53 protein-coding genes (2 of these 53 only partly in view) are annotated in these 56391 nt (G+C 70.7%); 33 read left to right on the top strand and 20 right to left on the bottom strand.

Features of this window, described 5'->3' with window-relative positions:
• Window positions 1-131 precede the first annotated feature (131 nt).
• The 5 genes from DSM26151_RS02455 to DSM26151_RS02475 all read right to left on the bottom strand — a co-directional run bounded on the left by DSM26151_RS02455 (window position 132) and on the right by DSM26151_RS02475 (window position 4865).
• Complete coding sequence (locus DSM26151_RS02455) at window positions 132-1070, bottom strand: ABC transporter permease (RefSeq protein ID WP_234660842.1); 939 nt, start codon at window positions 1068-1070, stop codon at window positions 132-134.
• The gene (locus tag DSM26151_RS02460; protein ID WP_234660843.1) at window positions 1067-1960 is read right to left on the bottom strand and encodes an ABC transporter permease; all 894 of its coding nucleotides are present in this window, start codon (window positions 1958-1960) and stop codon (window positions 1067-1069) included. Before DSM26151_RS02460 ends, DSM26151_RS02455 begins: the two co-directional genes overlap by 4 nt.
• Window positions 1953-3137, bottom strand: coding sequence for a polyamine ABC transporter substrate-binding protein (locus tag DSM26151_RS02465; protein WP_234660844.1), 1185 nt, complete (start codon window positions 3135-3137; stop codon window positions 1953-1955). The genes DSM26151_RS02460 and DSM26151_RS02465 overlap by 8 nt, the downstream gene beginning before the upstream one ends.
• Before the next feature lie 59 nt (window positions 3138-3196).
• The gene (locus DSM26151_RS02470) at window positions 3197-4378 is read right to left on the bottom strand and encodes an ABC transporter ATP-binding protein (protein WP_234660845.1); all 1182 of its coding nucleotides are present in this window, start codon (window positions 4376-4378) and stop codon (window positions 3197-3199) included.
• A 220-nt stretch (window positions 4379-4598) separates the two neighbouring features.
• Entirely contained in the window at window positions 4599-4865 is a 267-nt protein-coding gene (locus DSM26151_RS02475; RefSeq protein ID WP_234660846.1) for a hypothetical protein, read from the bottom strand.
• Between the two features lie 242 nt (window positions 4866-5107).
• Between DSM26151_RS02475 and aceA the strand changes: the two genes are divergently transcribed.
• Together aceA and aceB are read left to right on the top strand one after the other, a co-directional pair.
• Window positions 5108-6445: an isocitrate lyase gene (aceA, locus tag DSM26151_RS02480; RefSeq protein ID WP_234660847.1), complete on the top strand. Its 1338-nt coding sequence runs from the start codon at window positions 5108-5110 to the stop codon at window positions 6443-6445.
• A 34-nt stretch (window positions 6446-6479) separates the two neighbouring features.
• Window positions 6480-8168, top strand: coding sequence for a malate synthase A (gene aceB / locus DSM26151_RS02485; RefSeq protein WP_234660848.1), 1689 nt, complete (start codon window positions 6480-6482; stop codon window positions 8166-8168).
• A 75-nt stretch (window positions 8169-8243) separates the two neighbouring features.
• On the opposite strand, the gene DSM26151_RS02490 is transcribed toward aceB, so the two are convergent.
• On the bottom strand, window positions 8244-9617 hold the full coding sequence (locus DSM26151_RS02490; RefSeq protein WP_234660849.1) for an ATP-binding protein: 1374 nt from the start codon (window positions 9615-9617) through the stop codon (window positions 8244-8246).
• 68 nt (window positions 9618-9685) lie between these two features.
• On the opposite strand from DSM26151_RS02490, the gene DSM26151_RS02495 reads away from it, so the two are divergent.
• Complete coding sequence (locus tag DSM26151_RS02495; RefSeq protein ID WP_234660850.1) at window positions 9686-10315, top strand: GNAT family N-acetyltransferase; 630 nt, start codon at window positions 9686-9688, stop codon at window positions 10313-10315.
• On the opposite strand, the gene DSM26151_RS02500 is transcribed toward DSM26151_RS02495, so the two are convergent.
• The gene (locus DSM26151_RS02500; protein WP_234660851.1) at window positions 10299-11675 is read right to left on the bottom strand and encodes a cryptochrome/photolyase family protein; all 1377 of its coding nucleotides are present in this window, start codon (window positions 11673-11675) and stop codon (window positions 10299-10301) included. The genes DSM26151_RS02495 and DSM26151_RS02500 overlap by 17 nt on opposite strands.
• Window positions 11672-13027: an MFS transporter gene (locus DSM26151_RS02505; RefSeq protein WP_234660852.1), complete on the bottom strand. Its 1356-nt coding sequence runs from the start codon at window positions 13025-13027 to the stop codon at window positions 11672-11674. Before DSM26151_RS02505 ends, DSM26151_RS02500 begins: the two co-directional genes overlap by 4 nt.
• 55 nt (window positions 13028-13082) lie before the next feature.
• On the opposite strand from DSM26151_RS02505, the gene DSM26151_RS02510 reads away from it, so the two are divergent.
• Window positions 13083-14048, top strand: a complete 966-nt coding sequence (locus tag DSM26151_RS02510; RefSeq protein WP_234660853.1) for an ArsR/SmtB family transcription factor — start codon at window positions 13083-13085, stop codon at window positions 14046-14048.
• Between the two features lie 2 nt (window positions 14049-14050).
• On the opposite strand, the gene DSM26151_RS02515 is transcribed toward DSM26151_RS02510, so the two are convergent.
• From DSM26151_RS02515 to DSM26151_RS02530, 4 genes are all read right to left on the bottom strand, one after another.
• Window positions 14051-15025 carry an NADP-dependent oxidoreductase gene (locus DSM26151_RS02515; protein WP_234660854.1) on the bottom strand — a complete coding sequence of 325 codons (975 nt, stop codon included), beginning with the start codon at window positions 15023-15025 and terminating at the stop codon, window positions 14051-14053.
• 49 nt (window positions 15026-15074) lie between these two features.
• A complete protein-coding gene (locus DSM26151_RS02520; RefSeq protein WP_234660855.1) occupies window positions 15075-15839 on the bottom strand; it encodes an alpha/beta fold hydrolase in 765 nt (254 codons plus the stop codon).
• Window positions 15836-16555, bottom strand: a complete 720-nt coding sequence (locus DSM26151_RS02525) for a YqaJ viral recombinase family protein (RefSeq protein WP_407651006.1) — start codon at window positions 16553-16555, stop codon at window positions 15836-15838. The genes DSM26151_RS02520 and DSM26151_RS02525 overlap by 4 nt, the downstream gene beginning before the upstream one ends.
• 67 nt (window positions 16556-16622) lie before the next feature.
• The gene (locus tag DSM26151_RS02530; protein WP_407651007.1) at window positions 16623-17858 is read right to left on the bottom strand and encodes an ROK family transcriptional regulator; all 1236 of its coding nucleotides are present in this window, start codon (window positions 17856-17858) and stop codon (window positions 16623-16625) included.
• Window positions 17859-17969: 111 nt separating this feature from the next.
• Between DSM26151_RS02530 and DSM26151_RS02535 the strand changes: the two genes are divergently transcribed.
• The 9 genes from DSM26151_RS02535 (at window position 17970) to DSM26151_RS02575 (ending at window position 28580) form a co-directional block, all read left to right on the top strand.
• The gene (locus tag DSM26151_RS02535; RefSeq protein ID WP_234660856.1) at window positions 17970-19076 is read left to right on the top strand and encodes a Gfo/Idh/MocA family protein; all 1107 of its coding nucleotides are present in this window, start codon (window positions 17970-17972) and stop codon (window positions 19074-19076) included.
• Window positions 19073-20623: a sugar ABC transporter ATP-binding protein gene (locus DSM26151_RS02540; protein ID WP_234660857.1), complete on the top strand. Its 1551-nt coding sequence runs from the start codon at window positions 19073-19075 to the stop codon at window positions 20621-20623. The genes DSM26151_RS02535 and DSM26151_RS02540 overlap by 4 nt, the downstream gene beginning before the upstream one ends.
• Entirely contained in the window at window positions 20620-21657 is a 1038-nt protein-coding gene (locus tag DSM26151_RS02545) for an ABC transporter permease (RefSeq protein WP_234660858.1), read from the top strand. The genes DSM26151_RS02540 and DSM26151_RS02545 overlap by 4 nt, the downstream gene beginning before the upstream one ends.
• Window positions 21654-22790: an ABC transporter permease gene (locus DSM26151_RS02550; RefSeq protein ID WP_234660859.1), complete on the top strand. Its 1137-nt coding sequence runs from the start codon at window positions 21654-21656 to the stop codon at window positions 22788-22790. The genes DSM26151_RS02545 and DSM26151_RS02550 overlap by 4 nt, the downstream gene beginning before the upstream one ends.
• On the top strand, window positions 22790-23995 hold the full coding sequence (locus DSM26151_RS02555) for a substrate-binding domain-containing protein (RefSeq protein WP_234660860.1): 1206 nt from the start codon (window positions 22790-22792) through the stop codon (window positions 23993-23995). Before DSM26151_RS02550 ends, DSM26151_RS02555 begins: the two co-directional genes overlap by 1 nt.
• 109 nt (window positions 23996-24104) lie before the next feature.
• The gene (locus DSM26151_RS02560; protein ID WP_234660861.1) at window positions 24105-24974 is read left to right on the top strand and encodes a sugar phosphate isomerase/epimerase family protein; all 870 of its coding nucleotides are present in this window, start codon (window positions 24105-24107) and stop codon (window positions 24972-24974) included.
• Window positions 24971-25993: a sugar phosphate isomerase/epimerase family protein gene (locus DSM26151_RS02565; RefSeq protein ID WP_234660862.1), complete on the top strand. Its 1023-nt coding sequence runs from the start codon at window positions 24971-24973 to the stop codon at window positions 25991-25993. The genes DSM26151_RS02560 and DSM26151_RS02565 overlap by 4 nt, the downstream gene beginning before the upstream one ends.
• Before the next feature lie 278 nt (window positions 25994-26271).
• Window positions 26272-27021: a response regulator transcription factor gene (locus DSM26151_RS02570; protein WP_234660863.1), complete on the top strand. Its 750-nt coding sequence runs from the start codon at window positions 26272-26274 to the stop codon at window positions 27019-27021.
• Window positions 27018-28580 (top strand): sensor histidine kinase, encoded by a 1563-nt coding sequence (locus tag DSM26151_RS02575; RefSeq protein ID WP_234660864.1) that lies wholly within the window; start codon window positions 27018-27020, stop codon window positions 28578-28580. The genes DSM26151_RS02570 and DSM26151_RS02575 overlap by 4 nt, the downstream gene beginning before the upstream one ends.
• On the opposite strand, the gene DSM26151_RS02580 is transcribed toward DSM26151_RS02575, so the two are convergent.
• The 4 genes from DSM26151_RS02580 to DSM26151_RS02595 all read right to left on the bottom strand — a co-directional run bounded on the left by DSM26151_RS02580 (window position 28574) and on the right by DSM26151_RS02595 (window position 32487).
• Window positions 28574-28867, bottom strand: a complete 294-nt coding sequence (locus DSM26151_RS02580; protein ID WP_234660865.1) for a hypothetical protein — start codon at window positions 28865-28867, stop codon at window positions 28574-28576. The two genes, DSM26151_RS02575 and DSM26151_RS02580, sit on opposite strands and share 7 nt — an antisense overlap.
• Window positions 28864-30237 (bottom strand): S8 family serine peptidase, encoded by a 1374-nt coding sequence (locus DSM26151_RS02585; protein ID WP_234660866.1) that lies wholly within the window; start codon window positions 30235-30237, stop codon window positions 28864-28866. Before DSM26151_RS02585 ends, DSM26151_RS02580 begins: the two co-directional genes overlap by 4 nt.
• Before the next feature lie 125 nt (window positions 30238-30362).
• Window positions 30363-30803, bottom strand: a complete 441-nt coding sequence (locus DSM26151_RS02590) for a MarR family winged helix-turn-helix transcriptional regulator (RefSeq protein ID WP_234660867.1) — start codon at window positions 30801-30803, stop codon at window positions 30363-30365.
• Window positions 30804-30813: 10 nt separating this feature from the next.
• The gene (locus DSM26151_RS02595; protein ID WP_234660868.1) at window positions 30814-32487 is read right to left on the bottom strand and encodes an MDR family MFS transporter; all 1674 of its coding nucleotides are present in this window, start codon (window positions 32485-32487) and stop codon (window positions 30814-30816) included.
• Between the two features lie 350 nt (window positions 32488-32837).
• Here DSM26151_RS02595 and rplJ point away from each other — a divergent pair, with 350 nt between their 5' ends.
• From rplJ to DSM26151_RS02625, 6 genes are all read left to right on the top strand, one after another.
• Window positions 32838-33353 (top strand): 50S ribosomal protein L10, encoded by a 516-nt coding sequence (gene rplJ, locus DSM26151_RS02600; protein ID WP_234660869.1) that lies wholly within the window; start codon window positions 32838-32840, stop codon window positions 33351-33353.
• 50 nt (window positions 33354-33403) lie between these two features.
• Window positions 33404-33793: a 50S ribosomal protein L7/L12 gene (gene rplL, locus DSM26151_RS02605; RefSeq protein ID WP_127792363.1), complete on the top strand. Its 390-nt coding sequence runs from the start codon at window positions 33404-33406 to the stop codon at window positions 33791-33793.
• Window positions 33794-34018: 225 nt separating this feature from the next.
• Window positions 34019-35335 (top strand): ABC transporter substrate-binding protein, encoded by a 1317-nt coding sequence (locus DSM26151_RS02610; protein WP_234660870.1) that lies wholly within the window; start codon window positions 34019-34021, stop codon window positions 35333-35335.
• A gap of 104 nt (window positions 35336-35439) precedes the next feature.
• Window positions 35440-36732, top strand: coding sequence for an ABC transporter permease subunit (locus DSM26151_RS02615; protein ID WP_234660871.1), 1293 nt, complete (start codon window positions 35440-35442; stop codon window positions 36730-36732).
• Window positions 36729-37613 carry a carbohydrate ABC transporter permease gene (locus DSM26151_RS02620; protein WP_234660872.1) on the top strand — a complete coding sequence of 295 codons (885 nt, stop codon included), beginning with the start codon at window positions 36729-36731 and terminating at the stop codon, window positions 37611-37613. Before DSM26151_RS02615 ends, DSM26151_RS02620 begins: the two co-directional genes overlap by 4 nt.
• Before the next feature lie 36 nt (window positions 37614-37649).
• Window positions 37650-39584: an ABC transporter ATP-binding protein gene (locus DSM26151_RS02625; RefSeq protein ID WP_407651008.1), complete on the top strand. Its 1935-nt coding sequence runs from the start codon at window positions 37650-37652 to the stop codon at window positions 39582-39584.
• A 57-nt stretch (window positions 39585-39641) separates the two neighbouring features.
• On the opposite strand, the gene DSM26151_RS02630 is transcribed toward DSM26151_RS02625, so the two are convergent.
• Window positions 39642-40349 carry a DUF305 domain-containing protein gene (locus DSM26151_RS02630; protein ID WP_234660873.1) on the bottom strand — a complete coding sequence of 236 codons (708 nt, stop codon included), beginning with the start codon at window positions 40347-40349 and terminating at the stop codon, window positions 39642-39644.
• Complete coding sequence (locus DSM26151_RS02635) at window positions 40346-41011, bottom strand: DUF3105 domain-containing protein (RefSeq protein ID WP_234660874.1); 666 nt, start codon at window positions 41009-41011, stop codon at window positions 40346-40348. Before DSM26151_RS02635 ends, DSM26151_RS02630 begins: the two co-directional genes overlap by 4 nt.
• Window positions 41012-41266: 255 nt before the next feature.
• Between DSM26151_RS02635 and DSM26151_RS02640 the strand changes: the two genes are divergently transcribed.
• The 6 genes from DSM26151_RS02640 to DSM26151_RS02665 all read left to right on the top strand — a co-directional run bounded on the left by DSM26151_RS02640 (window position 41267) and on the right by DSM26151_RS02665 (window position 48216).
• Window positions 41267-42634, top strand: coding sequence for a cystathionine beta-synthase (locus tag DSM26151_RS02640; RefSeq protein WP_234660875.1), 1368 nt, complete (start codon window positions 41267-41269; stop codon window positions 42632-42634).
• Between the two features lie 58 nt (window positions 42635-42692).
• Window positions 42693-43853, top strand: coding sequence for a cystathionine gamma-synthase (locus tag DSM26151_RS02645; RefSeq protein WP_234660876.1), 1161 nt, complete (start codon window positions 42693-42695; stop codon window positions 43851-43853).
• A 100-nt stretch (window positions 43854-43953) separates the two neighbouring features.
• The gene (locus DSM26151_RS02650; RefSeq protein ID WP_234660877.1) at window positions 43954-45318 is read left to right on the top strand and encodes an APC family permease; all 1365 of its coding nucleotides are present in this window, start codon (window positions 43954-43956) and stop codon (window positions 45316-45318) included.
• Between the two features lie 48 nt (window positions 45319-45366).
• On the top strand, window positions 45367-46197 hold the full coding sequence (locus tag DSM26151_RS02655; protein ID WP_234660878.1) for an aldo/keto reductase: 831 nt from the start codon (window positions 45367-45369) through the stop codon (window positions 46195-46197).
• A gap of 40 nt (window positions 46198-46237) precedes the next feature.
• Window positions 46238-47641 carry an MFS transporter gene (locus DSM26151_RS02660; RefSeq protein WP_234660879.1) on the top strand — a complete coding sequence of 468 codons (1404 nt, stop codon included), beginning with the start codon at window positions 46238-46240 and terminating at the stop codon, window positions 47639-47641.
• On the top strand, window positions 47638-48216 hold the full coding sequence (locus DSM26151_RS02665) for an HhH-GPD-type base excision DNA repair protein (RefSeq protein WP_234660880.1): 579 nt from the start codon (window positions 47638-47640) through the stop codon (window positions 48214-48216). The genes DSM26151_RS02660 and DSM26151_RS02665 overlap by 4 nt, the downstream gene beginning before the upstream one ends.
• A 31-nt stretch (window positions 48217-48247) precedes the next feature.
• Here the strand turns inward: DSM26151_RS02665 and DSM26151_RS02670 are convergent, their stop codons facing one another.
• Window positions 48248-49201 (bottom strand): NAD-dependent epimerase/dehydratase family protein, encoded by a 954-nt coding sequence (locus DSM26151_RS02670; protein ID WP_234660881.1) that lies wholly within the window; start codon window positions 49199-49201, stop codon window positions 48248-48250.
• A gap of 109 nt (window positions 49202-49310) precedes the next feature.
• Here DSM26151_RS02670 and DSM26151_RS02675 point away from each other — a divergent pair, with 109 nt between their 5' ends.
• Complete coding sequence (locus tag DSM26151_RS02675; RefSeq protein ID WP_234660882.1) at window positions 49311-49865, top strand: hypothetical protein; 555 nt, start codon at window positions 49311-49313, stop codon at window positions 49863-49865.
• 21 nt (window positions 49866-49886) lie between these two features.
• Here DSM26151_RS02675 and DSM26151_RS02680 read toward each other — a convergent pair whose 3' ends face one another.
• Window positions 49887-50705 carry an alpha/beta fold hydrolase gene (locus DSM26151_RS02680; RefSeq protein ID WP_234660883.1) on the bottom strand — a complete coding sequence of 273 codons (819 nt, stop codon included), beginning with the start codon at window positions 50703-50705 and terminating at the stop codon, window positions 49887-49889.
• A gap of 710 nt (window positions 50706-51415) precedes the next feature.
• On the opposite strand from DSM26151_RS02680, the gene nrdH reads away from it, so the two are divergent.
• Window positions 51416-51649 carry a glutaredoxin-like protein NrdH gene (gene nrdH, locus DSM26151_RS02685; protein WP_234660884.1) on the top strand — a complete coding sequence of 78 codons (234 nt, stop codon included), beginning with the start codon at window positions 51416-51418 and terminating at the stop codon, window positions 51647-51649.
• A gap of 60 nt (window positions 51650-51709) precedes the next feature.
• Window positions 51710-52138, top strand: coding sequence for a class Ib ribonucleoside-diphosphate reductase assembly flavoprotein NrdI (gene nrdI / locus DSM26151_RS02690; RefSeq protein WP_234660885.1), 429 nt, complete (start codon window positions 51710-51712; stop codon window positions 52136-52138).
• A gap of 35 nt (window positions 52139-52173) precedes the next feature.
• The gene (gene nrdE / locus DSM26151_RS02695; RefSeq protein WP_234660886.1) at window positions 52174-54279 is read left to right on the top strand and encodes a class 1b ribonucleoside-diphosphate reductase subunit alpha; all 2106 of its coding nucleotides are present in this window, start codon (window positions 52174-52176) and stop codon (window positions 54277-54279) included.
• Between the two features lie 43 nt (window positions 54280-54322).
• Complete coding sequence (gene nrdF, locus DSM26151_RS02700) at window positions 54323-55342, top strand: class 1b ribonucleoside-diphosphate reductase subunit beta (RefSeq protein ID WP_234660887.1); 1020 nt, start codon at window positions 54323-54325, stop codon at window positions 55340-55342.
• Between the two features lie 125 nt (window positions 55343-55467).
• Window positions 55468-55986 carry a hypothetical protein gene (locus DSM26151_RS02705; protein ID WP_234660888.1) on the top strand — a complete coding sequence of 173 codons (519 nt, stop codon included), beginning with the start codon at window positions 55468-55470 and terminating at the stop codon, window positions 55984-55986.
• Window positions 55987-56013: 27 nt separating this feature from the next.
• Window positions 56014-56391: the 5' portion of a helix-turn-helix domain-containing protein gene (locus tag DSM26151_RS02710; protein WP_234660889.1), read on the top strand. The gene runs 6 nt beyond the window's last position; only the first 378 of its 384 coding nucleotides appear in the window; the start codon lies at window positions 56014-56016; its stop codon lies off the right edge, out of view.
• Window positions 56390-56391 carry a 2-nt sliver of a hypothetical protein gene (locus DSM26151_RS02715; RefSeq protein ID WP_234660890.1) on the top strand. Its footprint extends 451 nt past the window's final position, so only 2 of the gene's 453 nt are visible here; the start codon is cut by the window's right edge — 2 of its three bases fall inside, at window positions 56390-56391; its stop codon lies beyond the right edge, outside the window. The genes DSM26151_RS02710 and DSM26151_RS02715 overlap by 8 nt, the downstream gene beginning before the upstream one ends.

Below are 56391 nucleotides of genomic sequence, written 5' to 3' on the forward strand. Positions count from 1 at the left end.
TGGGAAGCGGTGGGTCGGGGAGCGCCCGCCGTGGGAATCCGGTTCCGCCCGCCGAACCCGGCCATTCGCGGGTTCCGGAGCAGGAACCGGATTCCTTCGGTGCCGGCGCGCGCCTCGAGCGAGGGGCGGCGTCAGCCGCCGGACATGGTGCGGGCGATCTGCGTCGCGGAGTCGCCCGCGCGCTTGAGCACGACCGCGACGAGCGCGAGCGCTCCGAGCGTGAGCAGGAGCATCACGGTCGAGACCGACGCGATCTCAGGGCGGAGCCCGCCGCGCAGTGCGCTGAGCACGTACACCGGCCACGGTGTCGAGCCCGACACCTGCACGAACGCGGCGACGACCGTGTTGTCGAGGCTCAGGGTGAACGCGAGCAGCATCCCGGCGAGCACCGCGGGCATCGCCAGCGGCAGCGTGACCCGACGGAAGGTCGTGAACGGCGTCGCGTAGAGGTCGGCGGAGGCCTCCTCGAGCTGGGCGTCGAGCCCGACGAGCCGGGCCCGCACGATGTACGTCACGATCGCCGTCGAGAACAGCGAGTGGCCGACCACCAGGCGCATCGTGCCGTCGTTGAAGAGCGAGAGCCCGAGGTCCTGCCCGAGGAACACGAGCCACGGCAGCAGCGAGACCGCATCGACGATCTCGGGCGTGACCGAGACCAGCACCAGCAGCACGATGAACCAGGCCGCCCACTTGCCCGGCTTGCGGGCGAGCGCGACTCCGGCGAGCGTGCCGAGCGCGGTCGCGAGGAGGGCGGCGATCGCGCCGGTCCGCAGCGACACCGCCACGGCGTCGCGGACCGCGGGCTTCTCCCACAGCGCACGGTACGGCTCGAAGCCGAACTCGTTCCAGGCGATCAGCAGTCGCCCGTTGTTGAACGAGTACACGATGATCACGAGGATCGGCGCGAACAGGAACAGGAAGACGAGCACGCTCCAGACCGTCAGGCCCAGGTCGACCGGGGATCGGCGCGGCCGGCGGGCGACCGGCCCGGTCGCGGTGCGAGGTCCGGATGCCCCGTCGCGGGCCGCCGCGGCATCCGTCGAGGTCTGCTCGGGAGCGGTGGTGGTCATGCCGTGGCCTCCAACTCGACACGGGTGCGGGCACGGAACGGCAGGGACGCCAGCCAGACGAGCAGGCCGATCGCGGCCGCCGAGACGACGATGACGATGATCAGCAGCACGGCCATGGCCGAGCCGAGCGCCCAGTTCTGCGCGGTCTGGAACTGGCTGGCCACGAGCTGGCCGACCATGTTGCCCTGCGCACCGCCCAGGACGGTCGCCGTGATGTAGTCGCCCATGAGCGGGATGTAGACCAGCAGCAGGCCGACGATGATTCCCGGGCGGGCGAGCGGGATCGTCACGCGCAGGAACGTGCGGACCCGGTTCGCGCCGAGGTCCTTCGACGCCTCGCGCAGTGCCGGGCCGACCCGGTCGAACGCGACGAACAGGGGCAGGATCATGAGCGGCAGGTAGTTGTAGACGACGCCGAGCAGCACCGCGCCGCGCGTGTACAGGATCTCGAGCGGGCCGTCGGTGATGCCGACCGCCTGGAGCGCCTGCGACATCCACCCCTCGGGGGCGAGGATGATCTGCCAGCCGATGGTGCGAACGAGGAAGTTCGTCCAGTACGGGACCATGACCAGGGCCAGGAGCAGGCCGCGGCGGTTCGCGGGCGCCTTCACGGCCATCCAGTAGGCGACCGGCAGGCCGATCGCGAGGCACAGCAGCGTGCCCGCGATGCCGACCCACAGCGTGTTCATGAACACGTCGAAGAACGTGGGCGTGAGCGCTTCGGCGTACCGGTCGAACGAGAGCCGGTCGGTCGCGTGGGTGCCGAAGATGCCCGGCTTGTAGCCGAAGCTGAAGTACAGCACGGCGCCGACCGGCACCACGAAGAAGGTGACGAGCCACGCCCACGCGGGGATCGCGAGGGCGAAGCTCGGCAGGCGGAGACTACGCACCGGCCGCGGCCTTCGCCTTGTTCCAGATGTCGACCGTGCGCTGCTGCGCATCGTTCACTTCGCCGTCCTGCATCGTCGCGATCTGCTCCGGCGTGAAGAACACGAGGTCGAGCATCTCGAGGCCGGCCTCGGTTGCGGCCTCCTCGATGCCCGCTGCGCCCGTGTGGTAGCCGATGTAGTCGACCTGGAGGATCTGGTTCTCGGGGACCATGGTCCAGTTGATGAAGGCGTGCGCGGCCTCGGGGTGCGGCGCACCGACCGGGATCGCCCAGTTGTCCATCCACAGTTCGGTCGCGGGCGAGCCGAGCACCCACTGCCAGCGGTCGGGGTCCGGGCTCTCGAGGATCCCGATGCGCGCGTCACCGTTCCACGCCTGCATGAGCACCTGCGTCGCCTGGGGGATCGCCTGTCCGCCGGGGTAGGAGTCGAACGCGGCGATGTGCGGCGCGAGCGTGTTCACGATGTAGTCCTCGCACGCATCGATCTCGGCCTCGTCGGTGGTGTTCCAGTTGATGCCGTTCGCCCAGTAGTAGATGCCCGTGACCTCGGCCGGGTCGTCGAGCACGCTCGTCTTGCCGCTCGCCTCGTTCTGCGCGGCGTCGAGGAAGTCGTTCCAGTCCTTCAGCTCGCGGGTGATGACCGTCTTGTCGTAGACGAAGCCGGTCGTGCCCCACGCCTTGCAGATCGAGTACTCGTTCTCCGGGTCCCAGCTGCGGCCGAGGAAGGCCGGGTCCATGTGCTCGATGTTCGGCAGCAGGTCCTTGTTCAGCGCCTGGATGATGCCGTTCTCGATCATCTGCGGGATGAACGCGCCGGTCGGGACGATGATGTCGTAGCCCGACGTGCCCTTCGCGGCGACGAGCTTCGAGATGAGCTCCTCGTTCGAGCCGTACGAGTCGAACGTGACCTTCGGCCCGAGCTCCGAGGTGAACGCCGAGACGACGTCGGGGGAGTCGTAGTCGCCCCAGGTGTAGATGCTGAGCGAGTTCTCGAGCTCGCCGCCGGTCGCGACCGGCGCGCTCGAGGCCTGCCCGCCCGTGGAGCAGGCGGCGAGGAACGCCGTGCCGCCCATGGCGGCTGCGAAGCTCAGGAATCGGCGGCGGTCGATGGCGCGCTGGAGGATCGGCACCTGCTCGGCGCTCGCGAGGATCCGGATCGGGGTGGACTTCTCGGACATGTCGCTCCTAGGGGTCGGGGGGTCGCTGGGTCGGGGTCGGGTGCGGTGCGGTATCGGTGTCAGTGGGTCGGCGGGGCCACGTAGCCGCCGGCTGCGGCGGCGTCGTCGGAGGGGAAGACCTGCACGCTCGCGTCGGTCCACGAGCACGTGACGGGCGAGCCCACGGCGATCTCGGGCGCCTCGGGGGTGGGTCGGCGGGCGATGAGGCTCTGGTCGTCGCCGAGGCGCACGAGGTACTGCATGGTCTCGCCGAGGTGCGAGACGCCGAGCAGGGTGCCCTGCACGCGGTTCGCTCCGGTCGCGGGCGCGCTCGTCGAGGCATCCGCTTCGATGCGCACGAACTCGGGTCGCACGGCCGCCTGCACCGAGGCGCCGTCGGCGATCGGTGCGCGCCGGTCCGAGCGGATGCCGCGCACGAGCCCGTGCGCGGACTCGACCGCCGAACCGCCCTCGGTCGCGGTGCCGCGGAAGAAGTTCTGCTGGCCGACGAAGGCGGCGACGTACGCCGAGGTGGGTCGGGCGTAGATCGTGTCGGCGTCGGCGAGCTGCTCGATGCGCCCGTCGCGCATGATCGCGATGCGGTCGCTCATCGAGAGCGCTTCGCCCTGGTCGTGCGTGACGAAGACGAACGTGATGCCGAGCCGGGCCTGGAGGAGCTTCAGCTCGAGCTGCATCTCTTCTCGCAGCTGCCGGTCGAGCGCGCCGAGCGGCTCGTCGAGCAGCAGCACCGAGGGGCGGTTGACGAGGGCGCGCGCGAGCGCGACACGCTGCTGCTGGCCGCCCGAGAGCTGGGTGGGCTTGCGGTCGGCGAAGCGGCGCATCTGGACGAGTTCGAGGGCCTCCGAGACGCGCTCGCGCACCTCGGCCTTCGGCGTCCGGCGCTGCTGGAGGCCGTAGGCGACGTTCTCGGCGACGCTCATGTGCGGGAAGAGCGCGTATGCCTGGAAGACCGTGTTCACGTCGCGCCGGTACGGCGGCAGGCCCAGGACGGATCGTCCGGAGATGCTGATGTCGCCCGCATCGGGTTGTTCGAAGCCGGCGATCATGCGCAGCGTGGTGGTCTTGCCGCAGCCGGACGGCCCGAGCAACGAGATGAACTCGCCCGGCTCGATCGTCAGCGACAGGGCGTCGACCGCGGTCGCCTCGCCGTACTTCTTCGTGACCCGGTCGATCCGGATGGAGCCGGTGGCCGCATCGGGGTTCACGGGGGAGGCGGTCCTCGCCTCGGTCGCTGTCGTCACCTGGGGGTACCTCCGGTTCGCTGACGCCACATCGCGTTCGGCAATTCAAACGCCTGTTGCACGGCTGTGCAATGGGCGGGTGCAGAACCGGACGGACCATCGGTCGACGGCGAACTGCCTGACAGATCGTCCGGGCGATCGTCACACGGGCGAAACAGTGCGGCCCGATTCGTCACACGGGCGACACGCGAGGGGGTTGCCAGCGCCGCCGCGCCGGCCGTCACGTGCGGTCGGAACCACCGGCCCGCTCGACCGCGAAGAGCACCCGCAGGCCCGCGTAGGTCGCGACGAACACGACGCCGACCCCGAGGACCGCGAGCAGGAGCAACCGCGGCTCCTCGGCCAGGCCGAGCACGATCCCGACCACGACGAGCGCCGTGCCGACGACCGGCCCGCCCACGAACAGGGCGACGCCCAGCATGCCCCGCCGCGCTCGCCGGCGTGCCGGGAGCCGGGGGTTTCCGGCCTCGCCGTCGCCCTGCGTCACGCTCCCATTCTCCGCCCGAGCGGGTCCGGTCCGGGGCCTGCCGCTCCGCGTTCCCGGTTCTCCGGCCCCGCACCCGCGGGGGAGTTCCGCAGCGCAGAAGAACCGGGAAAGTTCACCCCCCGGATCGGCGGTCCGGGCCTTCCGGGCGAGCGCAGCATGGTTCCACAGGCACCACGGACCCGTCCCGGACGGCCCGCCGGCCGCCACGAGACATCCGCACCGCTGCACCGAAGGAGCACCCCATGAGCACCATCAACCGCCCCGGCGACCAGACGCAGACCGCTGCCGAGCTCCAGCTCGAGTGGGATGCCGACCCCCGCTGGGAGGGCGTCAAGCGCGACTACACCGCCGAGGACGTCATCGCCCTCCGCGGCCCGGTCCGCGAGGAGCGCACGCTCGCCAGGCGCGGCGCCGAGAAGCTCTGGGAGAACATCCGGAAGAACACCGGCAGCGCGTTCGAGCCCATGGAGGACCCGGAGTGGTCGGCCGCGCTCGGCGCCCTGACCGGCAACCAGGCCGTGCAGCAGGTCCGCGCGGGCCTCAAGGCCATCTACCTCTCGGGCTGGCAGGTCGCCGGCGACGCGAACCTCTCGGGCCAGACCTACCCCGACCAGTCGCTCTACCCCGCCAACTCGGTGCCGGCCGTCGTGCGCCGCATCAACAACGCGCTGCTGCGCGCTGGCCAGATCGAGCAGGGCAACGAGGCGCAGACCGGCATCAGCGACTGGATGGCGCCGATCGTCGCCGACGCCGAGGCCGGCTTCGGCGGCCCGCTCAACGCCTACGAGCTCATGCACCAGATGATCGAGGCCGGTGCGGCCGGCGTGCACTGGGAGGACCAGCTCGCGAGCGAGAAGAAGTGCGGCCACATGGGCGGCAAGGTGCTGATCCCGACCGGCCAGCACATCCGCACGATCAATGCGGCTCGTCTCGCAGCGGATGTCGCGGGCGTGCCCTCGATCATCATCGCGCGCACCGACGCGCTCGCCGCGACCCTGCTCACGAGCGACCACGACGAGCGCGACCGGCCGTTCGTCACGGGCGAGCGCACTGCCGAGGGGTTCTACGAGGTGCAGAACGGCCCCGAGCCGGTCATCGCCCGCGGGCTCGCCTACGCCGAGTACGCCGACCTGCTCTGGGTCGAGTCGGCCGAGCCCGACCTCGACCTCGCCCGCCGCTTCGCCGAGGCCGTCCACGCGAAGTTCCCCGGCAAGCGCCTGAGCTACAACTGCTCGCCGAGCTTCAACTGGAAGCGCCACCTCGACGACGACCAGATCGCGAAGTTCCAGCGCGAGCTCGCATCGATGGGCTACGCCTTCCAGTTCATCACCCTGGCGGGCTTCCACTCCCTGAACCACGGCATGTTCACGCTCGCCAAGGACTACAACGAGCGTCACATGTCCGCGTACGTCGAGCTGCAGGAGGCCGAATTCGCCTCCGAGGCCGACGGCTACACCGCCACGCGCCACCAGCGCGAGGTCGGCACCGGCTACTTCGACCAGATCGCCACGGCGCTGAACCCGAACAGCGCGACCCTCGCCCTCGTCGGATCGACCGAGGAAGAGCAGTTCCAGCACTGATCGACGGGCGCACGCCCGCGAAGGAGACGAGACCATGACCATCACGATCGAACGAACGGATGCCGCGGCATCCGCTCGCACCGAGACGCTGCCCGCACCCAAGCCCGCGACCGGAAGCTTCCAGACCGTGCAGCCGCACATCGAGGTCACCGCCCCGCTCGGCGAGCGGTACGACGAGATCCTCACCCCGGAGGCGCTCGCGTTCCTCGCGAAGCTGCACGACCGATTCGCGCACATCCGGCACGAGCTGCTCGCGGTCCGCCTGCAGACCCGCGTCGACGCGGCCAACGGGCGCGACCCGAAGTTCCTGCCCGAGACGGAGTCCATCCGGAACGACCGCACCTGGCGGGTCGCGGGCGCCGGCCCCGGACTCGAGGACCGTCGCGTCGAGATCACCGGCCCGACCGACCGGAAGATGGCCATCAACGCGCTGAACTCCGGCGCGAAGGTGTGGCTGGCCGACCAGGAGGATGCCACGAGCCCGACCTGGGGCAACGTCATCGGCGGGCAGCTCAGCCTGTTCGACTTCCTGCGCGGCGACCTCGAGTACACGAGCCCCGAGGGCAAGGAGTACCGCGTCACTGCCGAGCAGACGCCGACGATCGTGTTCCGCCCCCGCGGCTGGCACCTCGTGGAGAAGCACCTGAAGTTCCACGACCGGGCCGGCCGTGCGATGCACGCCTCGGGTTCGCTCGTCGACTTCGGCCTGTACTTCTTCCACAACGCGAAGGCGCTCATCGCAGCCGGCCGCGGGCCGTACTTCTACCTGCCCAAGCTCGAGTCGCACCGCGAGGCGAAGCTGTGGAACGACATCTTCGTCTTCGCGCAGGATGAGCTCGGCATCCCGCAGGGCACGGTCCGCGCGACGGTCCTCATCGAGACCATCCAGGCCGCGTTCCAGATGGACGAGATCCTGTACGAGCTGCGCGACCACTGCGCGGGCCTGAACGCCGGCCGCTGGGACTACATCTTCTCGATCGTGAAGACGTTCCGCTCGCGCGGCCGCCGCTGGGTCATGCCCGACCGCAAGCAGATCACGATGACGGTGCCGTTCATGCGGGCCTACACCGAACTGCTCGTGCAGACCTGCCACAAGCGGGGCGCGCACGCGATCGGCGGCATGAGCGCGTTCATCCCGAACCGCCGCGACCCCGAGGTGACCGAGCGCGCGCTCGCCGCGGTCGCGGCCGACAAGTCGCGCGAGGCCGGCGACGGCTTCGACGGCACGTGGGTCGCCCACCCCGACCTCATCCCGACCGCGCGTGCCGAGTTCGACGCCGTGCTCGGCGACCGGCCGAACCAGGTCGACCGCCTGCGCGACGACGTCGAGGTGACGGCCGCCCAGCTGCTCGACATCCCGTCGGTCGGCGGCCAGGTGACCGAGGCCGGCGTGTACGACAACGTCTCGATCTGCATCCGCTACATCGAGTCGTGGCTGCGCGGCACCGGCGCCGCGGCGATCGACAACCTCATGGAGGACGCCGCGACCGCCGAGATCTCGCGCTCGCAGCTGTGGCAGTGGCTGCACGAGAACACCGTCACAGCCGAGGGCACCCGCATCGACCAGACCTCGATCGTGCGGATCATGGCGGCGGCGGTCGCCGACCTGCCGCGCTTCGAGGGCGACCGGTTCGACGACGCGATCTCGGTGTTCCGGTCGTCGGCGCTCGAGCCGGAGTTCCCGACGTTCCTGACGGTCGGGGCGTACGCCCGGTTCCTCTAGGCCGGGTCGGCGCACGAGCGGATGCCGCGGGGTGGGAAGCCCGCGGCATCCGCTTCGCCATGCGTGGCGACGCGCTCAGCGCATCGGGACCGGGACGTCGACCCCGCCCTCGGGCGTGAGTCGGGCGTTCATCTTGAGCAGCGTGGGCGCCGGGACGAAGCCGCCCGCGAACAGGGCCTCGCCCTGTCGGAACCACGGCGACCTCGCGAGCAGGCCCGCCGGCGCGTACCCGAACCAGGTGGCGAGGCCGTCGAGGTCGACGGGCGAGCTCATCTTCATGAGGGCGAGGTTGTCGCACTGCGAGATGATCCCGGCGTGCACCTTCGAGGGCCGCTGCGTCGACAGCAGCAGCCAGAGGCCGAACTTCCTGCCCTCGGCCGCGATCTGGATGAGCCGCTCGCGCACGGCGATCGCGAGCGGGGAATCGAGGTTCGGCGAGCACAGGTTGTGCGCCTCGTCGATGACGAGCAGCACCGGCCGCCGCTCCTCCCGGCGCTGCCACAGGTCGTCGAGCACCGCGAGCGCGACCACGAGCTGCTGGTCGGGCGTCGAGAACCCGCCCAGGTCGAGCACGGTGGCGTCGGGGCGTTCGGAGATGACGTCCGTCGCCGCGGCGTCCTGTCCGGCCCACACCTCCCAGTCGAGGATCCCGAGGTTCTCGAGCCGCTGGGCGAGGTCGCGGTGCACGTGGTCGTCGGCGGCGCGGAGCGTCGGCAGGATGGACGACAGGTCGTTCGTGTCGAGCTCGTCGCGCAGGTGCACGAGCGCGTTGAACTCGGCGCGGTCCACGACCGGGTCGAGCTGGAGGACCGCCGCCTTCGAGGCCATCGGCATGTCGATGAAGCGGGCCCGGAGGAGATCGGCTCCCGGCACGTTCGGGCGCAGCACGCGGATGTCGCGGTCGCGCAGCGCGTCGGCCGTGGCGCCCGCGGCGCCCGGCTCGAGCTCGCCGAGCCGCACGAAGTCCGAGTTCGGGTCGAACACCACCACGGGCAGGGCCGTGTGCGCGATCAGCTGCTCGAGCACGACGCCCAGGGCGTAGGTCTTGCCCGACCCGCTCTGCCCGCACCAGAACGTGTGCCGGTTGAACCGGTGGGGCAGCAGTCGCGCGGGTCCGCCGGGCGGCGTCAGGTCGGTCCCGATCTCGAGCGCCGCGCCCGTCGCGGAGTGGAGCAGGTCGATCGAGTCGGGATCGACCGACACCACCGCGGCAGCGGCGAACGCCGAGCTCCTCCGCGTGTCCAGCAGGCCGTCGGCCAGCACGCCGAGCAGCCGGCCGCGCAGGCTGCCGCGTCCCTCGTCGTGCTGCTCGACGAGGCCGAGCTGACGGCATGCCCCGTCGTCGACGACGACGAGGGATCCGACCACGAATCCGTCGACCGGTCCGGGAATGCGGAAGGAGCGTCCGTCGTCGGAGCGGGCGGTCGTGTCTGCGGGGCTGGCGTCCATGAGGGAATCCTGCCATCGCGCGCACCCGATCATGGACCGGGGTGCGGGACACCGGTAGCGTCGGGCCTGTGACCGTCACGATCCGGCCCGCGAACGCGGGCGACGCGGAGGCGCTCGCGCGCCTGGCCGCGATCACGTTCCCGCTGGCGTGCCCCGCATCGACCACGTCGGACGCGATCGCGTGGTTCCTGGCCGAGCACCTGTCGGAGGTGCGGTTCGCCGAGTACCTCGCCGACCCGTCGCGCACCGTCCTCGTCGCCGAACCCGACCGCGCCGACGGGGCCGGTATCGCATACGGCGAGTCCGAGGAGGTCGCCGCGACCGGCGGCCTCGTCGGGTGGTCCATGCTCGTGCAGACCGCGGGCGGAATCCCCGCAGATGCGGATGCCGCGGCGAGCGTCACCACGCGCCCGTCGATCGAGCTCAGCAAGCTGTACGTGCACCCCGTCGCCCACGGGGCCGGGATCGCCGGCACCCTGATGGGGGCGACGCTCTCGACCGCGGTCGGCACGGGTGCCGCGGTCGCGTGGCTCGGGGTGAACCAGGAGAACTCCCGTGCCATCCGCTTCTACGAGAAGCAGGGATTCGAGGTCGTCGGCACGAAGCGGTTCCGCGTCGGCGACCGGCTCGAACACGACTACGTGCTCGAGCGCTCCCTTCAGACCGCGGAGGCGACCGGCGTCAGCGCGCGCCCGTGACGTGCTCGTACGCCGCGAGTGCCGCGGCGCGGGATCCGCGGAGGTCCACGAGGGGCTCGGGGTAGTCGGCGGTGTCGAGTTCGGGGATCCACCTGCGGACGTACTCGTCGTCCGGGTCGAACCGCCGACGCTGCAGTTCGGGGTTGAACACGCGGAAGTAGGGGGCGGCATCGGCGCCCGATCCGGCGACCCACTGCCAGCCGAACGGGTTTGAGGCCGGGTCGGCGTCGACGAGCGTGTCCCAGAACCACTGCTCGCCGAGCCGCCAGTCGACGAGCAGGTTCTTCGTCAGGAACGATGCGGCGACCATGCGCGCCCGGTTGTGCATGCCGCCCGTTCGCCAGAGCTCGCGCATCGCGGCATCCACGACGGGGATGCCGGTCGTGCCGCGTTCCCACGCGGTGATCGCGTCGGTGTCCGGCGGTGGCCAGGGGAAGCGGTCGAACTCGGGGCGCAGGTTGCGCGTCGCGAGCTCGGGGAAGTGGAAGAGCACGTGGTAGGCGAACTCGCGCCATCCGAGCTCGCTCAGGAACTTCGCCGCGCCCTCGGTTCCCGCCGCCCGGCGTCGCGTCTCGTGCCATACCTGGTGGGGGCTGAGTTCACCCCAGCGCAGGTGCGGGGAGAGCCGGCTCGTCGCATCGAGGTCGAGCCGGTCGCGGGCGTCGGCGTACCGGTCGAGGTCGCCGGCGAGGAACGCCCGGAGGCGTCGGTGCGCCGCCCGCTCGCCGGGTTCCCAGGTCTCGCGGAGTCCGCCCGCCCAGTCGGGGTCGGTGGGGAGGAGGCCCCAGTCGTCGAGGCGGGCGCCCCGCGCGGCGAGCCGGTCCGCCCCGGCGCCCCCTGCCGTGAGCTCCGGGGGCTGCGACGGATGCCGCGGCTCGTCGGCGGCGAGGCACGCCCGCCAGAACGGGGTGAACACCGAGTACGGGGTCCCCGCGCCGGTGCGGATCGTCCACGGTTCGAACAGGAGGGACGCCCCGAAGCTGCCGACCTCGACGCCCGACTCGGTCAGGGCCGCCTTGAGGGCGGTGTCGACGGCGCGCTCCGCGGCGCCGTAGCGCCGGTTCCAGAGCACGGCTCCGGCGCCGGCCTCATCGACGAGCGAGCGGATGACGCCCGCCGCAGCGCCGCGCCCGAGCACGAGCGGCACCCCGCGCTCGCCGAGGTCGCTCGCCAGCCGCTCGAGCGAATGGTGCAGCCACCACTTCGCCGCGCCCCCGAGCGGGCGGATGCCCGGCGACTGCTCGTCGAGCACGTACACCGCGATCGTCGGATCCCCGCGTTCGGCCGCCGCGACGAGCGCGGGGTTGTCGCCGAGGCGCAGGTCGTCGCGGAACCAGACGATCGTCGGCGCGGTGCTCACGCTACGACGCTAACGCTCCCGGTGTCGGTGGGGGCGGAGGTCGACGCGGCGGGGCCCGGCCCGCGTGCGGCCGAACGCGCGATCGCCCAGGTGCCGAGTCCGGAGGCGAGGAAGATCGCGCCGAGCGCGACCCAGCCGAGCAGGCCGTGCTCGAGCGCGGTCGCGGCGACGACGATCGGGGCGCACATCGCGCCGAGCGAGAAGCCCATCGAGAACATGCCCTGATAGGCGCCCGCGCGAACGGGGTCGGCGAGTTCGAAGCTCAGGCCCCAGCCGCCGGCCTGCGAGAGCACCTCGGCGAAGGAGTGGGCGAGGGTCGCGACGAGGATGATCGTGATCGCCGCCCAGGCGGGGACGCCGCTCGCGAGGGCGTAGACCACGCAGGCGCCCGCCATGAGCCAGGCCGCGATCGCCGACGCGCGCCCGGCCACCCGGAGGTCGTGCGTGCCGCGCGAGACGGGCACCTGGAAGAGCACGACCACGACCGTGTTGAGGATCAGCGCGATCGCGACGAGCACCTCGGGCGCGTCGGTGTCCTGGGCGATCCAGAGCGGAACGCCCACCTCGGCGACCCCGAACTGCATGCCGAACACGGCGGACAACGCCGTCAGCAGGAGGTACCGGCGGTCGCGCCAGGGGGAGTGGGCGCGCAGCGCGATGCGTTCCGCGCGAGCGGATGCCACGGCGTCGGTCGATCCGGTCGCGGTCGTCACGGGGGCGGCGAGCGCCGCTCGGGGCGCGTCGACCGACCCGGGGAGCCGGACCAGTTGCGTGACGGCGAGCAGGTAGGCGACGCCCGCGCCGACGATCATGGCCCGGTACGCCTCGGCCGTGCCGATGACGAGCGCGAGCGCGCCGATGCCCGACCCGACCGCGATCGAGAGGTTGGTGACGGTGCGCAGCACGGCGCGCGCGCCGACCCGTCGTTCGCCGGTGAAGGCGCGCGCGATGATCGCCGCCCGGGTCGCGTTCGCCGCCTGCTCGATGGCGCCGACGCACACCGCGATGACGAGGGCCGAGGCGAAGTCGCCGGCGAAGACGTACACGATGAGCCCGACGCCGTCGGCGGCCGACAGCCAGACGAGCAGGCGCCTGGCGCTCACGCGGTCGGCGAGCCAGCCGCCGGCGAACGACGACACGACGCCGGCCGCGCTCGCGAGCGCGAGGATCAGGGCCACCTCGTGCGCGGGCAGGCCGATGATGAACGTGAAGTAGAGCACGGTGACGGTCAGGAAGATGCCTCGGCCGACGCGGCTGATGAGCGTGGCGATGACGAGGGTGCCGAGCACGGGGTCGGCGAACGGGGCGAGGATGCGGGAGGCGAGGGTCGGCGGGGCGGGGGAGTCGGGCACTCGTCAGTTCTCGCAGTGATCGGGCCGCGACGAAAACGATGTAGCGTTCTGCTACATGTTGCGCTACGAGCTCGAGGAGCAGGACGTCGCGGCGGTCCGGTTCGGCATCTCCCCGCTCTGCGAACTCGGACTCTCGCTCCGCGCCATCCGCGCGCCCGCCTCGTTCCCGCTGCAGCTTCCCTGGGTCAGCCGGACCGAGGCTGCGCGCGCAGACCTGGACCACGAGGCGCTCGACGCGCTCATCGACGACCGCCTCTGGACCCCGGACTTCCTCAACCCCCGCCCGCGCTCCCCGCTCACCCGCCTCGACGAGGAGCTCGCCGAACTCGACCGGATCGCCCCGGAGCGCTTCCACGCCGACCTCGTCGCCGTCCACGGCCGCGTTCCCGAGGTGTTCGGCGGATCGCCGCGCGCCGCGGTGCGGCGCATGATCGGCGCGCTCGAGGAGCTCTGGGACGCGAGCTTCGCCGCGACCTGGCCGAGGATGCGCGCCGTGCTCGAGGCCGACGTCGTGCACCGCGGACGGCAGATCGCCCAGTCCGGCCTCGGCGAGATGCTCAACGGGCTGTCGTCGACGATCGACTTCGACGGGGAGATCCTCTCGGTCAGGCTGCGCGATCCCAACGACCGCACGCAGCGCATCGACGGCACGGGTCTCACGCTCGTGCCCACGATGTTCACCCGGCGCTCCTCCGCGCCGATCGGGTGGGGCCCGCCGATGGTCATGTACCCGGCCCGCGGGCAGGGAGCCCTGTGGGAGGCCGAGCGCGTCGCGAACCCGGAGGCGGTCGCCGGCATCCTCGGCGCGGCCCGCGCCTCGCTGCTGACCGCCCTCGCGGACCCGGCGTCGACGACCGAGCTCGCGATCCGCTTCGGCGTGACCCCGAGCGCCGTGAACCAGCACCTCCGCGCGCTCCGCGCCGCGGGGCTCGTCGTCAGCACGCGATACGGGCGCAGCGTGCTCTACCTGCGCAGCGACCTCGGATCGGCCCTGCTCGCGGGCGCCGTGCGGCCGCGCTGAGCTCAGCCCGCGTCGTCGGCGACGCGCAGCACGATCTTGCCGCGCACGTGGCCCTGCCCGAGGCGCTCGTGCGCCGCTTCGCCGTCGGCGAGGTCGAAGACCTCGTCGACGTGCACCCGCAGTGCGCCGTCGTCGACCAGGCGCGACACGATCGCGAGCGTGCGTGCGTCGGGTGCGAGCGTGAACCCGGTCGAGCGGATGCCGCGTGCGGCCGCCTCCTCGGCCATGGTGGGCCACGACTTCGTCGGCACGTTCACGACGAGACCGCCCGGCCGCAGCACCTCGAGCGAGCGCGTCCCCGTGTCGTCGGCGACGTTGCCGATCAGGTCGATCACCACGTCCTGTTCGCCTGCGACCTCCTCGAAGCGCTCGGCCGTGTAGTCGATCACGTGCCGCGCGCCGAGCGAAGCCAGGAACTCCGCGTTGCGCGGAGAGCCGGTCGCGGTCACGTGGGCGCCGAAGTACGCGGCGAGCTGCACCGCGAAGTGGCCGACGCCGCCGGCGCCCGCATGGATGAGCACGCGCTGGCCGTCGTGCACGCGCGCGACGTCGACCACCGCGCCCCACGCCGTGAGTGCGGCGCACGGGATCGCGGCGGCCTCGACGAACCCGGTCGACGACGGCATCGGAGCGACCGAAAGCGACCCGACGGTCGCGTACTCGGCGTAGGAGCCCCACGTGCGCGGCACCCGCGCCATGCCGTACACGCGGTCGCCGGGCTGCAGCGCGTGCGCCGCGTACGGCACCTCCTCGACGACGCCGGCGAAGTCGAGGCCCAGCACCGCCGGGTAGCCGGTGATCGCGGGTGCGAGCCCGCGCCCGAGCCTGGTCTTCCGGTCGATCGGGTTCACGCCGGCCGCGACGACGCGCACGAGCACCTCGTCGAGCACCCGGAGCGGGCGCGGCACGTCCGCCATCCGGAACGCCGCGCCTTCGCCCGTCTCGTCGACCACCAGGGCCCGCATGCTCTCCGTCATCGGCTCGCCTCCCATCGGACCATTCTCCGGCACGATCGCGCGGATGCGCTCAACCGGCGGCGAGCCATCCGCCGACGGCCTCGCGCAGGGCTGCCGTCTGGCGCGCCTGCCCGTCGTCGCGGGCCGGCACGCGCGCCAACGGTGCACCGAGCCCGCCCGCCCACCGCTCGGCGAGGCCGAACGGGTGCACGGGGTCCCGCGGTGCGCCGACCACGAGCGCACGCACCCCGCGGGCGGCGAGCGCGCCGAGTTCGGCGTCGGAGCGGAACGCGCGGTTGCGTGGGATCTCGACGAGACGGATGGCGCGCGCCGCGGCATCCGCCGCCCCGAACTGTCCGAGCAGCCCGCGCGCGCCCGCGGGGGACTCAGCCTCCACACGGCGGTACGGCTCGGTGCCGAGGAACCGACGCGCGCCGGCCACGGGGCCCGACTCGCGCAGGAGCTCGCCGATCACGGGGAAGGCGTGCAGGTGCGGAGGAAGGGAACGGTCGTCGAACGCGGGCCGCACGAAGACCGCCCGCTCGACCGGCAGGAGCCCGTCCGACGCGATGCGCAGGGCGATGGCCGCACCCATCGAGACGCCGACGAGCGTGAGCGGTCGGCCGTCGCGGGCGCTGGGTGCGGCACCGACCTCGGCGGCGACCTCGCGCGCGAGGCGCCCCAGCGCGAAGTCCTCGGGCGCACCGACCACCTCGGACCCGCCGTGCGCCCGGACCTCGGGCGCGACGACCGTGCCGGTCCCCAGCACCGGGCCGAACAGCTCCAGCGGTTGGCGACGATCCGCGCCGAGCCCGTGCAGGAGCACGAAGCTCACGCGAGCGGCCCCGGGCGGTAGAACGAGCGATCGACCGATGCCGCGACCGGCTCGGGCCGGGCCGCGCCCGGGCGGATCGCGTCGAGCAGGAGGTCGGCGAGCCGCACGAGCCGCGCGATCTGGTCCTCGTCGCGGTCGACCCACCGGCACTGCGGGTCGCCGATCGGCACGAAGCCGTCGTGCTGTTCCCACACCACGAGCGTGCGCTCGGCGCCGAGCACGTACTGCTGCCACCACACCTGGCGCAGGTACCCGCGCGGGATGCCGCGCCACGGCTTCGAGGTCGTCTTGATCTCGCACAGCTCGAGTGCGCCGCCTCCGCGGATCGCGAGCCCGTCGGGCGTGGCCAGGTGCCGGCGCTCCGACTCGGCGTGGAAGAGCAGCGACGACGGCGAGATGCCGTGCTCGCGGTGCACCCACTTCGCGATCACGGGTTCGCGCTCACGGCCGTGGTCGGTGTACCGGCTGCCGCCGAACCCGCGCGAACGCCCGTCGTAGAGCTTTTCGTTCGCCGCGGCGCGCACCGAGGCCTCCGAGGCGAGCTTGGCGGCATCCGTCGCCGTGACGCCCTGCGCGCGGGCCCGCAGCCAGGCGACGCGGTCGCCCGAGTCGGCCACGATGCGCGCCTCGTGCGGCGGCGTGGGCTGCCGTAGCGCCGACGCGACGCGCGGGGCGACCGATTCGAGGTCGAACAGCGCGAAGGGGGTGTCGGTCACCCGTCAACGGTACCCTCGGCCGCCCGCGGCGGCGGGCACCGGCGGACGCGCGGCGCTGCCTCGCGCGCTACTTCACTGCGCGCAGCGGACCGCCCGCGGACTGCGCGATCATCGCCTCGATGCTCGCGGGCGAGAGCGAATGGTGGATCGCGAGCATGCTCGCGCCGAGCACGGCGGCATCCGCTCCCGTCTGGGACAGCGTGATGTGCAGCGACTCGGTCGCGAGCGGCATGGATCGCCGGTAGACGACCTCGCGGACGCCCGCGATCAGGTGCTCGCCGGCCTCGGCCATCGAGCCGCCGAGCACGATGACCGATGGGTTCATCAGGCTCAGGCAGGTCGTGAGAACCTCGCCGATGTCGCGTCCGGCCTGACGCACGGCCTGGATGGCCTGCACGTTGCCGTTCTTGACGAGGTCGACGACATCACGCGAGTTCGACGCGGGCATTCCGTCGGTCGACAGCGTGCGCGCGAGCGCGCTGCCCGAGGCCAGGGCCTCGAGGCATCCGAAGTTGCCGCAATTGCACGCGATGTCGGCGCCGCGGGCGACGTACACGTGGCCGATGTCGCCCGCCGTGCCCTGCGCGCCGCGCTGGAGGAAGCCGCCGGAGATGACGCCGGCGCCGATGCCGGTCGCGACCTTGACGAACAGGAGGTGGTCGGTGTCGGGCCACGCACGCTCGCGCTCGCCGAGCGCCATGATGTTGACGTCGTTGTCGACCAGGACGGGGACGTCGATCTCCTGGCGGATCCAGCCGGCGATGTCGAAGCGGTCCCACCCGGGCATGATCGGCGGGTTGATCGGGCGACCGGTGCGGTACTCGACGGGCCCGGGCACGCCGACGCCGATCGCGAGGAGGTCCTCGGGGCGGCGGCCGGCGCGCTCGATGAGTTCGCGGGTGACCGCGACCACCGCGTCGAGGACGACACGCGGACCCTCGGCGACGGGGATGACGGCGTTCGTCTCCTCGAGGACGTTGCCGGTGATGTCGCTGAGCGCCGTGCGCACGTGCGAGGCGCCGATGTCGACGCCCGCGACGTACCGGTCGCTCGCGGTGATCGCGAAGAGGGAGGACGGGCGCCCCCCGGTCGACGCGGCCTCCCCGACCGGGCCGACCAGTCCGAGGCCGGTGAGCGCATCGATGCGCATCGCGACGGTGGTCCGGGCGAGTCCGGTGATCGACGCGAGTTCGCTGCGGGTGCGGGGTCGGCCGTCGCGCAGGATCTGGAACAGGTCGCTCATCGCGGTCGATCCGAGCGCGTTCACGTGTGGTCGAGCGCCGTCCCCGCCTCTGTCAGCCATGGGGCGATTGTGTCATACGGGCCACGGAAGTCGGCCGTGACTCGAGACGGTTTCCGCGACTTCTAACTTTTCTCTGGCATAAGTTGCCGATCGTGTGTCATGCTGTGCGACATGACAACGGACGTCATCACGCCGGCTCGCACGCTCCGTGCGGGATTCATCGGAGGCGGCTTCATGGCCGCCGTGCACAGCCGGGCGGCCAGGGCGGCCGGAGCGAAGCTCGCGGCGGGAACCTCGTCGACGAGCGATCGCGCAGCCGAGACCGCTGAGCGGCTGGGCCTCGACCGGGCGCACGCGACGGTCGACGACCTGATGGCCGACCCGTCGATCGACGTGGTGCACGTCTGCACGCCCAACCACACGCACGCCGAGTTCGCGCGTGCCGCGATCGAAGCGGGCAAGCACGTCGTCTGCGAGAAGCCGCTCGCCACCGACGCGACGGACGCCGCAGCCCTCGCAGCCCTCGCGGCCGAGCGCGGGGTCGTCGCCGCGGTGCCGTTCGTGTACCGGTTCCATCCCATGGTGCGGGAGGCGCGGGCGCGCGTCGCCCGAGGCGACGCGGGCGAGCTCCTGAGCGTCGACGGCCGGTACCTCCAGGACTGGCTCGCCGCGCCGAGCGACGACGACTGGAGAGTGGATGCCGCGGCAGGCGGGCCGTCGCGGGCCTTCGCCGACATCGGCTCGCACCTCGTCGACCTCGTCGAGTTCGTCAGCGGCGATCGCATCACCCGCCTCTGCGCGCAGACCCGGACCGTGTACGCCGAACGCGCCCGCCACGACGCGATCACCACCGAGGACCTCGTCGCCGTGCTCGTCGAACTCTCCGGCGGCGCGGTCGGAACGCTCCTCGTCTCGCAGGTCGCACCCGGTCGCAAGAACGGGCTCACCCTCGAACTCGCGGGCACCCGTGCGAGTGTCCGATTCGAGCAGGAACGACCGGGCCGGCTCTGGATCGGGCGCGTGGACTCGTCCGAAGTCGTCGAGCGCGACCGGGCACGGCTCGCGCCCGACGCGGCCCGGCTCGCGCTCGTCCCGGCCGGACACCCGATGGGCTACCAGGACGCGTTCAACGGATTCGTCGCCGACGCCTACGCGGCCATCGGCGGCGCCGAGCCCGAGGGGCTGCCGCGGTTCGCCGACGGGCTCCGGGCGGTCCGCGTGACCGAGGCCGTGCTGGCCTCGGCACGCCTCGGTACGTGGACGGAGGTGCCGGAATGACCGGAGCGCCGGCGCGCGACCTCGACGGCGAGCCCGTGCTCGTCGCAGAGGGCCTGCGGAAGTCGTTCTTCGGCGTGACCGTCCTCGACGACGTCAGCCTGACCCTCCGGCCGGGCGAGGTCCACGGACTGGTCGGCGAGAACGGCGCGGGCAAGTCGACCGTCATGAAGATCCTCGCGGGCGTCCACCAGGCCGACGCGGGGCGGATCCTGCTCGGCGGCCGCCCGGTCTCGTTCACCCACCCCGTCCAGGCCGCCCACGCCGGACTCGCGACCGTCTTCCAGGAGTTCAACCTGCTGCCCGAGCGCTCGATCGCGCAGAACGTGTTCCTCGGCCGCGAACCGCGCCGGCGCGGATTCGTCGACCGGGGCGCGATGCGCCGGCGCACGCGCGAACTGCTCGACGATCTCGGCATCCGGGGGCTCGACGTCGACGCGCCGGTGCGCACCCTCACCGTCGCCGAACAGCAGGTCGTCGAGATCGTCAAGGCGCTCTCGACCGACGCGCGCGTCATCCAGATGGACGAGCCCACGGCGGCGCTGGCCGACCACGAGGTCGAACTGCTCTACACGATCGTCCGGCGCCTGTCCGAACGCGGCGTCGCGATCATCTACGTCTCCCACCGGCTCCGGGAGATCTTCGACCTGTGCGACACCATCACCGTGCTCAAGGACGGCGTGCAGGTCTCCACCGGCCCCGCCTCGGAACTCGACACCGACGAACTCGTGCGCCGCATGGTCGGCCGACCGATCTCGGCCTACTACCCGGAGCGCGAACCGGGAACCGGGTTCGGCGAACCCCGACTCGTGCTGCAGGGCTCAGGCAACGGCCAGGTCGACGGCGTCGACCTCGAACTGCGCGCCGGCGAGATCGTCGGCATCGCGGGCCTGCAGGGCTCGGGTCGCACCGAGCTGGTGGAGGGCGTCTTCGGCATCGCTCCGTTCACGCGCGGTCGGATGCTCGTCGACGGCCGCCCGGTCCGCGTCACCTCCGCGCGGCAGGCCGTGCGGCTCGGCATCGCGCTCGTCACCGAGGACCGCAAGGCGCAGGGGCTCGCACTGAACCAGTCGATCCTCGACAACGCCCTGCTCGTGATCAGGTCGGTGTTCGCGCGCCGGACCGGCACGGTGCGACGCGAACTGCCCGGAGTGCTCACGAGCCTCGAGGTCGTCTCGAGGGGCACCGACCAGGAGGTGCAGTACCTCTCGGGCGGAAACCAGCAGAAGGTCGTCCTCGCGAAGTGGCTCGCGACCGGCCCGCGCATCGTGCTCTTCGACGAACCGACCAGGGGCATCGACGTCGGCGCGAAGGTCGCGGTCTACACCCTCATGCGCAGGCTCGCGAAGGACGGGGTCGCGATCGTCATGATCTCCTCCGAACTGCCCGAGGTCATCGGCATGTCGGATCGCATCATCGTCATGCACGACGGCCGCGCCTCGCACGAACTGCCGCCGCGCAGCGACGAGGCGACGATCCTCGCCGCCGCGACGGGGACCCTCGCGCCGGCCATCGGGGCCGACGAAGCCGCGGAAGGAGAGCTCCGATGACCGCCGCCGCACCGACCCGGGCCCGCAGGCTCGACGCCTCCCTCATCGTGGGCATCGCGCTGCTCGTCGTCGTGGTCGTCGGCGCGATCCTCGTCGCGAGCGTCGGGCGCAACTTCTTCAGCCCCGGCAACATCCGCGACATCCTCACCGGCATGAGCGTGCTCGGGTTCGTCGCCATCGGCCAGACCCTCGTCGTCCTCTGCGGGTCGCTCGACCTCTCCGTCCCGTACGTCGTGAGCCTGTCGAGCCTGATCGCCGCGGACCTCATGCGCGGGTCCGACGGCAACGTGGCCGCCGGAGTCCTCGCCGCGATCGGCGTCGCGGCCCTCATCGGCCTCGGCAACGGGCTGATCGTGACCAAGCTCCGCGTCAACGGCTTCATCGCCACGCTCGGCGTCGGACTCATCATCAAGGGCTACCTCGACTCGAACTACAAGGGCACCAGCGGAAGCGTGCCGTGGTCCTTCCAGCTCATCGGCGCCACCGGCATCGGCCCGATTCCGTTGTCCACGATCCTCATGCTGGCCGTCGCCCTCGCGGCGTGGTTCTTCCTCACCCGCACGCGCACGGGCAACCACATCTACGCGGTCGGCGGAAACGAGCAGGTGGCGAGGTTCAGCGGCATCCGCACCGCCAGGCCCGTGCTCGTCGCCCACATGCTGTGCTCGGTCGCGGCCGCGCTCGCCGGCCTGCTGCTCGCGAGCCGGCTGGGCGTCGGAAGCCCGACCGTCGGAACCCAGGGCGGGTACGACCTGCTCTCGATCGCGGCCGTCGTACTCGGCGGCACGTACCTGCTCGGCGGCAGAGGCTCGGTCTGGGGCACGATCGGCGGCGTGGCGATCTTCGCCGTCCTCGACAACGTCATGAGCGTCATGCAGGTCAACCCCTTCCTGAAGGACGTCGTGCGCGGCATCGTCATCGTCGCCGCCGTCGCGGTCTACACCGCGCGCACCACCGAGCAGCGGCGCCCCCGCTTCGGCGGGAGCCGGAGCGCCGAACCGGTCCGACCCGACCCCGAGGAGGTGCGCGCATGACCGCGAACGTCGACGCCCCGAACGCGCTCGCCCGCATCGGCGACTTCGCGCGGACCCTGGTCAGCCCCAGGGGAGCCGTGTTCCTGCTCCTCGCGGTCCTGCTGTTCGCGATCACGGCGCTGAACCCGTCGTTCGCCGAGCCCGGGCAGCTGATGCGGTTCATCCAGCGCGTCGCCCCGGTCGCGATCGTCGCCATCGGGCAGTACTTCGTCATCGTCGGCGGCGAGTTCGACCTCTCGATGGGCTCGGTCGTCACCGCGCAGGTCGTGATCGCGGGCAACCTCATCGGCCAGGACGGCAGCCGGTCGATCCCCGTGCTCGCCCTCATGCTCGTGTTCGGCGCCGCGATCGGACTCGTGAACGGGCTCGTGGTCGCCTACCTCCGCGTACCGAGCTTCATCGCCACCCTCGGGATGATGCTCGCGCTGCTCGGCGGCGTGCTGTACTGGACCGGCGGCGCCGCCACCGGCAACCCCGCGGACTCGTTCCGCGAGATCGGCAGGGGCGGCATCCGCGACCTCCCGATCATCGACATCCTGCCCTGGTCGGTCGTCGTGCTCGCGGCCGTGCTCGCCGCCGCGATCTGGGCCTCCAAGCGCCCGTTCGGGCGGAGCGTCATCGCACTCGGCGACAACCCGACGACGGCGCGCTACTCCGGCATGCGCGCCGACCGGGTCAAGATCACGACCTTCGTGCTGTCATCGCTGTCCGCGACGCTCGCCGGGGTCATCCTCGTCGGATACGCCGGCGTGCACCCCAGCGTCGGGCGCGGGTACGAGTTCATCGCGATCACCGCGGTCGTGCTCGGCGGCGTCGTGCTCGGCGGCGGCAGGGGATGGGTCGTCGGCGCCGTCGCGGGCGCCTTCGCACTCGAGGCGCTGTTCACACTGCTGAACTTCGCCGGCGTGCCGTCGACGTACCGCGACGCCGTCCAGGGCGCGATCATCATCCTCGCCGTCGCCTACTCGGCCGTCACCTTCCGCAGCCGCCGTCGCGGCCGCGGACCGGAAGCTTCACCACGGGCATCGACGCCCGCGGCGGAGGAGACGGATGCCTCGGCATCCGCTCATCACCCTGCATCACCGATTCCCTCGACACCGAGGGCAGACAACGACACCAAGGGAGGTTCGTGATGCGACGCAGGATTCCTGTGGCATCCGCCATGGTCGGCGCGCTCGCGTTGATCGCGCTGACCGGCTGCACCACCGATCCGAGCGTGACCGCTCCGACGGAGGACGCCGCCGAGACCGAGGAGAGCGTCGAGTGGTTCGACCAGGCGCTCTTCGACAAGCAGGACGCCGAGCGCGGCGTCGCACCGGAGGGCCCGGACGACCAGCCGTGGCTGCAGATGATCAATCCGGAGATGGTCGACACGGCCGAGTACGCGAGCGACGGGGCGAAGAAGGCCTGCTTCGCGAACGCCTCGATCTCGAACCCGTGGCGGCAGACCGGCTGGATCACGATGAACGAGCAGTTGAAGGTCCTGCAGGAGCAGGGCGTCATCTCCGAGATGGAGACCCGAGACGCCCAGGACTCCGATGACACGCAGATCGCCGACATCGACTACTTCATCAACGAGGGCGACTGCGACGTGTTCATCATCTCGCCGAACTCGACGGCGGCGATGACGCCCGCGGTGGAGCGCGCGTGCGACACGGGCAAGCCCGTGGTCGTGTTCGACCGCGGTGTGCAGACCGACTGCCCCGTGACCTTCATCCACCCGATCGGCGGCTTCGCGTGGGGCATCGACACCGCCGAGTTCCTCATCGACGAGCTCGACGAGGGTGCCAAGGTCGTCGCGCTGCGCATCCTGCCCGGCGTGGACGTGCTCGAACAGCGCTGGGCCGCGGCCGAGAAGCTGTTCGACGAGGCGGGTATCGACGCGGTGGACTACTTCACCGGCGCCGACCCGGCCGAGATCAAGAAGATCATCTCGGACGAGCTGGCCAAGGGCGACGTCGACGGCGTCTGGATGGATGCCGGCGACGGCGCCGTCGCCGCGATCGAGGCGTTCGAGGACGCCGGGGTCGACTACCCCGTCATGACCGGCGAGGACGAGATGAGCTTCCTGCGCAAGTGGAAGGACACCGGGCTGACCGGACTCGCGCCGGTGTACTCGAACTTCCAGTGGCGCACCCCGCTGCTCGCGGCGCAGATGATCTTCGCCGGCGAGCAGGTGCCCTCGGAGTGGGTCCTCCCGCAGGCGCCCATCACCGCGGGCGAGGTCGACGAGTACCTCGCGCTCAACGAGAACATGCCCGACGGTCACTACGCCAAGTTCGGCGGCGAGGACCTGCCCGGCTACCCGCAGGTCTGGGAGGATCGCGTCATCCCGTGATCCACGTGAGGCGGGGCGGGCGCGGTCACCGGCGTCCCGCCCCGCCGACACGGCCCGAACACCTCCGCCCGGGGCCGACCCGGGCGGACGAACGCGACGAGGAGGGCGCATGACGCGCACGATCGGCGTCAACACCTGGGTGTGGGCGTCGCCGCTCACCGATGAGAACCTGCCCGCGCTCGCGGCGAAGGCCGCCGGGATGGGATTCGGCGCGATCGAACTGCCCGTCGAGTCCCCGGGCGACTGGTCGCCCGAGCACGCGGCCGAGGTGCTCGCGGAGCATCGGCTCGCTCCGGTCGTGATCGGCGCGATGGGGCCCGGGCGCAACCTCGTCGCCGCGCCGGGATCCGAGGTCGTCGCGACCCAGAACTACCTCGTGCAGTGCATCCGGGCGGCAGAGGTCGTCGGCGCCCGGGTGGTCGCCGGTCCGTTCACGGCCGCGACCGGCCGGGCCTGGCGCATGGACGACGCGGAACGCGGCGACCGCGTGGCCGAACTGCGGGCCGCGCTCGCGCCCGTCGTGCGGCAGGCGGTCGATCGCGGCATCCGGATCGCGATCGAACCGCTCAACCGGTACGAGACGAGCCTCCTCAACACGGTCGAACAGGCGCTCGACGCGCTCGAGCCGCTGCTCGGGCCGGGGCTCGGGCTCGCGCTCGACAGCTACCACCTGAACATCGAGGAACGGTCCATCGGGGATGCCATCCGCCTCGCCGGCCCGCACCTCGCTCACGTGCAGGTGTGCGGCAACGACCGCGGCGCCGTCGGGGACGACCACATCGACTGGCCGGCATTCCTCGACGCCCTCGACGACGTCGGGTACGCCGACGTGCTCGGCGTCGAGAGCTTCACGGGAGAGAACGCCACCATCGCGGTCGCGGCGTCGGTGTGGCGTCCGCTCGCCGCATCGCAGGACGCGCTCGCAGAGCGCAGCCTCCGCCACCTCACCGCACTCGAACAGGAACGGATGCCGAGATGACCGAACCCACGCACCGGGCACACCCCGTCACCCTCTTCACCGGCCAGTGGGCCGACCTGCCGTTCGAGGAGGTCGCGCGGCTGGCCTCCGAGTGGGGCTACGACGGCCTCGAGATCGCGTGCTCGGGCGACCACCTCGACACCGAGCTCGCCGACGAGGAGCCGGGCTACCTGAAGGAGAAGCTGGAGCTCCTGAGGCGCTACGACCTGAAGGTCTACGCGATCTCGAACCACCTCACCGGCCAGGCCGTGTGCGACGACCCGATCGACTTCCGGCACCAGGCGATCGTGCGCCCGTCCACCTGGGGCGACGGTGACGCCGAGGGCGTGCGGCAGCGTGCCGCGGAGGACATGAAGCGCACGGCGCGCGTCGCGCGCAAGCTCGGCGTCGACACGGTCGTCGGCTTCACGGGCTCGAAGATCTGGCAGTACGTGGCGATGTTCCCGCCCGTGCCGGCGTCGGTGATCGACGCGGGCTACGAGGACTTCGCGACCCGGTGGAACCCCATCCTCGACGTGTTCGACGACGAGGGCGTGCGCTTCGCGCACGAGGTGCACCCGTCCGAGATCGCGTACGACCACTGGACGAGCGTGCGCACGCTCGAGGCGATCGACCGCCGCCCGGCGTTCGGCTTCAACTGGGACCCGAGCCACATGATGTGGCAGGGCGTCGACCCGGTCGGCTTCATCTGGGACTTCCAGGACCGGATCTACCACGTCGACTGCAAGGACACGCGCATCCGCCCGGCATCCGGTCGCAGCGGCATCCTCGGCTCCCACCTGCCGTGGGGCGACCCGCGCCGCGGCTGGGACTTCGTCTCGACCGGGCACGGCGACGTGCCGTGGGAGGACGCGTTCCGCGCGCTCGACGCGATCGGGTACACGGGTCCGATCTCGGTCGAGTGGGAGGACGCCGGCATGGACCGCCTGCACGGCGGCCCGCAGGCGCTCGAGTACGTGCGCTCGCTCATCTGGCCGCGGCCGACCGCGTCGTTCGACGCCGCGTTCTCCAACCAGTAGGCGCCGAGGCGCTCCCGCTCGCTCGGGCTCGCGCACGCGCGCTCTGCGCCACTTCGCGCGCTCTGCGCCAGTCCGCCCCCGCACTCTGCGCCACTTCGAGCGCGGTGCGCCACTCGAACTGGCGCACGGCACGGCAAGTGGCGCAGAGCGGGCACGCGATCGGCGGGCGACGTGCGACGTGCGACGCGCGGCGGGCGGCGCCTGCGGCCGGGGCCGGTCACAGGCGGCATCCGCTTGCGTCATAGGAATCGCACAGGAGCGCGCGCATACTCGAAAGCATGGGCACCTCGACCGAGCCGGGCACCGCGCACCGTCCGCAGATCGCCAAGGCCGACGGCAGCGCCGTGCGCGTCCTCGTCGTCGACGACGAGAACTCGCTCACCGACCTGCTCAGGATGGCCCTGCGCTACGAGGGGTGGGAGGTGCGGACCGCCGCCGACGGCCTCGGCGCGGTGCGGGCCGCGCGCGAGTTCCGCCCCGACGCGATCGTGCTCGACATCATGCTGCCCGACATCGACGGGCTCGAGGTGCTCCAGCGCGTGCGGGCCGACGGCACCGAGACGCCCGTGCTGTTCCTCACCGCCAAGGACTCGCTCGACGACCGCATCGCGGGGCTCACCGCCGGCGGTGACGACTACGTCACGAAGCCGTTCAGCCTCGAGGAGGTCGTGGCGCGCCTGCGCGGGCTCATCCGCCGCTCCACGCTCACGCTCGGCCAGGCGAAGGACCCGGTGCTGCGGGTCGGCGACCTCTCGCTCGACGAGGACTCGTACGAGGTCGAGCGCGACGGCACCCCGATCGAGCTCACCGCGACCGAGTTCGAACTGCTCCGCTTCCTCATGCGCAATCCCCGCCGCGTGCTGTCGAAGGCGCAGATCCTCGACCGCGTCTGGAACTACGACTTCGGCGGCAAGGAGTCGGTCGTCGAGCTCTACATCTCGTACCTGCGCAAGAAGATCGACGCGGGCCGCGAGCCCATGATCCACACGGTGCGCGGTGCGGGCTACATGCTGAAGGCCGTCGGATGACGCACCCCGGCGACCCCGGCCACGCCGCGGCCGCGCGGCGCGATGCGCTCGCCCACTCGGCGTCGCCGGCAGGCGAACCGATGGCGGATGCCGCGCCGGACGTCGGTCGGCGGCCGTGGTCGTTGCACCGGCGGCTCCTGGCGATCCTCACGGTCCTGCTCGTCGCGGTGAGCGTCGTCATCGGCGTGGTCACCGTGCTCGTGTTCCATTCGACGTCGGTCGAACGCCTCGACGCCAGCCTCCGGGCCGCGGCCGCACGTGCGGCGGACGTGGCGCCGTCCGGTGTGCCGACCGACCCGCGTTCGACCGTCCTCGAGTTCCTGAGCGTGCCGGGCCAGCCCGTGGGAACGCTCGGGGTCCTCATCGCGGGCGACACGACCGTCGGCGGGTACATCTCGGAGCTCGGTGAACTCCTGGAGGCGGACCGGTCCGCCCTTCGCGCGCTCTCATCCGTCCCTGCGGACTCGCGCCCGCACACGGTCGATGCCGGCGCTCTCGGGCCCTACCGCGCGATCGCCGTGGACACGGACTCGCAACTGCGCGGGGTGCTCGCACTTCCGCTCGCCGACGTGAACGCCCAGACCGCCCAGCTCGCACTGACCGTCGCGATCGTCGCCGCCGGCGGCCTGCTCCTCGCGCTCGGCATCGGCTCGATCGTCGTGCGGCGTGCGCTCAGCCCGCTGTCGGAGGTGACCGCGACCGCACGCCGCGTGTCGGAGCTCCCGCTGGATCGGGGCGACGTCGCGCTCGGCGAGCGGGTCCCCGCCGTCGACGACGGAACCGAGGTCGGCCGGCTCGGCACCTCCTTCAACCGGATGCTCGAGCATGTGGCATCCGCGCTCTCGGCACGCGAGCGCAGCGAGCAGAAGGTGCGACGCTTCGTCGCCGATGCGAGCCACGAACTGCGCACGCCGCTCGCCTCGATCCGCGGGTACGCCGAGCTGACGCGCCTGCACGGCGGGCAGCTCCCGGCCGACGTGGTGCACGCGTTCGAGCGGATCGAGTCGGAGTCCAAGCGGATGACGGAGCTCGTCGAGGACCTGCTGCTGCTCGCCCGGCTCGATGAGGGCAGGGAAGTGCGCCGCGACCCCGTCGACCTCGGGCGTCTCGTGGCCGATGCGGTCGGCGACGCCCAGGTCGCCTCACCGGATCATTCGTGGCGGGTCGACGCGCCGGCTTCCGAGGTCGTCGTGGACGGGGATGCGAGCCGGCTCCACCAGGCGGTCGCGAACCTGCTCGCGAACGCGCGGGTGCACACGCCGGAAGGCACGGAGGTGGTGGTGGGGCTCTCCGTTCCGACCGCGGCGGACGGCGGTGCGGAGCGAGCGCGGATCACCGTCGCCGACGACGGCCCCGGAATCGACGAGGGGGTGCGCGCGTCGCTGTTCGAACGGTTCGTGCGCGGCGACGCGTCGCGCTCGCGCCGGGCGGGCAGCACCGGGCTGGGCCTCGCCATCGTCAAGGGCGTCGTCGAGGCGCACGGCGGCACGGTGGCGGTCGAGAGCGCCCCGGGCAGGACCGTGTTCACCCTCGACCTGCCGCTCGCGCGGGGTCACTGAACCGGGGCGTCGGGTGGTGGCAGCTGCACGTCGGCCTCGGGTTCGACCGTGACTCCGCGGACCCGGGACATCCGCTCGATCGTGTCCTCGGCGGCGCGGCCGGTCACGACGCCGATGACGTCGAGGACCTCGTCGACTTCGAGGCCGGCCGCCTCGAGGTCGGACACGGCGTCGGCGAGCACCCGGTCGCCGACCGACACGTGCACGCGCCGCGGGCCGCCGGGGCCGGGGGCGCCTGATCGGGCGCCCCCGGTCCGCGGTCGGTCCGGTTGATCCGACGGGGTCATCGACGGTCCTTCGGGACCGGGATCGGGTCGAGCTCGCCGGGATCGATGATCGGTCCGGGACGCCACGGCACCGGCCGGTAGTCCCAGATCGGGCGGCGGCGCGTGGGCACGACGGCGAGGCCGGCCCCGACGTCGACCGCGGGCTGCGGCAGCGCGACCGCGGTCCGGACGAGTTCGCGCCAGAGGTCGCGGCCGCGCAGGCCGGTCTTCTGGGCGAGCGTCGCCGCGATCCCGGCGACGTGCGGCGTCGCCATGCTCGTGCCGGACTTCACGCCGTACGAGCCCTTGGCGACCGGGACGGACGAGTACGTCGCGACGCCGGGTGCGGCGATGTTCACCTCGCCGCCGTTGCCGTTCAGGCCGCGGCACGAGAACGGCGCGCGCATGAGCGCCTGGTCGAGCGCCGCGACCGCGAGGATCGACGGGCTGTTGGCCGGAGCGCTCACCGGGAAGGTCGCGCCGTCGTTGCCGGCGGCGGCCACGATCAGCGATCCCGCGTTGAGCGCGGCCTGCCCGGCCTGCTCGTAGTAGGTGAAGTAGGTCTGGCCGAGCTGCACGCGCGAGCCCAGCGACATCGAGATCACCTGGGCGCCCTGTTGGATGGCCCACTGGATGCCGGCGAGGATGCCGCCGCTCGAGCCGCTGCCCTGATCGCTCAGCACCTTGCCGACGACCAGGCGCGCCCCGTAGGCGACGCCGTACCTGCGCTGGGTTCCCGACGGAACCTTCGGCCCCGCTGCGGTGCCCGCGCAGTGCGTTCCGTGCGAGTGCCCGTCGTGGACCGCCTGACCGGAGATGAACGACTGGCTCGCGACGACGCGGCCGGCGAAGTCGGGGTGCCCGAGGTCGATGCCCGTGTCGAGCACGGCGACCCGCATGCCGGTCCCCGACCACGGTGCGGTCGCGAGGATCGGCGGGATGGCGCGCACGGCCTGGAGCCCCCACGTGAAGGTGGCGGTGTCGGCGTAGGTCTGCGCCGCGTCGACCTCGTCGTCATCGGCGGAGCCGTCCGACTCGTCGTCGGCGAAGGTCGACGGAGCGTCGACCGCGTCGATGGTGTCGAGCGGGTGGACCCACACCTCAGGTTCGATCGCGATGATCGGACTGGACGGATCGTCCACGGCCCGTGAGAGCGCCCCGATCTGATCGCCGTCGCCGTCGACCACGGCGACGTTGAGCAGGTCGAGGTACATGTCACCGGATGTCGCCGCGGCCGGGTCGTCCCCGAGGCCGCGCGACATGCTGCGCTCCATGCCGGCGACGTCGCGGAGCTCGCGCGCGGCGGCATCCGCTTCGACGGGGGCGAACGTGATGATCTGTCGACCGGTGGGGCCCATGGGGATCCCGCCGTCGACGTCGGAGGTGGTCATGTCGTCATTCCTTCCCTCTGCGGCGATGGCCCGCCCGCATTCGAGGAGGGCTCGATGCCGATTGCAGCCTCAGGCTGCGCCTGATGCGCCGACTCGGCATCGGGGAGGGCACTGACCTCGGGGATTCAGCTCTCGCCGACGATGCGAAGGACGTCCGCGAGGATGCGCAATTCCTCGACCGGACGATCGCGCAGGGCTCCGCGGAGGCGAGCCTGGTTCGCGGCGCGGACCTCGGCGACCCGTTCGCGGGCGAGCGGGGTCGGCGCGAGGACGCGTGCCCGGCCGTCGCGCTCGTCGGCGCGGCTCTCGACCAGGCCCAGCTGCTCGAGCTGGCGGACCTGCCTGCTGACCGCGCTCTTGTCCATGTCGAGGTGCTCGGCGAGCACGTGCGCATTCGTCGTGCCCGAACGCACGATCGTGCTCAGCAGCTTGTACCCGGCCGGTTGCAGGTCGGGATGCACGAGCTTCGCCGATTCCGCCCAGACGACCCGTGCCCGGGTGAAGACCACGGCGAACTGCTCCTCGACCGACGCGATGGCGGCGTCGAGGGCGGGGTCGGCGGTCATGACGGCCATGCTATCGACGTGCCGGTCGGTCCTCGGAGCCGCGGGTGATCACGGCGGCGGACGGCACGCCGGCCGCGGCCTCGGCGTCCGCCAGGTCGATCGCGACCTCTTCGGCCTCCTCGGCGAGGGTCTGCGCGGCGGTCTTCGTGGAGAGCGGCCGGTTGGGCAGGAAGGCGATCGCGGCGAGGGAGAGCACGGCGAGGGGGACCGCGATCCAGAAGACCTCGGCGATGCCCTGGCCGTACGCGCTCTCGATGATCACGCGGATGGAGGCCGGCAGGTCGTGCACGTTCGGCACGGCGCCGCCAGCGAGCCCCTGCAGCGCCTCGACCTCGTCCGGGGTCGTCGGCGTGAAGTCGGCGAAGCCGTCGGCGGTGTGGGCGGTGACGCGCGAGGCGAGCTGCGAGCCCATGATCGTCACGCCGATGGTGCCGGCGATCGAGCGGAAGAAGTTGACGTTCGAGGAGGCCGCGCCCAGTTGCGAGACGGGGGTGTCGTTCTGCACGACGAGGGTGAGGTTCTGCATGACCATGCCGAGCCCGGCGCCCAGGGTGAACATGTACACGCTCACCAGGGCGAAGTCGGTGTCGTAGGTCAGCGTCGTCATGAGGATCGTGCCCGCGAGCGTCAGGAGCGCGCCGAGGACCATGAACCCCTTCCACCTGCCGAACCGGCTGATGAGCGCGCCGATGAGGATCGACGCGCCCATCTGGCCGACGATCATCGGGATGGTCATGAGGCCCGACTCGGTCGGGGTCGCGCCGCGCGCCAGCTGGAAGTACTGCGCCAGGAAGACGCTGGTCGCGAACATCGCGACGCCGATCGCGAGGGAAGCGATGACGGCGAGGGTGAACGTGCGGTTGGCGAACAGCGACATCGGCACGATCGGCTCGGCGACGAGGAACTCGGTGATGACGAACCCGATGAGCGCGGCGGCCGAGACGCCGATGAGGGCGTAGGCGAGCGCGGAGTCCCAGGCGAACTGGTCGCCGCCGAGCGAGACCCAGATGAGCAGCAGCGAGACGCCGACGACGAGGAACGCGGCCCCGACGTAGTCGATCTTCACGCGGCGCTGGGGCAGCTTCGGCAGGTGCAGGGTGAGCTGGATCAGCACGAGTGCGACGATCGCGAGCGGCACCGGGATGAAGAAGTTGGCGCGCCAGCCCCACGCGTCGGTGATCACGCCGCCGAGCAGCGGGCCGCCGATGGTCGCGACGGCCATGATGCCGCCGACCACGCCCATGTACTTGCCGCGTTCGCGCGGCGAGATGATGAGCGCGACGATGATCATGACCAGCGACATGAGCCCACCCGCGCCGATGCCCTGCACGATCCGGACCGCGATGAGCATGGTCGTGTCCTGTGCGAACCCGGCGATCGCCGAGCCGATCACGAAGAGCGCGATGGAGAGCTGGATCAGCGCCTTGCGGTTCACGAGGTCGGCGAGCTTGCCCCAGATCGGCGTGGAGACCGCGGTCGCGAGCATCGTCGAGGTCAGCACCCACGTGTAGGCGGTCTGGTCGCCGCCGAGGTCGGCGATGATGCGCGGCATCGACGTCGAGACGACCGTGCTCGAGAGCACGGCGACGAACATCGTGACGATGAGCCCGGAGAGCGCGACGAAGACCTCGCGGGGCGTGCGAGCGGATGCCTCGGGCGACGGGTGCTGAGCGACGGCGGTCACGGGTGGGAGTCCTCCAAGAAAGTTGACAAGGATCAACCGTAGGTAGATGGTTGCAATCTGTCAACTTTGGATGCTCGTCAACCATTCGGGCCAGGCGATTTCGCGATCCCCGCGGCATCCGTTATCTTGGTCTGAGCCGAAGACCGCTGGTCGTCGTGTTCGCGTGCGAACATGACCGAAGTCCTGTGAACGCAGGGGCCCGCGCAGGTGTGACGAAGACTTCCCGGTTCGATCCGGGCCGAGCTCCGCGCAACTGCGCAGGAGCTCTTTTTCTTTCCCATGAGATCGCGCCAGCGCTCCGAGGCCGTGCATCGCCACCGCGGTGCATGCAGAAGACACAAGGAGTGGCCATGGCGAACAAGGAAGCCTCGGTTGCCGAACTCACGAACCTGTTCGAGAGCTCGACCGCCGTTCTGCTGACTGAATACCGCGGCCTCACGGTTGCCCAGCTCAAGCAGCTGCGCACGTCCATCCGTGAGGACGCGAGCTACGCCGTGGTGAAGAACACGCTGACCAAGATCGCGGCGAACAACGCCGGGATCACCGCGTTCGACGAGGACCTCAAGGGTCCGTCGGCGATCGCGTTCGTGCACGGCGACCCCGTCGCCGTCGCGAAGGCTCTGCGCGACTTCGCCAAGGCGAACCCCCTCCTCGTGGTCAAGGGCGGCTACTTCGATGGCAAGCCCCTGACCGCCGAAGAGGTAGGCAAGCTCGCCGACCTCGAGTCCCGCGAAGTGCTGCTGGCGAAGCTCGCCGGTGCCTTCAAGGCCTCGCTGTTCGGAGCCGCATATCTGTTCAACGCACCGCTGTCGAAGGCCGTTCGCACGGTCGACGCGCTGCGTGAGAAGCAGGAGTCCGCTGCGTAGGCGCGAGCCTGCCAAGCGGTGAGTACCCAGGAAATCTAAGGAGAAGAATCATGGCGAAGCTGTCCACTGAGGAGCTGCTCGAGCAGTTCAAGGGCCTGACCCTCATCGAGCTCTCGGAGTTCGTCAAGGCGTTCGAGGAGACCTTCGAGGTCACCGCGGCCGCCCCCGTCGCCGTTGCCGGCCCCGCTGCCGCAGGCGGCGGCGCCGCTGCCGAAGAGGTCGAGGAGAAGGACTCCTTCGACGTCGTCCTCGAGGCTGCCGGCGACAAGAAGATCCAGGTCATCAAGGTCGTCCGCGAGCTCACCTCGCTCGGCCTCGGCGAGGCCAAGGCCGTCGTCGACGGTGCTCCCAAGGCCGTGCTCGAGGGCGCGAACAAGGAGACCGCCGACAAGGCGAAGGCCGCCCTCGAGGAGGCCGGCGCGACCGTCACCCTCAAGTAATCCGTGCGCCGTTCCGGCGCTCGCGACTTGAGGTGACCTGCGTCACCTGAACACACGGATGCCCCGTGGCTCATGAGCCACGGGGCATCCGTCGTTTCGGGATGCATTCGTGATGCGACACCGGTTGAATCCGGTTACCGACCGGCATAGCGTGGGAACACCGGATCCTCAGGACGTTCGCGGCGTCTCTGCGCCTGCGAACGCATCGCATGCCAAGGAGGACAGATGACATCCACACGCAGCATCCGGAAACTCCGCGCCCTCGCAGTGACGGGCATCGCCGCGCTCGCGCTGACCGCCTGCACCCAGGGCGGCGACGACGACGGCGACGCAGTCGTCGAGGGCGACTTCTCGGGCGAGACGCTCGAGGTCTCCGCAGCCTGGTCGGGCGCCGAACAGGAGAACTTCGAGGCGGTGCTCGCCGAGTTCGAATCGCAGACCGGCGCGACCGTGAACTACTCGAGCTTCGGCGACAACGCGGCGACCGTGCTCGGCGGCCAGGTCGAGGGCGGAAGCCCGCCGAACGTGGCCGTGCTCGCGCAACCCGCGCTCATGCAGCAGTTCGCCGCCGACGGGGTCCTGATCCCGCTGTCGGACGACGCCCTCTCCGCGGTCGAGGAGAACTACTCGCAGAGCTGGATCGACCTCGGCTCGGTGGACGGCGAGGCCTACGGCGTCTGGTTCAAGGCATCGAACAAGTCGACCGTCTGGTACAACGCCGATATCTACGACCAGGCCGGGGCCACCGTGCCCGAGGACTGGGACGGATTCCTCGAGCAGCTCCAGGTCGTCTCCGACTCCGGCTACGCCGGCATCTCGGTCGGCGCCGACGTCGGGTGGCCGCTCACCGACTGGTTCGAGAACGTCTACCTCCGCACCGCGGGCGGCGACATGTACGACCAGCTCACGAACCACGAGATCCCGTGGACCGACCCGTCGGTCGCCGAGGCGCTCGAGGTGCTCGCAACCCTCTGGGGCGACGACGCGCTCATGCAGCCCGGCGCCGCGCAGCGGACCTTCCCCGAGACCGTGACCGCGGTGTTCGGGGCGGACCCCGACGCCGGCACCGTCTACGAGGGCGACTTCGTCGCGGGCAACATCGCCGAGGACGGCAGTTCGACCGTCGGTGAGAACGCGCTGTTCTACGACTTCCCGGCCGTGAACGACTCCGCGCCGGCGGTCGTCGGCGGCGGCGACGTCGCGGTCGCGTTCGTCGACGACGAGGCGACCGACGCCCTCATGCAGTACCTCGCGTCGCCGGCAGCGGCCGAGATCTGGATCCCGAACGGCGGCCTCACCTCGCCGAACCAGGGGGTCGACGTCTCGGTCTATCCGGACGACATCTCGCGGCAGGTCGCCGAGGCACTCGTCGACGCGGAGGAGTTCCGCTTCGACATGTCCGACCTCACGCCGAGCGCGTTCGGCGGAACCCCGGGACAGGGGTTCTGGCAGATCATGATCTCCTTCCTGGAGGATCCGTCGGACATCGCGGGCACGCAGCAGGAACTCGAGGACGCAGCCGTCGCGGCGTACGGATCCTGAACCGCTGAGCGGGGCACGTGATGTCCGGGACGGCCACGACTCCGATCGAGGTCGACACGGCGGGGAGCGGTGCGGTGCGTCCGCGCCGCTCCCCGGGGTCGAGGATGCGCCTGCGGAAGTTCGGCACCATTCTCTTCTTCCTGCTGCCCTCCGCGATCCTGCTCGGCGCGCTCGTCATCTACCCGATCGTCTACACGGCCATCCGGTCGCTGTTCAGCGCCGCGGGCGGCGAGTTCGTCGGCTGGGACAACTACGTGACGATGTTCACGAACGACTCGACGTTCACCGCCATCCGCAACAACATCATCTGGGTGGTCGTCGCCCCCATCACGTGCACCGTGCTCGGCCTGATGTTCGCGGTCCTGCTCGAACGCATCACGTGGTCGACCGCGTTCAAGCTCATCGTCTTCATGCCGATGGCGATCTCGATGCTCGCCGCGGGCGTGATCTTCCGGAGCATGTTCGACGAGAACCCGAACATCGGCGTGGTCAACGCCGCGATCGTCGGCGTGCAGAACGCGTTCAGCGCAGACGATGCCGCGTATCCGGGCGCGAGCCCGCGTCAGGATGCGGGCCTGGCCTCCGAGGGCGGCATCATCTCCGGCGAGCAGGCGACGGATGCCGGCTCCGAGCAGGCCGTCCCGCTGGTCGGCATCCGCTCGGACGACCTGCCCGCCGACGCGGTCCAGGCCGAAGCGCCCGCGGCGCCCGGAGCGGATGAGATCACGGGGACGGTCTGGCTCGACGTGGTGCGCGGCGGCGGCGGGGTCAACGGCGAGATCGACGAGAGCGAGGTGGGGCTGCCCGGCATCCGGGTCGATGCGGTCGCCGACGACGGCTCGATCGCCGGTTCGGCCGAGACCGACGGGGCCGGCCGGTACGCCATCGCGGGGCTGTCTCCCGGTGCGTACACCGTCGCACTCCCGGCATCCAACTTCGACGAGGGCGCCCAGGGCGTGTCGTGGCTCAGCGCATCGCTGATCAACGTCGTGGTGATCATGTCGTACATCTGGATCTGGGCCGGGTTCGCGATGGTCATGATCGCGTCGGGCCTCTCGGCGATGGACCGGTCGCTCCAGGAGGCCGCACGCGTGGACGGCGCGACCGAGTGGCAGGTGTTCACGCGGATCACCGCACCGCTGCTTTCTCCGGTCCTGATGGTCGTGTTCGTGACGCTCATCATCAACGTGCTGAAGATCTTCGACCTCGTGTACGTGATCCCGCCCGGCGCATCCAAACCCGCGGCGAACGTGATCGCCGTCGAGATGTGGACGGTCTCGTTCGGCGGCGGGAACGATGCCGGCCTCGGGAGCGCGCTCGCGATCCTCCTGCTCGTCCTCGTGCTGCCGACGATGATCATCAACGCCCGGCGCTTCCGGAAGGAGCGGGAGCGATGACCGGCACCGACCTCTCGATCGTGCGGGGCGAGAAGACGTTCGCCCAGCGGATCCTCGGCTTCTTCGGCAACGCGTTCGTCAACGTCCTGCTCATCCTCGTCGCGGTGTTCTGGCTGGTGCCGAGCATCGGCCTGTTCATCACGTCGTTCCGGTCGTCGGCCGACAGCGCGTCGTCGGGCTGGTGGACGGTGTTCACCGCCCCCGCGCAGCTCACGCTCGAGAACTACGCGAACCTCATCCAGAACCCGACCATCATGGGCTCGCTCTGGAACACGATCGTCATCGTCGTGCCGACCACGATCGCCGTGGCGGTGATCGGCTCGCTCGCGGGGTACGCATTCGCCTGGATCGACTTCCCCTCCCGTGACTGGCTGCTGATCGCCGTCATCGTGCTCCTGGCCGTCCCGTTGCAGGTCGCGTTCATCCCGCTCGCCCGGCTGTTCGGCGAACTCGGCATCTTCGGCACGGTGTTCGGCGTCATCCTCTTCCACACCGCGTTCGGGCTCCCGTTCGCCATCTTCCTCATGCGCAACTTCTTCACGCAGATCCCCTCCGAACTGCTCGAGGCGGCCCGCATCGACGGTGCGAGCGAGTGGCGGATCTTCGCGCGGGTCGTGCTGCCGCTCGGCGGGCCCGCGATCGCGTCGCTCGCGATCTTCCAGTTCCTCTGGACGTGGAACGACATGCTCGTCGCGCTGATCTTCACCAACTCGCAGTCGCAACCGTTGACCGTCGCGATCCAGAGCCAGCTGCGGCAGTTCGGCGCGAACCTCGACGTGCTCTCGTCGGGTGCGTTCCTGTCGATGATCCTGCCGCTCGTGGTGTTCTTCGCGTTCCAGCGGTACTTCGTGCAGGCGCTCCTGGCGGGGTCGCAGCGGTAGGCGGCACGGTCGCACGGTCGGCCTAGGCTCGTGTGCATGAGCATGCACGCGAGCACCCCGGGCGGCCAGACCGGCCGCATGGGCAAGCCGCGGACCCGGATCAGCGGCGCCGACGAAGACGCGCAGCGCGCCGAGAACGCCGCGGCGCCGAAGATCCCGCACCTGATGCGGCGCATCGCCGAACTGTTCGCACCGCACCGTGCGGCGCTCGTCGTCACGGTCGTGCTCGTGCTCGTGGGCGCCGCGCTGAGCGTCATCCCCCCGCTGCTGACCGAGCGCGCGTTCGACGACGGGCTGTTCCCCGTCGGCGCCGACGGGCAGGTGACCGGACCGGACCTGCCCGTGCTCACCGGGATCGTCTCGATCATGCTGGGCGTGTACGTCGTCTCCTCGCTCCTCGGCGTGTGGCAGGCCTGGCTGACCGCGAACGTCGGCAACAAGGTGATGGGTGCGCTGCGCGTGCGCATGTTCTCCCACCTCCAGCAGATGGAGCTGAGCTTCTTCACCCGTACGAAGACGGGCGTGATCCAGTCGCGGTTGCAGAACGACGTCGGCGGCGTGGCATCCGTTCTGACCAACACCGTCTCGAGCGTGCTGGGCAACACCGTCACCGTGATCTCGGCGTTCGTGGCCATGCTGCTGCTGAACTGGCAGCTCACGATCATCGCGGTCGTGCTGCTCCCGGTCATCGTCTTCGCGCAGCGTCGCGTGGGGCAGGTGCGCGCGCGCATCGCCGCGAAGACGCAGGAGTCGCTTTCGGAGATGACCGCGATCACGCAGGAGACGCTGTCGGTCTCGGGCATCCTGCTCTCGAAGAGCTTCACGCGGCAGCGCAGCGAGATCGAGCGGTACGGCGACGAGAACGGCAACCAGATCCACCTGCAGGTGCGCCAGGCCATGACGGGGCAGTGGTTCTTCGCGATGGTCGGCATCTTCATGTCGGCGATCCCCGCGATCGTCTACCTCGTCGCGGGGTGGCTGCTCCAGGCCGGCACGACCGACATCACCGCCGGCACGATCGTGGCGTTCACGACCGTGCAGGCGAGGCTGCTGTTCCCGATGATGGCGCTCATGCGGGTCGCGCTCGACCTGCAGACCTCGGGGGCGCTGTTCGCGCGCATCTTCGAGTACCTCGACCTGCGGCCGACGATCACCGACGCACCCGATGCGCGTCCGGTCCCCACGGGGGCGGATGCCGCAGGGCGGCCGCTCGTCGGCCGGGTCGAGTTCGACCGCGTCTCGTTCCGCTACCCCGACGCCGACGACGACGGGCGGCCGACGCTCGACGACGTGTCGTTCACGATCGAGCCCGGACAGTACGCGGCGTTCGTGGGCCCGAGCGGGGCGGGCAAGACGACCGTGTCGTACCTCGTGCCGCGGCTCTACGAGGCGACGAGCGGCACGGTGCGGTTCGCCGGCGCCGACGTCCGCGAACTCACCCAGGAGTCGCTCGTGTCGAGCATCGGCATCGTGAGCCAGGAGACCTACCTCTTCCACGCGTCGATCGCCGAGAACCTGCGCTACGCCAAGCCCGAGGCGACCGATGCCGAGGTCGAGGCCGCGGCGCGCGCCGCGAACATCCACGAGACGATCGCCTCGTTCCCGGACGGGTACGACACCGTCGTCGGCGAGCGCGGGTACCGCCTCTCGGGCGGTGAGAAGCAGCGCATCGCGATCGCCCGGGTGCTGCTGAAGGATCCGCCGGTGCTCGTGCTCGACGAGGCCACGAGCGCGCTCGACACGATCAGCGAGCGGGTCGTGCAGTCCGCGCTCGACGACGCCTCGCGCGGGCGCACCACGATCGCGATCGCACATCGGCTCTCGACGATCGTCTCCGCCGACGTCATCTTCGTGGTCGTGGCCGGGCGGATCGCCGAGCGCGGCACGCACGCGGAGCTCATCGCACGCGGCGGGGTGTACGCCTCGTTGTCCCGCCAGCAGGCCGAACAGCCCGCGGCCGCGACGTCCTGACCGCGCACCCGACCGCGCACCCGACCGCGCACCCGACCGGGGCGCGTCGGCGGCGCGCTACGAACGCTCGGCGAGCATCCGCTCCATGAGGTCGATCTCGGCCTGCTGGCTCGACGCGATCGACTCGGCGAGCGAGACGACGACGGGGTACGTGGAGCGCGCGAGCGCGGCATCCGCCATCTCGACCGCACCGCCGTGGTGGGCGATCATCAGCTCGAGGAAGCGTCGTTCGGCCTCGACGCCCTCGAGCTCGCGCAGCTCCGCGACCTCGGCGGGGGTCGCGAGGCCCGGCATGGGCTCGCCGGGGCGGTGGGCGGACTCGCCCGACCCGTGCGCGCCATGCGTGCTGCCGTCGAGCTCGGGCCGGGTCATCCAGGTCATCGAGGGCTCGGGTCCGGCCTGGGGGAGCCCCCACTCCTCGAGCCACCCGTACATCTGGCCGGACTGCTGCGCCTGCGCCGTCGCCTGGTCGTAGGCGAGCAGGCGCACGTCGGGGTCGTCGGTCGCGTCGCGGACGATCATCGCGAGCTCGACGCCCTGCTGGTGGTGCACCTGCATGTCGCGGGCGAAGCCCGCCTCGGCGCTCGCGTTCGCCGGCGGCTCCTCGCCGATCGTCGAGAGCCGGCCGATCGAGAACGACACGGCGGCGACCGCGACCACGGCGACGGCGGCCGCGACGACGACGGCCCACCGGCCGATCCCGCGCCGGCCGGCCCCGGCGTGCGGGTCGTGGTCGCGGGTGACGGCGTCCTCGTCAGGCGTCACGACACCTTGCCCGGGGCGTCGATCGCGCCGGTGCACGATGCGCCGGGCTCGGGGACGTCGCTGCTCTGCCAGTACTCCTCGACGAACTCCGCGATGCGCGGGTCGTCGGCCTCGTCGACCTCGAGCTGGACGTTCCAGCCGCTGAGGACGATCGGGGCGGGCAGTCCGTCGAACGGCGACAGGATGACGTACGTCGACGGCAGCACCGAGCGCAGGGTCGACAGCTCGTCGTCCGTGAGCGCGTCGGCGTCGTAGGTCACCCAGATCGCACCGTGCTCCTGCGAGTGCACCGCGTACTCGTTCGGGACCGGCTCCTCGTAGACGCCGCAGTTCAGCCAGTACGGGTGGTGCTCGCCGCCGGCGGGCGGGGTCTGCTCGTAGTCCACGGGGGTCTCGACGTGGGCGGAGCTGTTCTCGAACGTCGCGACGCCCTCGATCTCGGCGCCCTCGCCGCCGGCCGTGTAGGACGGGCTCCGCGGCGCGAGCACGATCGACGCGGCCACCAGCCCGACGATCACCACGCCCGCGCCCACCGAACCCCAGATCGCGATGAGGCGGTTGCGCTTCATGCGCGACTCGCGCTTGCGGAACTCCTCGAGCTTGCGTTCGCGTTCGGCAGCGCGCTGCTGCTTGATGGTGGGCTTGCTTCCGGGCGCGCTCATGCGTGGCCTTCCTCGGTGGGGGGTACGGGGCAGGGGTAGTCAATAGCAACGCATGCGGCTGGGAGAATGCCGCCAGGCGCGCCGTGCAGGCGCCGGAACCGGCCGGACGCGGGCATGCGGCATCGCTCACCCGCTAGGCTTGGCGGGTGAGCTTCTCGCCCCGGTGTTGTCGTCGCTGATCAGCGACCCACTCCCACGCGTCGCGCGCCGTCCGGGCGGGCATCGACGCACCTGACACCGAGGAAAGCACACCGCATGAAGTACGCAGCCCACATCACCGAACTCGTCGGCGACACGCCCCTTGTGAGGCTCAACCGGGTCACCGAGGGCGTGACGGATGCCACGGTGCTCGTCAAGCTCGAGTACCTGAACCCCGGCGGCTCATCGAAGGACCGCATCGCGCGCAACATCATCGACGCGGCCGAGCGCGAGGGCAAGCTGAAGCCGGGCGGCACGATCGTCGAGCCCACGTCGGGGAACACGGGCGTCGGCCTCGCCCTCGTCGCGCAGGAGCGCGGCTACCGGTGCGTGTTCGTGTGCCCCGACAAGGTCTCGGAGGACAAGCGGAACGTGCTGAAGGCCTACGGCGCCGAGGTCGTCGTGACGCCGACCGCGGTCGCGCCCGACAGCCCCGAGTCGTACTACGGCGTGTCCGACCGGCTGGCGCGCGAGATCCCGGGCGCGTTCAAGCCCGACCAGTACTCGAACCCGAACGGCCCGCTCTCGCACTACGAGACGACCGGGCCTGAGATCTGGCGCGACACCGAGGGGAAGGTCACGCACTTCGTGGCCGGCGTCGGCACGGGTGGCACGATCACGGGCACCGGCCGCTACCTCCGCGAGGTCTCGGGCGACACGGTGCGCATCGTCGGGGCCGACCCCGAGGGCTCGGTCTACTCGGGCGGCACCGGCCGGCCCTACTTCGTCGAGGGCGTCGGCGAGGACTTCTGGCCGACCGCGTACGACCCGAGCGTGCCGCACGAGATCATCGCGGTGACCGACGCCGAGTCGATCGAGATGACGCGGCGCCTCGCCCGCGAGGAGGGCATCCTCGTCGGCGGTTCGAGCGGCATGGCCGTCGTCGCGGCGCTCAAGGCCGCGGCATCCGCCTCGCCTGACGACGTCTTCGTCGTGCTGCTGCCCGACTCGGGGCGCGGGTACCTCGGCAAGATCTTCAACGACAAGTGGCTGCGCGCGTACGGCTTCGGCAACGCGCCCGCGGGCCACACCATCCGCGACATCCTCGCGGCGAAGGCCGACCGCACCGCGCCGTTCGTCTACGTGCATCCGAACGACACCGTGCGCGAGGCCATCGACCGGATGACCGAGGCCGGCGTCTCGCAGCTGGTCGTGCTCTCGGCCGAGCCGCCTGTCGTGCTCGGCGAGGTCGTCGGCGCGCTGCACGAGGACGACCTGCTCGACCAGGTGTTCTCGGGGCGTGCGAAGCTCACCGACGAGGTGTCGGCGGTGGTCGGCGAGGCGCTGCCGCTCATCGGCGTGAACGAGCCGGTCGCGACCGCACGCCAGGCGTTCGGCGAGGCGCCCGCGATGCTCGTCACCGACGGCGGCAAGGCGCTCGGCGTGATCACGCGCACCGACCTGCTCTCGTACCTCTCCTCCTGATCCCTCCCTCGAATCCGTCAGAAACGGATGCCGCGGCATCCGCTGCGAAAGGCCAGACATGCATCACGACACCGGCTTCGACACCCGCGCGATCCACGCGGGCCAGGAGTTCGACCCCACGACCGGCGCGGTGATCCCGCCGATCCACGTGACCTCGACGTACGCGCAGGACGGCATCGGCGGCCTCCGCGGCGGGTACGAGTACTCGCGCGGCGGCAACCCGACGCGCACCGCGCTCGAGACCCAGCTCGCCGCGCTCGAGGGCGGCATCCGCGGCCTGTCGTTCGCGTCGGGCCTCGCGGCGGAGGATGCGCTGCTGCGCACGGTGCTTCGGCCCGGCGACCACGTGGTGATCGGCAACGACGTGTACGGCGGCACGCACCGGCTCATCCGCCGCATCTTCGGCGACTGGGGCGTTCGCCACTCGACGGTCGACACGAGCGACCTCGACGCGGTGCGTGCCGCGATCGAGCTCGGCACCACGAAGGTGCTGTGGGTCGAGACGCCGTCGAACCCGCTCATGAAGATCTCGGACATCGCGGCGCTCGCCGAGCTCGGCGACGAAGCGGGCCTCACCGTCGTGGTCGACAACACGTTCGCGAGCCCGGCGCTGCAGCAGCCGGTCGCGCTCGGCGCGCACGTGGTCGTGCACTCGACGACGAAGTACCTCGGCGGGCACTCCGACGTCGTCGGCGGCGCGCTGGTGTTCGCGCCCGGCCGGGAGGAGCTCGCCGAGCGCGTCGGCTTCACGCAGTTCGCGGCCGGCGCGGTCTCGGCGCCGTTCGACGCGTTCCTCACGACGCGCGGCATCAAGACCCTGGGGGTCCGGATGCAGCGGCACAGCCAGAACGCGCTCGCGATCGCGCGACGGCTCGACGAGCATCCAGCGGTCGCTCGCGTGCTGTACCCGGGCCTCGAGTCGCACCCGGGCCACGCGCTCGCCGCGCGGCAGATGTCGGGCTTCGGCGGCATGGTGTCGATCGATCTCGTGGGCGGCGGCGCGGCCGCGCGCCGGTTCGCGGAGTCGACCGAGCTGTTCACGCTGGCCGAGTCGCTCGGCGGCGTCGAGTCGCTCGTGAACTACCCGTCGGAGATGACGCACGCGTCGGTGAAGGGCACCGAGGCCGAGGTGCCGGAGTCGATCGTGCGCCTCTCGGTCGGCATCGAGGATGTGGACGACCTGCTTGCCGACATCGACGGGGCGCTCGGGCGGGTGTAGCGCCGGCACCGCGCACGCCGCGATGGCGGTTGGCAGGATGTGAACCAACGCTGTCATCCCTGCCAGTGCGTGTGCCGCTGGCATCCGGCACGATGAGCAGGTGAGTTCGAGAACCCTGGACGTCGCGCCCCCGGTCGGCGCAGCGACACCGCACCACGGCCGGCTGGGCCTCGTCCAGGGCACCGCCCTCTACATCGCGAGCGTGCTCGGCACCGGGATCCTCGTGCTGCCCGGGCTCGCCGCGCAGGTCGCCGGCCCGGCATCCATCGTCGCGGTCGCGGCGGTGCTCGTGCTCTCGATCCCGCTCGCGGGCACCTTCGCCGCGCTCGCCTCGCGATTCCCCGACCCGGGCGGCGTCGCCAGCTACGTGCGTCGCGCGCTCGGGCCGACCGCCGCCCGCATGACCGGCTACTGGTTCTTCTTCGGCGTCTGCGTCGGGGCGCCCGTCGTCGCGGTCCTCGGCGGCGAGTACGTCGTCGCGGTGCTCGGCGTCGACCGCGCCGCCGTGCCGATCATCGGCTTCGCGGTCTTCCTGCCGCCGTTCATCGCGAACTGGTTCGGCGTGCGCGTCGCGGGCTGGGTGCAGTTCGTGCTCACCGGGCTGCTGCTCGCCGTGGTCGTCGGCGTCGTCGCGGTCACGTTCCCCGCGGCCGACGCGGCGAACTTCACCCCGTTCCTGCCGAACGGCTGGGCCGGGGTCGGCGTCGCGATCAGCCTCTTCGTGTGGGCGTTCGCGGGCTGGGAGGTCGGCACGCACATCGCGGGCGAGTTCCGCGACCCGCGCCGCACGATCCCGCTCGCGACGGGCATCGCGATCGCCGTCGTCGGGGTCGGCTACCTCGCGCTCCAGTTCGTGACCGTCGCCGTGCTCGGCGATCGGGCGGGTGAGAGCCAGGTGCCGCTGCTCGACCTCGTCGAGACGACCGCACCCGGCATCGGCTCGGTGCTCGTCGCGGTCGTCGCCGCGATCGTCACGGTCGGCGTCGTGAACGCCTACCTGCCCGCGTTCGGCAAGCTCGGCGCCGCGCTCGGCCGCGACGGCGACCTGCCCCGATTCTTCGCGAAGGGCGTGGAGGACGGCGCGGTCCCGCGACGGGCGCTGGCCCTCACGGCGGTGCTCATCACCGTCTACTTCGGCCTCATGCTGTGGAACGGGCTCGACCTGTCGGGCTTCATCCTCATCCACACGAGCAACATGGTCGCGATCTACGCCGCGGGCATGCTCGCCGCGACGCTCATCCTGCGGAAGTGGTCGGCCGGCTGGTGGCTCGCGGTCGTCGCGACGGTGCTCACGGCCGGCCTGCTCGTGCTCGCGTGGCAGAACCTGCTCGTGCCGATCGTGCTGGCCGCGGCATCCGTTCTCGTCACGTTCGTGCGCCGCAGGCGGCGACGGGTCGGACCGGGCGCGGTCGGCCGGGCGCCGGCGCAGCCGACCGCCGCATCGACGGCCGATCCGGGCCGATAGCGCCCGTCGGCTGGCGAGCGGACCCCGTTGGGGTTCAGGATGGAGGGCATGACCGCCCACGCGTATGCCCTCGCCGACGGCAACACCATTCCCGCGATCGGATTGGGGACGTACGGACTGAACGACCAGACGGGCGTCGAGGCGATCGAGACCGCCATCCGCGACGGCTACCGGCTGCTCGACACCGCCTACAACTACGGCAACGAAGAGGTCGTCGCCGAGGCCGTGCGCCGGTCGGGCGTCGACCGCAGCGACCTCTTCATCACGACCAAGCTCCCGGGCCGCCATCACGGCGCCGAGGAGACGCTCGCGAGCTTCGAGCAGTCGCGCACGCGACTCGACCTCGAGTGGGTCGACCTCTACCTCATCCACTGGCCGAACCCGAGCCGCGACAAGTACGTCGACAGCTGGCGATCGATGATCAAGCTCAGGGAGCGCGGGGTCGTGCGATCGATCGGGGTCTCGAACTTCACCGCCGAGATGCTCGAACGCCTCGGCTCGGAGACCGGGCTCATGCCCGTGGTGAACCAGGTCGAGCTCCACCCGTACTTCTCGCAGGCCGAGCTGCGCGCCTTCCATGCCGAGCACGGCATCCGCACCGAGAGCTGGAGCCCGCTCGCCAAGCGGACCGAACTGCTCGCCGAGCACGCGCTCGTCGAGATCGCCGCGCGCCACGGCGTCACGACCGCGCAGGTCGTGCTCGCCTGGCACCTCGCCCTCGGCGCGGTGCCGATCCCGAAGTCGGCGGATGCCGCGCGGCGACGCGAGAACCTCGACGTGTTCGGCATCGAGCTCGCGCAGGACGAGATCGACGCGATCTCGGCGCTCGAGCGCGGCCGGATCTGGGGCGGCGACCCGGAGTCGCACGAGGAACTCTGAGGTCCGAGCGGATGCCGGCGGGTCGACGTAGGCTCGGACGGTGACCGACCGCACCACCTCCACGACGCCCGGCGAGCCGACGCGATCGGCCGCACCCGGGGTCTTCGCACGCGAGTGGCGCTGGCTCTCGCTCGGCATGTTCTCGCTGATCTTCCTGGCCGCGTTCGAGGTGCTCGCGGTCACGACCGCGATGCCGATCGTCGCGGCCGACCTCGACGGCGAGGGGCTCTACGCGCTCGCGTTCTCGGTGCCGCTGGCCGCCGGCGTCGTGGGCATGGTCATCGCCGGCAACTGGAGCGACCGCTCGGGGCCGCTCCCGCCCCTGTTGGCCGCAGGGGTGCTCTTCGTGGTCGGGCTCGTCATCGCCGGCCTCGCACAGGACATGACCGTGCTCGTGATCGGCCGGCTCGTGCACGGCATCGGCGGTGCCGCCGTCATCGTGCCGCTCTACGTCATCGTCGCCCGGGTGTACCCCGAGTCGGTCCGTTCGCGCGTGTTCGCCGGGTTCGCGGCGGCCTGGGTGATCCCGTCGATCGTCGGCCCGTCGATCGCGGGCACGATCGCCGAGGAGTTCAGCTGGCGCTGGGTGTTCCTCGGCGTGATCGCGCTCGTCCTCCCCGCCGCGCTCATGATGCTCGCGCCGCTGCTGCGCGTGCTCGAGAAGGTCCGCGGCGACCGGGGCGTTCCGTGGAGCGCACGGCGGATCGGCTGGTCCATGCTCGCGGCGGGCGCCGCCCTGGGCGTGAGCCTCGCGGCCGAGTTCGCGGAGCCGTGGCGGTGGCTCGTCGCGGTGCTCGCGATCATCGTCGTCGTGATCGCGGTGCGCCCGCTCCTGCCGGTCGGCACCCTGCGCGCCGCGCGCGGCATCCCGGCGACGGTGCTCATGCGTGCCGTCGTCGCCGGGGCGTTCTTCGGCAGCGAGATCTACCTGCCCAAGTTCCTGATCGACGAGTACGGCCTGCCGGCCGGGCTCGCGGGTGCCGTGCTGACCGGCGCCGGCGTGTCGTGGGCCGCGGCGTCCTGGTTGCAGGGCCGACTCGACACCCGGCTCTCCAACACCGAGGTCGTGCGGATCGGCGCGGCGACGCTCGCGGTCGCACTCGGCGGCGTGCTGCTCATCGCCGTCTTCACGCTGCCGCCCGTCACCGCATTCGCGGCGTGGACGATCGCGGGCGCGGCCATGGGGTTCATGTACCCGCGGTTCTCGGTCGCGGTGCTCGAGCAGTCCGAGGTCTCGCAGCAGGGGTTCAACAGCGCCGCCCTCACGATCGGCGAGTCGCTCGGCGGTGCGATCGCGCTCGCGATCACGGCGCTCGTCGCGAGCGTGACCGCTTCGGTGCCGTTCACGCCGGAGTTCGCGGTCACGGCCGCGATCGCGCTCGTCGGGGTGATGCTGGCGTCGCGCGTCCGGCCGCGGGGCGCCGGTGCGAGGATGGAAGCATGACCACGCTCAACATCACGGGGGATGCCGCTGCCGACGACCTGCTGGGCAGCGACGCGTTCGCGCTGCTCACCGGCATGCTGCTCGACCAGCAGGTCGCGATGGAGACGGCGTTCGCGGGGCCCGCGAAGATCCGCGACCGCGTCGGCACGATCGAGCCCGCCGCGATCGCCGCCGTCGAGCCCGAGCGGTTCGCCGAGGCGTTCAAGCAGCCGCCCGCCGTGCACCGGTACCCGGGCTCGATGGCCGGGCGCGTGCAGGCGCTCGCGGCCGCGGTGCGCGACGAGTGGGGCGGCGACGCCGCCGCGATCTGGACGCAGGGCGACCCCGACGGCGCCGAGGTGCTGAAGCGACTCAAGGCGCTTCCGGGCTTCGGCGAGCAGAAGGCGAAGATCTTCCTGGCGCTGCTCGGCAAGCAGTGCGGGCTCGAGGCGAGCGGATGGCGCGACGCCGCCGGCCACTACGGCGACGAGGGTTCGTACGCCTCCGTGGCCGACATCGTCGACCCCGAGTCGCTCGCGAAGGTCCGTGCCACGAAGCAGGCTGCGAAGGCGGCTGCGAAGGCCGCGAAGGGGTAGCACCGCGCGCACCCGTGGCGCAACGCGCGCGTCAGCGGGTGCCGATCGCGCGCTCGCGCCAGGCGCGCGCGGTCGCGTCGAGCAGCCCGTCCCAGTTCGTCGGCGTCAGGCCGAAGGTCGCCGTCGTCTCGGCTGCATCGACCACGAACGGCCGCTCGAACTGGTACATGACTCCCGCGAGTTCGCGCAGGATCGGCACGACGAGTCCGAGCGATGAAACGGCCCACCGCGGCATCCGTCGCAGTGTCGGCTCGCCGGTTCCGGCCCGCTCGCCGATGGCGGTGAGCACCTCGCGGACGCTCGCGGGCGGGTTCGACGGCACGATCCACGGGGATCCCCAGGCGCGTTCGTCGCGCCCGAGCACGTCGAGCGTCGCGGCGATGTCGTCGACCGCGGTCCACGAGTGCGCGGCGTCCGGGTCGCCGAACACGGTCGCGGGCTTCCCTGCGAGCGTCGCCGCTGCGTATCGGGCGAGCAGCCCGCTCGAGGCGGGCGTGGTCGGCCCGAGGTAGTCGGAGGCTCGCGCCTCGGTCACGCGGACGCGCCCGGCGCGGTGCGCGGCGAGCGCCTCCTCCCACATCCGGGCGCGCAGCGCACCCTTGTGGTCGGACGGCCGCAGCGGCGTGTCCTGCTGCATCGGTCCGTCGACCGGTCCGTACCCGTAGAGGTTGCCCATGGTCACCAGCACGGCGCCGGATGCCTCGGCCGCCTGCAGGATCGACGCGGCCAGCGGCGGCCAGACGCGCTCCCACTGCGGGTACGCCCCGGGATTGGCGCAGTTGTAGACGATGCCGGCGCCGCGGGCGGCGTCGGCGAGGGCGACCGGCTCGCTCGCGTCGAGCGCGACGAGTTCGACGAGCGGATGCCGCGGGCCGCCGCCCGACCGCGTGACGACGCGCACCTGCTCGTCGCGCTCGGCCAGCCGGAGGGCGAGCGACGTCCCGACGGGGCCGGCGCCGACGATGAGGTGGTGGGCTGCGTCCATGTGCACCATCCTGCACGTGCGCCGCATCTCGCAGGTGAACGATCCGGGCGCTGGTCGCGGCAGGTGGTCGGGGCGGCCCACTGCTCGACGGTTCGAATACGATCGTCGCGTGACCCGAACGCGAACCCTGACCGAATCCCTCATCGCCGAACTCGAACCTCGGCTGGCCGATACGGCCTACACGATCGATCGCACCGAGCGAGGGTTCGACGTCGTGCTCGACCTCGCCGACGCGAAGTGGTGGATGCCGCTGAGCCGCAACGGGCTCAAGGAGACCTTCGTGCATCAGGTCGCCGTCGACGAGTCGGCCCGCAGGTACAGCGTCAACGACGTGGCCCGCGCCATCGAATGGAAGGCGGGCCTGGACGGGCAGCGGATGCCGTCGCTCCGGGCCGGCATGTCGGGCCATTCGGGAACCGTCATCACACGTCGGCGCAAGATCACGATCGGCGTCTCGGACCGGGCGGCCGTCGAGCGCGTCGTCGACATCGCATTCGACTCCACGGCGGTCGCGGAGCAGATCGACGCGGCCGCAGCACAGGTCGGCCTCGCCAAGGCCATGGGCCGAGATCAGCGGATCGGGTTGGTCGTCGGGCTCGCCGGGCTGGGCATCGCCGTGCTGGCGGTGGCGATGGTCGTCGTCAGCCAGTTCGTCGCGCAGTAGCCGGCTCCGGCACGGCCGCGATCAGCGCGGCACGTTTGCGTCGAGGAAGTCGGCGATCGCTGCGGCCAGGTCTTCGGGCTGCCAGGCGTGGTCGATCGCCCGGATGCCTCGGCGCTCGCCGTTCGGCAGCGCTGAGGCGATCGCCTCGGCTGCCGGTCCCATCCCGCTCGGCGCGTCCTGGTCGCCGACGAGGAGGAGCGCGGGTGCGGTGATCGACCCGAACAGGTCCGCGTGCGGCGCGGACTGCGCCCAGGCGAGCGCCTCGGCATCCGCTTCGAGACTCGGGCCGATGCGCACCATCAGCGGCCAGGCGGGGCTCGCCTTGGAGCGCTCGAGCCACTCGGGCGGCATGTCCTTCATGAAGTACTCGACGACGGCGTCGGCGTCGTCGCCGGCGAGGCGTTCGCGGAGTCCAGTGAGGAACTCGGCGCCGTCGGCACCCTGCTCGGTGCCGGTCGGCACCTCGAATCCGACGATGGCGGTGACGGGCAGCCCGTGCGCGGCGGCCGCGAGCGCGATGGCGGCGCCCGAGGAGTTGCCGAACAGGGCGACGCCGACGCCCAGGTCGTGCGTGCGCTCGAGTTCCGCGACGATCGCGCGCAGGTCGGCCAGGCTCTCGTGGAGGCCCATGCGAGCGTCGTGGGCGCTCTCGCCGCGACCGCGCCGGTCGTAGTTGACGACGGTGTAGCCGCGTTGCGCGATGAGCGTCGCGAGTCGACGGGTCGCGGGATCGAACGCGCGGAACTGGAACGCGCCGCCGATGAGGATCACCGGTGGCCCCTCGCCTTCGCGGTCGTAGGCGATCGCGGCGCCGTCGTGCGAGATCACGGTGTGCGACATGCGGTCCTTCCTTCGCAGGGGTGGGTCTGCGCCGGGTACTGGTCCGCCGTCAGGCTAGCCCGGCCGGGGCGGTGCGCGATAGGGGCGTGGGGCCGCGTTCACACGGGCCTGACGTTCGTGGTCGCGACACTCCTGTTGCTCGAGGTGTCCGGGTTCGCGTTGGCGTGAGCGCGGCGACCCGACGTCGCAGGGGCTGACTTCGCGGACGGGCTGCGACGCGCCGAGACGGCCCGCGACGCGCCGCGGCATCCGTCACGGCGATGTCGGTGGGTGGTGGCAGCATTGCCAGCAGATGCCCACCACATGTTGTGGTCGGCAGGCCGATGAGGGCCAGATGTCGGGTCGGGGAGCCGGTATGTCGTGTGAGTCCGTCGCAGGCGGGGTCGCCGTCTGCGGTGCGCGGGCGGTGCGGATGCCTCGTGGTGGCGTTCGTGCGCGACACGCCGACGACACGCCCGGCATCCATTCACAGGCCGGAACCGCACGAATGAGCGGGCCTGTGGAGAACCGAGTCGGCACCCGCGGAAATCCGCCGATCAGGGCTGCATCGCCCTGTTGATGGACGGTGGATGACGCGGTGGAAAACTACACGAATGTAACTACATCATCTTGGGGTCGTTCCTTTGCTCAGGCACAAGATGTAGTATCGAAGGACCGAAGCAACACCGGGGGAAACGGCCCGCGGGGGCCAGAGAAAAGGGGTCGAACACATGACGGTCACGGTCTACACCAAGCCTTCCTGCGTCCAGTGCAACGCCACGTACCGCGCCCTCGACAGCAAGGGCATCGAGTACGAGATCCTCGACCTGTCACAGGACGAGACGGCGCTCGCCGCGGTCAAGGAGCTCGGCTACCTGCAGGCCCCGGTCGTCATCACCGACGAAGGTCACTGGTCGGGCTTCCGCCCCGACAAGATCGACGAGCTGGCCTCGCGGCTGGCGTAGCCCGCGGCCTGGGTCTCGACGCGCCGGCTTCGCGCGGCCACTCGACCAGCAGGGGCTGACATGGCGAACCTCATCTACTTCTCGAGCGTCTCGGGCAACACCGCGCGCTTCATCGAGAAGCTCGGGCGTCCGGCGGCGCGCATCCCGCTGCACGCGAAGGATGCCGCGCTCGTCGCCGACGAACCCTACGTGCTCGTCGTCCCGACCTACGGGGGAGGGGACGGCAAGGGCGCCGTGCCCAAGCAGGTCATCAGGTTCCTGAACGACCAGCACAACCGCGCGCTCATCCGCGGCGTCATCGCCGCGGGGAACACCAACTTCGGTGCGGCCTACGGTCTCGCCGGCGACGTCGTCGCCGCGAAGTGCCATGTGCCGCACCTCTACCGCTTCGAAGTATTCGGAACACCAGACGACGTTCGCGCCGTCGACGAGGGATTGGACGCATTTTGGTCAACGCAGCAGCAGGCGCCGCAGGCGACAGTGGCGTAGCGGTCATCGACGCACCGCGCTCGAGCAACTCGGGGATGGACTACCACGCCCTGAACGCGATGCTGAACCTGTACAGCGCCGACGGGAAGATCCAGTTCGAGAAGGACCGGGAGGCGGCGCGCGAGTACTTCCTCCAGCACGTCAACCAGAACACGGTCTTCTTCCACTCGCTGAAGGAGCGGCTCGACTACCTCGTCGAGAAGGAGTACTACGAGCCCGAGGTGCTCGGCATGTACTCGTTCGAGTTCATCCAGCAGCTCAACGACCTGGCCTACTCGAAGAAGTTCCGCTTCGAGACCTTCCTCGGCGCGTTCAAGTACTACACGAGCTACACGCTCAAGACCTTCGACGGCAAGCGCTACCTCGAGCGCTTCGAAGACCGGGTCGTGATGACCGCGCTCGGCCTCGCGCAGGGCGACGAGCAGCTCGCGACCGACCTCGTGGAGGAGATCATCGCCGGGCGCTTCCAGCCCGCGACGCCGACCTTCCTCAACACGGGCAAGGCGCAGCGCGGCGAGCTCGTCTCGTGCTTCCTGCTCCGCATCGAAGACAACATGGAGTCGATCTCGCGGGGCATCAACTCCTCGCTCCAGCTGTCGAAGCGCGGCGGCGGCGTGGCGCTCCTGCTGTCGAACATCCGCGAGTCGGGTGCGCCCATCAAGCAGATCGAGAACCAGTCGTCGGGCATCATCCCCGTGATGAAGCTGCTGGAGGACTCGTTCTCGTACGCCAACCAGCTCGGCGCGCGCCAGGGCGCGGGCGCGGTGTACCTGTCGGCGCATCACCCCGACATCATGCGGTTCCTCGACACCAAGCGCGAGAACGCCGACGAGAAGATCCGCATCAAGACGCTCTCGCTCGGCGTCGTGATCCCCGACATCACGTTCGAGCTCGCGAAGAACAACGAGGACATGTACCTCTTCTCGCCGTACGATGTCGAGCGCGTATACGGCAAGCCGTTCGGCGACGTGCCGCTGTCGGAGAACTACCGCGCCATGGTCGACGACCCGCGCATCAAGAAGACGAAGATCAACGCGCGCGAGTTCTTCCAGACCATCGCCGAGATCCAGTTCGAGTCGGGCTACCCCTACATCGTGTTCGAAGACACGGTGAACAAGGCCAACCCGATCAAGGGCCGGATCAACATGTCGAACCTGTGCTCCGAGATCCTCCAGGTCAACACGCCGACGACCTACAACGAAGACCTCTCCTACGCCGAGATCGGCAAGGACATCTCGTGCAACCTGGGGTCGCTCAACATCGCCCTCGCGATGGACTCGCCCGACCTCGGCAAGACCGTCGATACCGCCATCCGCGGCCTCACCGCAGTGTCGAACATGTCGCACATCTCGTCGGTGCGCTCGGTCGAAGACGGCAACGACAAGTCGCACGCCATCGGCCTCGGCCAGATGAACCTGCACGGCTACCTCGCCCGCGAACGCATCCACTACGGCAGCGACGAGGGCATCGACTTCACGAACATCTACTTCTACACGGTGCTCTTCCACGCGCTGCGCGCGTCGAACCGCATCGCGATCGAGCGCGGCGAGACCTTCGACGGCTTCGCCGACTCGAAGTACGCGTCGGGCGAGTTCTTCGACAAGTACACGGATGCCGCGTGGGTGCCGACCACGGAGCGGGTCGCGCAGCTGTTCGCGGACGCCGGGGTGCACATCCCGACGCAGGACGACTGGCGCGAGCTCGCGGCATCCGTCAAGGAGCACGGCATCTACAACCAGAACCTGCAGGCGGTGCCGCCGACCGGCTCGATCTCGTACATCAACAACTCGACGTCGTCGATCCACCCGATCGCGTCGAAGATCGAGATCCGCAAGGAAGGCAAGCTCGGTCGCGTCTACTACCCGGCGCCGTTCATGACGAACGACAACCTCGAGTACTACCAGGACGCGTACGAGATCGGCTACGAGAAGGTCATCGACACCTACGCCGCGGCGACGCAGCACGTCGACCAGGGTCTCTCGCTCACGCTGTTCTTCAAGGACACCGCGACGACCCGCGACATCAACAAGGCCCAGATCTACGCCTGGAAGAAGGGCATCAAGACGATCTACTACATCCGGCTGCGTCAGCAGGCGCTGGAAGGCACGGAGCTGGAACTTTGCGTCAGCTGCACTTTGTGAGTATTTCTCACATTACGGATGACTGGAGAAGAGGACTGAACGGATGACTCTCACCGACCCGGTGAACTCGGCGAAGAACGACCCCGCCCACGGTGGCAAGGTCAAGCTCGTCGATCACGTCAACGCGATCAACTGGAACCGCATCCAGGACGACAAAGACCTGGAGGTCTGGAATCGCCTGGTCAACAACTTCTGGCTGCCCGAGAAGGTGCCGCTGTCGAACGACGTGCAGTCGTGGAACACGCTGACCCCCGAGGAGCAGCAGACCACGATGCGGGTGTTCACGGGTCTGACGCTGCTCGACACCATCCAGGGCACGGTCGGTGCGGTCTCGCTCATCCCCGACTCGTTGACCCCGCACGAAGAGGCGGTGTACACCAACATCGCGTTCATGGAGTCGGTGCACGCGAAGAGCTACTCGTCGATCTTCTCGACGCTGTGCTCGACGAAGGAGATCGACGACGCGTTCCGTTGGTCGGTCGAGAACGAGCACCTGCAGAAGAAGGCCGCGATCGTCATGGAGTACTACCGTGGCGACGAGCCGTTGAAGCGCAAGGTCGCCTCGACGATGCTCGAGAGCTTCCTGTTCTACTCGGGCTTCTACATGCCGATGTACTGGTCTTCGCGGGCGAAGCTGACCAACACGGCCGACCTCATCCGCCTCATCATCCGTGACGAGGCCGTGCACGGCTACTACATCGGCTACAAGTTCCAGCGCGGACTCGAGCTCATCGGCCAGGCCCAGCGCGACGAACTCAAGGACTACACGTTCTCGCTGCTCTACGAGCTCTACGACAACGAGGTGCAGTACACGCAGAGCCTCTACGACGGCCTCGGCCTCACCGAGGACGTCAAGAAGTTCCTGCACTACAACGCCAACAAGGCCCTCATGAACCTCGGCTACGAGTCGATGTTCCCCTCTTCGGTCACCGACGTGAACCCGGCGATCCTCGCCTCGCTCTCGCCGAACGCCGACGAGAACCACGACTTCTTCTCGGGGTCGGGCTCGTCGTACGTGATCGGCAAGGCGGTCGTCACGGAGGACGAGGACTGGGACTTCTAGAGGGGCGCGTTTGCCTGCTTCCCGGGGTCGGAGACGTAGCTGTTGCAGCGTCGCTCCGATACGGGCCGGCGGGATGAGTGAAGCGTCCCGCCCCCGTGTCGTACGTCGAGGATAGGATCGCGATCGTGCCGAACTTTGACGCTCCGTCGCGCTGCAGCGGGCCCGTCACGCCGACCTTTCGGTGGTACGGGTACCCTCAGTGCGAAGTTGGTCACGACGTCAACGTCGCGGTTGCTGTACTGGTGGATGCCATCAGCCCGGCAGGACGTCTCTGGAATCCATGGTCCATCCAGATGGCGAAAAGCGAGTTCAAGCAGCGGATTCTCCGCGCTCAACGAGGCGAGCTGCGACCTGTAGACGAGGTCAAGCCAGTCGACGTCGCCAACCCGCCGCCACTCTACGAGATCAGGTGGCAGGGTATCCCAGTCACAGATCAGCTGCCAGATGGGTCCCGGCGGCATGGCGAGGTTCTCGTCCGGATGTACCACTCCGAGCCCGCGGAAGCTCCCTCACACTTCATCGGGCATCATGCCCACGAGAAGGACGTCGCTGTCGAGGACGTCAATGCGGCGCAGCAACAGGAGATCCGAACTGCGATCGGTTGGCACAACCAGGGCCAGCCGAGCCGGTGGGGATTGCCTTGAACGATCACCGTCTATAGAGTTTAGTCTATGACCGGCACCCCACCCAACCTTGAAGTGCTTGCTGACTCGCTTGTGGAGTCCCACGACAAGCTCCTCCAGGAACTTGTAGGGATGCGGAAGCGCCACCGTTTGACCCAGGAGACGATCGCGGAACGGATGGGTGTCAGTCAACCCACCGTCGCGGCCTTCGAGCGCTATGACGCCAACCCGACGTTGGCCACTGTCCGCAGGTACGCCCTTGCCGTTGGCGCCTCGATTGACCACGTTGTCAAAGATGAGTGCTGCGACAATGACGTCACCGCGTTTGAGGCACTCGCGAAGGGCACGGCGTTGGGCTGGTCGGTCGTCCCGCCGGCCCGGTGGGCTTGGGGCTGGTCGCCGGGCGCTATCAATATCCCAGCGCAT

The organism is Agromyces marinus (genome assembly GCF_021442325.1).
Lineage (GTDB): Bacteria > Actinomycetota > Actinomycetes > Actinomycetales > Microbacteriaceae > Agromyces > Agromyces marinus.

Bases quoted from the DNA above. Each gene is read 5' to 3' on its own strand.
- DSM26151_RS02455 (WP_234660842.1), bottom strand. From the start codon at position 1,070: ATGACCACCACCGCTCCCGAGCAGACCTCGACGGATGCCGCGGCGGCC.
- DSM26151_RS02465 (WP_234660844.1), bottom strand. From the start codon at position 3,137: ATGTCCGAGAAGTCCACCCCGATCCGGATCCTCGCGAGCGCCGAGCAG.
- aceA (WP_234660847.1), top strand. From the start codon at position 5,108: ATGAGCACCATCAACCGCCCCGGCGACCAGACGCAGACCGCTGCCGAG.
- aceB (WP_234660848.1), top strand. From the start codon at position 6,480: ATGACCATCACGATCGAACGAACGGATGCCGCGGCATCCGCTCGCACC.
- DSM26151_RS02490 (WP_234660849.1), bottom strand. From the start codon at position 9,617: ATGGACGCCAGCCCCGCAGACACGACCGCCCGCTCCGACGACGGACGC.
- DSM26151_RS02510 (WP_234660853.1), top strand. From the start codon at position 13,083: ATGTTGCGCTACGAGCTCGAGGAGCAGGACGTCGCGGCGGTCCGGTTC.
- DSM26151_RS02515 (WP_234660854.1), bottom strand. From the start codon at position 15,025: ATGACGGAGAGCATGCGGGCCCTGGTGGTCGACGAGACGGGCGAAGGC.
- DSM26151_RS02530 (WP_407651007.1), bottom strand. From the start codon at position 17,858: ATGGCTGACAGAGGCGGGGACGGCGCTCGACCACACGTGAACGCGCTC.
- DSM26151_RS02535 (WP_234660856.1), top strand. From the start codon at position 17,970: ATGACAACGGACGTCATCACGCCGGCTCGCACGCTCCGTGCGGGATTC.
- DSM26151_RS02540 (WP_234660857.1), top strand. From the start codon at position 19,073: ATGACCGGAGCGCCGGCGCGCGACCTCGACGGCGAGCCCGTGCTCGTC.
- DSM26151_RS02545 (WP_234660858.1), top strand. From the start codon at position 20,620: ATGACCGCCGCCGCACCGACCCGGGCCCGCAGGCTCGACGCCTCCCTC.
- DSM26151_RS02550 (WP_234660859.1), top strand. From the start codon at position 21,654: ATGACCGCGAACGTCGACGCCCCGAACGCGCTCGCCCGCATCGGCGAC.
- DSM26151_RS02555 (WP_234660860.1), top strand. From the start codon at position 22,790: ATGCGACGCAGGATTCCTGTGGCATCCGCCATGGTCGGCGCGCTCGCG.
- DSM26151_RS02560 (WP_234660861.1), top strand. From the start codon at position 24,105: ATGACGCGCACGATCGGCGTCAACACCTGGGTGTGGGCGTCGCCGCTC.
- DSM26151_RS02565 (WP_234660862.1), top strand. From the start codon at position 24,971: ATGACCGAACCCACGCACCGGGCACACCCCGTCACCCTCTTCACCGGC.
- DSM26151_RS02570 (WP_234660863.1), top strand. From the start codon at position 26,272: ATGGGCACCTCGACCGAGCCGGGCACCGCGCACCGTCCGCAGATCGCC.
- DSM26151_RS02575 (WP_234660864.1), top strand. From the start codon at position 27,018: ATGACGCACCCCGGCGACCCCGGCCACGCCGCGGCCGCGCGGCGCGAT.
- DSM26151_RS02580 (WP_234660865.1), bottom strand. From the start codon at position 28,867: ATGACCCCGTCGGATCAACCGGACCGACCGCGGACCGGGGGCGCCCGA.
- DSM26151_RS02585 (WP_234660866.1), bottom strand. From the start codon at position 30,237: ATGACCACCTCCGACGTCGACGGCGGGATCCCCATGGGCCCCACCGGT.
- DSM26151_RS02590 (WP_234660867.1), bottom strand. From the start codon at position 30,803: ATGACCGCCGACCCCGCCCTCGACGCCGCCATCGCGTCGGTCGAGGAG.
- rplJ (WP_234660869.1), top strand. From the start codon at position 32,838: ATGGCGAACAAGGAAGCCTCGGTTGCCGAACTCACGAACCTGTTCGAG.
- rplL (WP_127792363.1), top strand. From the start codon at position 33,404: ATGGCGAAGCTGTCCACTGAGGAGCTGCTCGAGCAGTTCAAGGGCCTG.
- DSM26151_RS02610 (WP_234660870.1), top strand. From the start codon at position 34,019: ATGACATCCACACGCAGCATCCGGAAACTCCGCGCCCTCGCAGTGACG.
- DSM26151_RS02615 (WP_234660871.1), top strand. From the start codon at position 35,440: ATGCGCCTGCGGAAGTTCGGCACCATTCTCTTCTTCCTGCTGCCCTCC.
- DSM26151_RS02620 (WP_234660872.1), top strand. From the start codon at position 36,729: ATGACCGGCACCGACCTCTCGATCGTGCGGGGCGAGAAGACGTTCGCC.
- DSM26151_RS02625 (WP_407651008.1), top strand. From the start codon at position 37,650: ATGAGCATGCACGCGAGCACCCCGGGCGGCCAGACCGGCCGCATGGGC.
- DSM26151_RS02635 (WP_234660874.1), bottom strand. From the start codon at position 41,011: ATGAGCGCGCCCGGAAGCAAGCCCACCATCAAGCAGCAGCGCGCTGCC.
- DSM26151_RS02640 (WP_234660875.1), top strand. From the start codon at position 41,267: ATGAAGTACGCAGCCCACATCACCGAACTCGTCGGCGACACGCCCCTT.
- DSM26151_RS02645 (WP_234660876.1), top strand. From the start codon at position 42,693: ATGCATCACGACACCGGCTTCGACACCCGCGCGATCCACGCGGGCCAG.
- DSM26151_RS02655 (WP_234660878.1), top strand. From the start codon at position 45,367: ATGACCGCCCACGCGTATGCCCTCGCCGACGGCAACACCATTCCCGCG.
- DSM26151_RS02665 (WP_234660880.1), top strand. From the start codon at position 47,638: ATGACCACGCTCAACATCACGGGGGATGCCGCTGCCGACGACCTGCTG.
- DSM26151_RS02670 (WP_234660881.1), bottom strand. From the start codon at position 49,201: ATGGACGCAGCCCACCACCTCATCGTCGGCGCCGGCCCCGTCGGGACG.
- DSM26151_RS02680 (WP_234660883.1), bottom strand. From the start codon at position 50,705: ATGTCGCACACCGTGATCTCGCACGACGGCGCCGCGATCGCCTACGAC.
- nrdH (WP_234660884.1), top strand. From the start codon at position 51,416: ATGACGGTCACGGTCTACACCAAGCCTTCCTGCGTCCAGTGCAACGCC.
- nrdI (WP_234660885.1), top strand. From the start codon at position 51,710: ATGGCGAACCTCATCTACTTCTCGAGCGTCTCGGGCAACACCGCGCGC.
- nrdE (WP_234660886.1), top strand. From the start codon at position 52,174: ATGGACTACCACGCCCTGAACGCGATGCTGAACCTGTACAGCGCCGAC.
- nrdF (WP_234660887.1), top strand. From the start codon at position 54,323: ATGACTCTCACCGACCCGGTGAACTCGGCGAAGAACGACCCCGCCCAC.